Consider the following 57,671-nt stretch of genomic DNA (forward strand, 5'->3'; position numbering starts at 1 on the left):
GCGACGGCTCATCCCGCTCTGACGCCGGATAGATTTACGCAAACCCAACGCGCCAAAAAATTCAGCATTGCAAAAACGGGGGTGACCATAGATTAACCTCGGTCGTTGTGACAAGTGGATCGAGGAGCTGGGAAAACCAATCGTTGACGACGAACTGTGGGTACTGATCGAGCCACTGCGATCACCAGCGAAGCCACGCCGCTTCAAGTATCCGTGCCGCAAGCCTGTCCGGATTGCGCTGCGCTGACCGGCATCCTGTTCGTGCTGAAGACCGGTATCCGGTGGCGAGATTTGCCGGCAGAGATGGGATGCGGCTCGGGCGTCAGTTGCTGGCGAAGGCTACGCGATTGGCAACAAGCCGACGTGTGGGATCGATTGCACGCAACGCTTCTGGCGAGGTTGCGAGCGATGGGTCGAACTCAGCCAAACGCAAGCGACCATACCTCTAACAGCCCGGCCCAAGGCGGCCCCACGGTTTTCCTCAAGAATCCCAAAGCATTTGCCGATAGATGATCCTGGTTCATCCAGGAAAGGCCATCCATGTTGCAAGCATGACCATGGCCGAACACGCCCTTCGGAACACAACATGAAGAACATCGTTAGCCGGGCCGTTTTCACATTCGCTGCGTTGGGTCTGAGTGCGTGTGCGCACCCGCCCACACCGCCAGTTTCACCGCCGACCACCGGTAATGCCGCCGCAAAGGCTGCAGAGGCATGGTCCCGCTTGCCGCCCGACGTGCTGGCTGCCTGTCGTGGCGTTTTCATCTCGACGGGCGCGGGCAAATTCAACGAAGCGGTCGAACTGTCAAGACAGTGTCTTGCCTCGCAGAGCCTGACTGTCGAAATGCGGGCAACCATGCAGCAGCAACTCGCGGTGGTCGAAACGATTCTGAAGCAACCTGCCGCGGCATTGGACGCGCAAGAGGCAGGCGTCGCGTTGACGCCGGCGCCGACCGATTTGCAGCTGCTAATGCTCGCGCAACTGTATGTCGCCAATCTTCGCTACAAAGAGGCGCTCGACACGCTCGATCGTATCCAGGCGGCGCACGAGCCGAAACACAATCTGGACACGATACTCGGCACGCCGTACTACGTGGCGCTCGGTCGTGCGCTCGGGGGACTGGGGCGGCATCAGGAAGCGATCGATGCGGCCTCGAAGGGACTTGCGATCCAGTGCGCGTCCGCAGAGGCTTATCGGCTGCGCGCGGTGGAACGGGAGGCTATTGGTGATACAACGGGTGCGCGTGCAGATTACGTGGCGTTCGCGCGCTGGGCTATCGACCCGGCCATCGACGAGCCAACGCGGGCCAAACTGGCCGCGCTGAAGATCGATCCCGCGAGCGAGCGCCGGCATCCGTTTGGCACCGACAACCCGTTGCGCGAACTGTCAGCCCATGCGCTGAGCACGGCACAGCTGTCGCTGAAGACAGCGACAACGCAGCAGCAGAAGGCCACGGCCTATAGCGATATTTCAGCGTACCTCGACAATTCCAATCGGCATCAGGAGGCGCTCAAGGCTATCGACCAGGCTATCGCTCTGGCACCGGACGACATTGCGTTCCGGCAGTCGAGGATCACCACGCTTGTCGGGCTGAACCGGTTAGACGATGCTATCGATCAATCCGCTCCTCTGATCGCCAGGATGCGCGGCGAACTGGAGGGCGCGACGGATAAGAAGAGCGTCTACGGCAGGTATAGCGAGCTGACCATGTCGCTCGCCTGGGCGTACATCCTGAAGCATGACTGGGTCAACGGCATCGAGTTACTTGCGGACAACGCACAAGGTGCGGCGCCATTCGATCAGGACTATCTGGCCTCGACCTACCTGTATGTACGCGCGCGCAGCGGCGGCTCGGCGCCGGTGAATCCGTACTTCGATGAATACATCCGGCGCAATGCACAGCCAATACTGGGCAACTATCGTCGCTGGCTGCTGCTATATATGCAGGGACGCGCGACGATCGACATGGTGTATGCCCAGGCCGTCATGATTCCAGTGCCGGAGATGCTCGAAAACGCGCTCGCGGAAACATGGTTCATGGCGGCCGCCTACGAACGCTTTGTGAAGCATGACGATGCTGCCGCGCGGGCCTACGTCGGCCGCATCAACGATCTTCAGCCGTATGGGACCAACGAGTGGGGAATGGCGACAAGGGGAGCCGTGTGACAGGAGCGGCTGCTAGACGATTGTTGTCGCTCGTGCTCGTCGTTGGCGCAAGCTGCCCTGCTGTTACGCAGGCGCTGCCATCGGCGCCATTGGGTTCGGCGAATCAGGTATCCGGCACGCCGGCCGCCATGTCGTTCAACGACGCGGCGTCGCCTTGCCTCTTGCTCATGACAGCGCGCAATGCGTTTTCGCTGGCACCGCTCGGCACGCCTGCGCAGTTGCGCAAGACGTGCGCCGCCGAGTCGGCCAGGGGCAATCCTGCCGCACGCGTGATCTACGGTCAGATGGTCCTGTTCGGATATGCCGCGCCGCCCGACAAATCCGGGCTGGCGATTCTCACTCAAACGGCAGCCGAGGGCGATGCACGCGCCCAACGGCTTATCGGCTCCCTTTATCGCGAAGGCTACCGGGTGCCGAAGGATCCGCGCCTTGCGCGTCAGTGGCTTAGTCGCGCGGCGGAAGGCGGCGATGGAAGATCTGCCGAAACGCTCGGCCTGATGGACTACAACGGCGAAGGCGGCTCGGTCGACTTTCCCTCGGCGTATCGCCTGTTCGTCCGTGCCGCCGGATACGGCGAGCCGCTTGGTGCGACCAATGCGGGGCGGATGCTGTTCGTCGGCCAACCCGGTGTGCCGCGCGACGAGGCGGGCAGTGTCGCGTGGTTCATCCAGGGTGCGCTGCAGGGCGACGCCGACGCGCAATTTCAGCTCGGCATGGCGCTGCTGCGCGGCAGCGCCATCGTCGCGGATGCGCATGGCGCGGCTGGCTGGCTTGCCGCGGCGGCGGCGCGGAACCAGCGTGAGGCGAAGGCGATGCTGGCCGAACTGTATCTGTCGGGAAAGGGGGTTTCGCCGGATGCTCTGCGCGGCTTTTCGCTGATGACGGAAGCGGCACGCAGTGGTCTGGCCTACGCGCAACGCCGCACGGGCGATCTGTACGCGCAAGGCACAGGTGTCACACGCAACGATGTATTGGCACTTGAATGGCATCGCAAGGCCGCGCTCAACGGCGACACGAATGCCCAGTTCGCGCTGGCCGTGCAATACCGGCTGGGACAAGGTTGTCCTGTTGACTTCGACGCCGCGATTGGCTGGATGCGCGGTGCGGCGCAGGCGGGCCTCGCGGTTGCACAGAACGATCTCGGCACGATGCTGCAGGCCGGCGAAGGTACCCGCCGTGATATCGGAGAGGCACGGCTCTGGTACGAGCGGGCGTCGGAGCAGGGACTCGGCATTGCCTCGTATAACCTCGCGTCGCTGGCCCGCGCCGGGCTCGGCGAGCCGCGTGATCTCGCACGAGCTTACCGGCTCGCCCGACTTGGCGCACAGCGCGGCAACGCGCAGGCGCAAGTGATGCTGGGAGGGATGCTATTTGCGGGGGAGGGCGCGCCAGCGGATAAAGCGGCGGGATTCGCCTGGTATCGCAAGGCTGCCGATGGCGGTGATCGGGAAGCCGAACGCATTGTCGCCATGCTGTATATCAACGGCAATGGCGTGCCGCGCGATGAGAAGCTAGGTGAATCCTATCTGAAACGTGCGGCGATGCATGGTGACGCGCAGGCCCAAACGGCTTTGGCAATATTGTTGCTCAAACGGCCGTCACCGGACGAACAGTCCGCAGCACGGGAGTGGTTGATCAAGGCGGTCTCGCAGCGGTTCGGTCCGGCCTATGCTGCGATGGGCACCCTGTATGCGAAGGGCGAAGGCGCTGCGCCGGATCAGGCGAGCGCGCTGCAATGGTTCACACGAGGCGCAGAGTCGAACGACGAGGTCTCGCAGCGCATTCTGTGCCTCGCCTATGCGAACGGTTCAGGTGTCGCCCCCGATGTGGTGAAGGCTCAGCGCTGGTGCACGGCGGCGGCCGGGGCAGGCGATACGCTCGCCATGCGGCAACTGGCAACCGGTTTCGCGACTGACCCGCCTCTGCCCTCGGCGACGCGCGCGTACTGGCAATGGCGGCTCGCGTCCAATGGCGACGCGGCATACGAATTGATGCTCGCAGACTCCTACGATCTGGGGCGCGGTGTCGCCGTTGATTTCGGCGCGGCACTGTACTGGTTTCGACGGGCTGCCGAGCACGGCAATGTGGACGCGCAGTCCGCCCTGGCTTCGCATCTGTTCAGTGGGCTCGGCGGGGAGTCCGACGATCTCGAGGCATTAGAGTGGGCGAGCCGCGCGGCGGCGGCCAGCGCAAGTGCGATGGACCTGACGGGCGAAGCCTACCTCTATGGAAGAGGCGTCGCAAGAAATCCGCAGATCGCCCGGCGTTGGCTGGAGAAGGCTGCGACCGCGGGCTCGGCAGACGCGGCGAATGAACTCGCCAATGTCTACCAGACTGGAAATGGCGTCGCATGCGACGACACGCTCGCCGCTCAGTGGTATCGGAAGGCGGCCGCGCTCGGGTCGCGTCAGGCGGCGATTGCACTTGCACTGCATCAGCAGGATGACGACGGGGCGGTGGCGCTGACTGCGCGAGCCCGATACTGGCTCGCACTCGAAGGCGATCCATCGACGAAGGCTGGAGGACCAACTTCGACGCCACCTGCCGATGCGATGCAGGCAGGCGATCGTCTCGACTTCGACGCGTTGTCGGCATTGAACAAGGCACTCGCCGGAATGCCGTTCGCGCAGATCGAGATGGGTATTCTGTTCTGGCGAGGCGGCGGCGTGATGCGGGACAGGGCGCTCGGCGACGCGTGGCTCAGGCGTGCGCAATCCGCCTTTGGGGCGCAACCGGGCTGGCGGTGTTTCGTGCAGCCTGCCCGGATCGTCGAGGCCCGAGTTCGTGCCGGGCTCACGGAAGCGGAGCGGGAACGCGCGGATCTTTTGACGGAAAACCTGCTGATGACCGTTCCTGCAATCAATGTCGCGACGGAGATGAAGTGAGGTCCGTCGGCATCCGGCGAGATTCATTGAGGCGTCGCTAAAGTAAATTCGTGCTCTACCGATAACCAAAGGGAACGTTTTTTATCGAAGCGAAAACCGATGAACCTGCGATTGAAATCGTGGCTGCTGGCCTTCGCATTGAGCGCCGCGTGTGCCGGTATCGTGGCCGGCCTGAATCTGACGCTCGTCGATCCGGGGCATCCGCTGCCGCCCTGGTTGACCCTTCTGCACGTAGCCTGTGCGTTCGCCGGCGCACTGGCCATTACCCGCTTTGTCCAGGGTGCACCAGCAGCACTGCAAGGCCCTACCTCCCGATCCACCATCGCACAAGGCGTCGTCGCCCACAACAGAACAGGTACCGTGAACTTCGTCGTCCCCGGAAAGAGCGCGTTTTTCTCGACGGGCCGCTGCGTCATGATCCTTTGCTTCGTGCTGTGCTTCATGGTGCAGTTCGTGACGGCCGGCAAGCCGGACGACGACACCAGCGGCTCGGACGCCGGCACCGGCCAGCATATGCGCAAGCTGAGCACGTGAGGCCGATTGGTAGGCCGGGCCAGGAGTCGTCGGCGACCGCGCCGGTGGCAAAGCGAGACGTTCGTCGCCGATCCGCGCTTCAAACGCTCGCCGTCTCCTTGCTCGCGTTGGGCATCGTGGCGATCTGCGTCGGCCTCTACAGCTTGATTCAAGCGTTCGACGTCTTCGATATTCCGATCGCGTTCAAGGTGTGGTTCTCGCGCGCCCTCGTCGCGCTGGTGATCGGCGTGATTGCGCTGCGTTTCGGCGGTAGGTGTGTCGAGGCGCTTTAGGGCCGAGCTAAACGCGATTCTTTCAGCCTCGAAAACCCGCGCGAGTCCCACGAATTCCGTCCCCAGGCACAACGCGCGCAGCGCAACTCCGCCCGTCATGGAAAACTGTATAAACATACAGTATAGTATCCCCCTACAGCCAGGGTTCCGGGCGCTTGTCGCGCCGTCCCGGCTGCACCGAACTTGCGCGGTCGCGAGAGCCGGCCGTGAGAGGTGAACCACTCCTTCAGACGGTCGGAAAAATTGTCCTCCAACGACGCAACCCCTGACACCCTCGCTGACACCCCCCAAGGCGGCAACCCGAGCAGCAACAAGACCCAGGGCACGATCCGCATTCGCGGCGCCCGCCAGCACAACCTGAAAAACGTCGACCTCGACGTGCGCACCGGCGAAATGACGGTCGTCACCGGGCCGTCGGGCTCGGGCAAGTCGAGCCTCGTGTTCGACACGCTGTATGCGGAAGGCCAACGCCGCTACGTCGAAACCTTCAGTGCGTACGCACGCCAGTTTCTTGACCGGATGGATCGGCCGCAGGTCGACCGCGTCGACGGCGTACCGCCCGCCATCGCGATCGACCAGACCAACCCGGTGCGCAGCTCGCGCTCCACGGTCGGCACGATGACCGAGCTCAACGACCATCTGAAGCTCCTGTACGCGCGCGCGGCCGAGCTGTTCGACCGCCAGACCGCGCACCCGGTGCGGCACGACACGCCGGAGACGATCTACGCGGAACTGCTCGAACGCACCGAGCAGGAGGAGCCGCGGCTCGTCGTCACGTTCCCGGTCGAGCTACCGGATTCGGCGTCCGAGCAGGAGGTCGAGCAGTGGCTGTCGGCGAGCGGCTATACGCGCGTGCAGGCGCAACGGGAAGTCGATTCACCGACCGGCAAGCGCAAGCTGCTCGACGTCGTCGCCGACCGCTTCCGGCTGCGTTCGGTCGATAAAGCGCGCGCGATCGAGGCGATCGAGGCATCGCTGAAGCGCGGCGGCGGGCGCGTCAATATCTACGTGCTGCCGGCCACCTCGGACGAACCGCAAGCCGAAGCCGCCGAGCCGCGCATCTGGCGTTTCTCCACCGGCCTGCATAGCCCGGAAAGCGATCTGCGCTATGCCGATCCGCAGCCCGCGCTGTTCTCGTTCAACTCGGCCTATGGCGCTTGTGATGCCTGCCGCGGCTTCGGCCGCGTGATCGGCGTCGACCTCGGTCTGGTGATTCCAGATGCGCGCAAGACGCTGCGTGAAGGCGCGGTCAAGCCGATGCAGACGCCCGCGTGGAAGGAATGCCAGGACGATCTGATGCGCTACGCGGCGAAAGCCGACATCCGCCGCGACACGCCGTGGGGCGAGCTCAGCGAGCGCGAGCGCAACTGGGTCATCAACGGCTCGCCGGACTGGAACGGCAAGTGGCAGACGCATTGGTACGGCGTCAAACGCTTCTTCGATTATCTGGAATCGAAGGCGTACAAGATGCATATCCGCGTGCTGCTGTCGAAGTACCGCAGCTATACGCCATGCGAAACCTGCGGCGGCGCGCGCCTGAAAACCGAATCGCTGCTGTGGCGTCTCGGCAGCAAGGCGAACGCGAACGACGTGCTCGCGCCCGAGCACCGCTTCATCCCGCGCGGCGTGCAGTGGTCGCGCACCCAGCTCGAAGCGTTGCCGGGTCTCACCGTGCACGATCTGATGCTGATGCCGATCGAGCGCATCCGCCGCTTCTTCGACGACATCACGCTGCCGAGCGCGTTGCTCGACGACGCGCTGAAGCTCTTGCTCGCCGAAGTGCGCACGCGCCTCAAGTATCTCTGCGACGTCGGTCTCGGCTATCTGACGCTCGATCGGCAAAGCCGCACGCTGTCGGGCGGCGAGGTGCAGCGAATCAACCTGACCACCGCGCTCGGCACGTCGCTGACCAAGACGCTGTTCGTGCTCGACGAGCCGAGCATCGGCCTGCATCCGCGCGACCTGAACCGCATCGTCGAGGCGATGCACCGGCTGCGCGACGCGGGCAATACGCTGGTCGTGGTCGAGCATGATCCATCGGTGATGCTCGCGGCGGACCGGCTCATCGATATGGGTCCGGGGCCTGGCGAGCGCGGCGGTTCGATCATTTTCGACGGCGCGCCCGACGCGATCCGCTCGACCGGCACGCTGACCGGTGAATACCTCGGCGGCCGGCGCCATGTCGCGGATGCCGCGCACTGGTCGCGTCGCGCGGTCGACGCGAGCACGCCGCGCATCGTGCTCGAAGGCGCGAGCGAGCACAACCTGCGTGACGTCACGGTCGAAATTCCATTGCAGCGGCTCGTCTGCGTGACCGGCGTGTCCGGTTCCGGCAAATCGACGCTGCTGCAGGACGTGCTGTATCCGGCGATGGCGCGCCACTTCGGCCTCGCCACCGAAGCGCCGGGCGCGTTCAAGTCGCTTATGGGCGCGGACCAGTTCACCGACGTCGTGTTCGTCGACCAGTCACCGATCGGCAAGACCGCGCGCTCGAATCCGGCCAGCTATGTCGGCGCGTTCGACGAAATCCGCAAGCTGTTCGCGAAGGCGCCGCTCGCGCAGCAGCGCGGCTACGGCCCAGGCATGTTCAGCTTCAACTCGGGCGACGGCCGCTGCCCGACTTGCGGCGGCTCGGGCTTCGAGCACATCGAAATGCAGTTCCTCTCCGACGTGTACCTGCGCTGCCCCGATTGCGACGGGCGTCGTTATCGCGCGGAGATTCTCGAAGTGAAGATCGAGCGAGGCGAGCCCGCGCGCGCATTGAGTATTGCCGACGTGCTCGAATTGACCGTCAGCGAGGCTGCCGCGTACTTCGCCAAGGACGCCGAAGTACTGCGCGTGCTGCAGCCGATCGTCGACGTCGGGCTCGAATACGTGAAGCTCGGCCAGCCGGTGCCGACGCTGTCGGGCGGCGAGGCGCAGCGGCTCAAGCTCGCGGGCTTTCTCGCGGAATCGGCGCAGGCGCGTAGTCCGCGTGGCGCGAAGCAGGCGGTCGCGAAGCGTCTGTTCATGTTCGACGAGCCGACCACGGGCCTGCATTTCGACGACATCGCGAAGCTGATGCAGGCGTTCGGGAAGCTGCTCGCGAGCGGTCATTCGCTGATCGTGATCGAGCACAACCTCGACGTGATCCGCGCGGCCGACTGGATCATCGACCTCGGTCCCGAAGGCGGCGACGGCGGTGGCCGCGTGTTGTGCGCGGGCACGCCGGACGAAGTGAAAGCGTGTGCCGAGTCGCATACCGGCGAGGCGTTGCTGCAATACGACCGCGCGATGGGCATCGCAGCGGAAGCGGGGCCGCAAGGCATCCCGCTGCAGAAGGCACTGAGCGCGGCCCGCGCGCGGCGCGCGATCGAAGGCGAGGACGTGGTGCGCATCGTCAACGCGCGCGAGCACAACCTGAAGGCGCTCGACGTCGACATTCCGCACGGCAAGTTCAACGTGATCACCGGCGTGTCGGGCTCGGGCAAATCCACGCTCGCGTTCGACATCCTGTTCCACGAAGGTCAGCGGCGCTACCTCGAATCGTTGAATGCGTACGCGCGCTCGATCGTACAGCCGGCCGGGCGACCCGAAGTCGACGCGGTGTACGGCATTCCGCCGACGGTCGCGATCGAGCAGCGGCTGTCGCGCGGCGGCCGCAAGAGTACCGTCGCGACCACCTCTGAGGTGTGGCACTTCCTGCGTCTGCTGTACGTGAAGCTCGGCTTGCAGCACTGCGTTCACGACGGCACGCCGGTCACGTCGCAAAGCGCCGAATCGATTGCGGCGCAGTTGCTGCGCGATCACAAGGGCCAGCATGTCGGCTTCCTCGCGCCACTGGTCGTGAACCGCAAGGGCGTCTATACCGACCTCGCGAAATGGGCAAAAGCGCGCGGCAATACGCATCTGCGGGTGGACGGCGAGTTCGTGCCGGTCGATCCGTGGCCGAAGCTTGACCGCTTCCGCGAGCACACGATCGAGCTGCCGGTCGCGGACCTCGTCATCTCGGCCGATCACGAAGCCGAGTTGCGCGAAGCGCTCGATCAGACGCTCGAGATCGGCAAAGGCATCATGCATCTGCTCGCGCCGCTCGACGGCCTGCACGACGCGCTCAACGGCGGCAAGTCCACCGCGAAGCTCGGCGACGTGAAGGTGCTGTCGACGAAGCGTGCGTGTCCGGTGTGCGGCACGAGCTACCCCGAGCTCGATCCGCGCATGTTCTCGTACAACAGCAAGCATGGCTGGTGCACGAGCTGCGTCGGCACGGGGCTGTCGCTGACGCGCGAGCAGCGCGCCGCGTACGACGACACGATCGTCGTCGATGACAATCGCGGCCGTGAACAGAGCTTGCCGTCGGAGGAGCAGGAACCGGAAGGGCTCGTCGACGAGCCGTGTCCGGATTGCGCGGGCACGCGTCTGAATCCGGTCGCGCGTGCCGTGACGTTCGACTCGCAGGCGATCGTCGATGTCGCGCAATGGACCGTGTCCGACACCCGCGCATGGTTCGATACGCTGCAGATGACGGGCCGCGATGCCGAAATCGCGCGCGACGTGATCAGTGAAATCGGCAGCCGGCTGCAGTTCCTCGAAGAAGTCGGGCTCGGCTATCTGAGCCTCGATCGCGCGGCGCCGAGTTTGTCGGGCGGCGAAGCGCAGCGCATCCGGCTCGCCGCGCAGCTCGGCAGCAACCTGCAGGGCGTGTGCTACGTGCTCGACGAGCCGACCATCGGCCTGCATCCGCGCGACAACCAGATCCTGCTCAACGCGCTGCGCAAGCTCGGCGACAAGGGCAATACGCTCGTCGTCGTCGAGCACGACGAAGATACGATCCGGCGCGCCGATCACATCATCGATATCGGGCCGGGCGCGGGCAAGCGCGGCGGCACGCTCATCGCGCAGGGCAGCGTCGCGGACCTGTCCGCGCAGGCCGATTCGCTGACCGGGCGCTTCCTCGCGCAGCCGATCGTGCATCCGCTGCAGCCGCGTCGCGAGGTCGTCGCGCCGGGCAAGCGCGCAGCCGCGGTGCCGGAGAACTGGCTGACCGTGCATGGCGGCAAGTTGCACAACCTGCGTGACGTGACGGTCGGCATTCCGCTCGCGCGGCTCGTCGCGGTCACGGGCGTCAGCGGCTCGGGCAAGTCGACGCTCGCGCGCGACGTGCTGATGACCAATCTGCTCGATGCGGTCGGGCGCTCGGTGCTGTCGTCGCCGGCCACCCGCCGCGCGCGTGCGGCGGCCGAACAGAAACCTACCGCGAACCGGCGTTCGAGCGTGCTCGCGCGCTCGGCGCCGCGCGCGCCGCTGAACGTCACGCACACGTGGCAGGGCTGCGATTCGGTCACCGGCTGGGAAAGCATCGACCGCGTGCTCGAAGTCGATCAGACGCCGATCGGCAAGACACCGCGGTCGTGTCCCGCCACCTACATCGGCGTGTGGGATGCGATCCGAAAGCTGTTCGCGGGCACGCTGGAGGCGCGCGCGCGCGGCTATACCGCGTCGCGTTTCTCGTTCAATACCGGTGAGGGCCGCTGCCCCGCGTGCGAGGGCCAAGGCGTGCGCACGATCGGCATGAGCTTCCTGCCCGACGTGAAAGTGCCGTGCGATGTCTGTCACGGTCAACGCTTCAATCCGGAGACGCTCGCGGTCACGTGGCGTGGCAAGAACATCGGCGATGTGCTGACGATGGAAATCGACGAAGCGGTCGAGTTCTTCGCGTCGATTACGAACATCGGGCATCCGCTGCAACTGATGAAGGATGTCGGGCTCGGCTATCTGACGCTCGGCCAGCCGTCGCCTACGTTGTCGGGCGGCGAGGCGCAGCGCATCAAGCTCGTCACCGAGTTGAGCAAGGTGCGCGACGACCTCACCCGGCGCGGCCAGAAGCCGCCGCATACGCTATACGTGCTCGACGAGCCGACGGTCGGCCTGCATATGGCGGACGTCGCGAAGCTGATTCGCGTGCTGCATCGGCTCGTGGATGGCGGGCATAGCGTGGTCGTCATCGAGCACGATCTCGATGTGATCGCCGAGGCGGACTGGATCATCGATCTCGGTCCGGAGGGCGGCGTGGGCGGCGGCACGATCGTCGCGGCAACCGATCCGGAAAGCCTGTCGCGCGTGGCCGCGAGTCACACCGGCGCGGCTTTGCGGCCGGTGCTCGCGCGCACGGCCGCTACGGCGACGCTGGCCGGAGAGGGGACCAATGGCTGAGGCAAGCTGACGAGCGGCGGCGCGGCCGTTGAACGCCGCGCTTTGCGGTCCCCAATCGACTGTTTGCGCGCATTTCGGGCGCGCTCATCAGATGCGCCGTTGCAACTCGTCAGGTTGCAACGGCCCGCGCTTCGTCGCGTGTGCGCCACACGTGATTGCTGCACCGCATCCACTCACCAGAGGTTCGCCAAACGCGACGCATCCGCGCGATTAATTCATACGAAAGCGACCGGCGATGTTTCAAAATAGAAACGTTTTTAGAACCCCCGATAAATCAGCATTTGGATATTAATTTTGGACCCAGAACGAATGCCGCGGAAATGCCTAATGGCGCGGGGAATAACTTTACGCTTTGCGAATAAACTACCGAATTGCGCGGACATAATCGGGACCATAAGCAGTTCACGATTGAAACATTTTTGATCTGGCAAGAAACGTACTCGGTAAGGCGGGTCCACTGCGCTTCGCATTATCGGCAACTTTGCCCGAACGGGCGAGAGTGCCGTCCGCAAAGGCTTTGCGGTAAGATATCCCCACGCTGCGCGCTCAGCCTTGCATAGTTGCCGGCCCTGTCGGCCGCTCATATCAATCGCTCAATAACCGCTTTTTGTCAGACATGGCTAGTCGTGATGAAATCTCCTTTTCAAATTTACTATAGCGATCCATTCCGCTAACATCACGCTTAATCCTTTATGCGGCGTTAGTCCGTTTTCCCGCCGTAATAACGCATTCTCTCGTTCCGTCTGCTGACGGGGCAAATCGGGGTCCACAACGTATGCCCGTTTGGGGAAAGATCATGCCGCACATGCACCTTGATACAACGAGAATTACGTGGCTTCACACGCCTGCGTTGAACGTCCGTACTGCAGCGCGGCGAATCGGCATACTGCTGTTCGACGGCTTCTGGCTGCTCGGCCCCGGTACCGTCGTGGAAATGTTCCAGACCGCCAACGAGTTCGCGGGCACGCGCGCAGGCGAAGATCCGCCCTACGAAGTGCAGTTCCTGTCGATGGAAGGCGGCAATGTTGCCAGTTCGTCGTCGGCGCGCATCTGGACTGATCGCATCGACACGCGCTTTGGCGGCGGTTTCGACGTGCTGTTCATTGCGGGCGGCTACGGCGCCCACGTGGCCGCACGCGACGAACGCCTGCTGAACTGGCTGCGCGCCGTGCAATCGCGCACCCGCGCGATCGAAACGATCGGCGAGGGACGCCTCGTGCTCGAAGCGGCCGGCCCGACCGAGCATGATGGCCTGATGAGCCGCTACCCGGGCGCGAGCGCGAGCGAAGGCGCGTTCAGCGCGGCCAACGACCGTCATGACTGCGCGCGCAGCGCGCTGATGTTCATCAAGCGTGACCTGGGCGCGGAGCTCGCACGCAGCGTCGCCGATCGCGTGATGCCCGGCATGGCCTCGACGTGGGTGCCGCTGCCGGCCGAGGGCGGCACGCTGAGCGTCGCCGAAAAGATTCGCGCGGCCGCGCGCTGGATGGAGGCGAACTGCGACCGTCCGGTCTCGGTCGCCGATGCCGCGCAGGTCGCCGCAATGAGCGAGCGCAATTTCCTGCGCCGTTTCAAGCACGAGATGCAGGTGACGCCGTCGGACTACCTGCTGCAGGTGCGGCTGCGCATCGCGTGCAACTTCCTGACCGAGACCGAATTGCCGGTCGACAAGATCGCGCGTCGCAGCGGCACCGGCAACGGGGACCGTCTCGCGAAAATCTTCCGCAAGCGCATGGCTTTGTCTCCAACCGAGTATCGCGCCCGAAGCCGGGCGGCCACTGAGGCGTAGCATGTATCTATAGCGTGCGATATCGCGCCCGCGCCGCGGGCGCGCCTCGTCTGTTGGACGCGGTCGCGAAAGCGGCCGTATGTTCGCTGGCCAGCCTTTTTACGAGCACAGTGGCGATGGGCAACAGGGTCATGGCGACGGCATTGCCGGAGGTGAAACTCATCGAGCCGGAAGTGTTCATCGACGAATACGGCTTCTGCTTCGAGAGTTTCAGCGCGGACGAGTTTTCGGACGACGTCGCGCAGGGTTTCAACTTCGTGCAAGACCGCCATCTGCGCGCCGTGCATGGCGTGCTGCGCGGCTTGCACTACCAGGTGCAGCGTCCGCAGGGAAGGCTGCTGCGCGTCGTGCGCGGCGAGATCTTCGACGTCGCGGTCGACGTGCGCCTGAACTCACCGAACTTCGGCAAATGGAGCGGCGAGTATGTGAGCGAAGAGAACCACCGGCAAATGTGGGTGCCGCCCGGTTTCGCGCACGGCTTCGTCGTGCTGTCCGATGTCGCCGAGTGCGTGTGGAAGACCACCGAGTACTGGTTTCCCGAACTTGAACGCTGCCTGCTGTGGTCCGATCCCGACATCGGCATCGACTGGCCGATCGACTTTCAGCCCATTCTCGGCAGCAAGGATGCGGGGGGGCGCCGTCTGTACGAAGCCGAAAACATCTCGTGAACGACTTGTGATCGGCCTGAGTTTTTACGACATTTTTTCTTGAGAGGCTCAAGGGCCGACCCTACACTTCGGGCATCCAGTCAGTACGAGGTGCTCAACGTGAAGCGTCGCGCAAGCCGTCCGCAATCCGTTCCGGTCCGCTATGCATGTGGTGGTGCCGGCCACGTCGAACTGAGGCGCTTCGACGCATCGTGCGATTCGTTCGTTGCGTTGACGGCGCTGCTGCATCGCGCGTTCGCGCCGCTCGGCGCGCAGGGGCTCAATTGCACGTGCGTGGATCAGACCATCGAGACAACCCGCGAACGTGTGCTGCGCGGCGATTGCCATGTCGCGGTATGCGACGGCCAGATCGTCGGCACGATGACGCTTTATGCTTCGGATGGCGAAGCATCATGCGAGCTCTACCGGCACGACGATGTCGCGAGCTTGCGCCAGTTCGCGGTCGATCCCGCGTGGCAGGGGCGAGGCATCGGCACGCTGCTGATCGCGTTCGCCGAGCACTGGGCCGCGACACGCGGCTATGCGCAACTCGCACTCGATACACCGCAACCGGCCACACAGCAGATCGCGTTCTATCGCGGGCAGGGGTTTCGCATCGTCGATTTCATGCGCTTCGCGGACAAGTGCTACGACAGCGCGATTCTGAGCAAGCCGCCGGTTGCGATACGCACGCTCGCGAACTGGTCGCGGCGTTTGCATGCGACGCCGCGGATCGCGCATGCGGCCTGAAGCGTAGCCGCAGACGTCCGCGGCATACGGAGACAAGCAGTGGAAAAGCAGCGCACGAGAAGCGGAAGAAAAAGCGGACTGGAAGCGCCCGATGCTTCGGCAACTATTGCAATATGCTGCGGCAACTATTGCAACGGCGGCAACGGCGGCAGCGGCGACCGCAGCGGTGCAATCCTGAACGCGGCCCCAACGCAGCGTCGCCGGTTCGCATCGGGCGAGGGGTGAATTCACCGAACGCTGTATGCAGCCCTCAGCGTCGGATCACGCCCATCAGCAGGGTGACGAGGAAGATCACCAGGAAGATGAAGAACAACACCTTGGCGATTTCAGTTGCGCCCGCGGCAATGCCTCCAAAGCCGAACACTGCGGCGATGATGGCGATGATGAAGAAAATCACAGCGTATCGAAGCATGGTGCCTCCACCGGTGGATTGTTGAAATGACGTTTGAACGGCGCCCCGTTGCGTACGTCACGCGGCTTCACGGGTGAGATGCCGGCGAGCGGAATTCAGCAATACATGTGCCATCGTTTGATTGACGCCAACGTTTGCGTGACGAATCTTTCGCGGCGCGCGAGATTACCGTCGAGTCGGCGCTAACGTTTGCATTCCCTCCCGCCAGGCGCGCCAGGTGCCAACCATGCTGCGGACTACGTAAAGCCCGTCGCGGGTCATCCGCGCAGCCAGTGATACGCCAGCGGCCCGCACAACACGCCCCACGTCAGCACAGACATCAGCAGTGCAATGGTTACGGCCGCGCTGCCGCAGTCCTTCGCGCGTTTCGACAACTCATGCCGCTCGAACGAGATCCGGTCGATGGCAGCCTCGATCGCCGAATTCAATAGCTCCACCAACAGCACGAGCAGCACTGAGATCAGCAGCACGCGCGCGATGGCGTCGACCGGCATCAGGAACGCGGCCGGCACGAGGATCGCCGCGAGCGCGGCTTCCTGACGGAACGCGCTTTCCGCCCGCAATGTCGCGACGATGCCAGCGTACGAATGCCGCAACGCGAACAGCCCGCGCAGCGGACCGCTGCGCTTTGCGGGCGGCGCGATGGTCTGGTGAGCGAGGGAGTCGGCCGGATCAGACATGTTTCGGGATGATGGTTGATGTGCAGCAAATGACCGTCGATGTTACAAGATGTCGATCAGGTTGCAAATTGTGATATCTTTGCGCCGCCCAACAGCGGCAGGCACCTGGCACCTTCTCGCCTGACCGACCGGCTTCGGAAAAAATGAAAGGAACGCGTAATCGGTTAGGGCTGCTGCCGATCACGCTCGAATCTCAAATGTTGGTCACTCCCGTTGCTCGTTCCGCTCAAGGTTTCGCCGGATTTTCCGTATACGAGGAATGGTGCGCCGCGTGTTTCTCCTGTGCGCGCCCGGCAGTCCGATTTCCCACTTCGCGCGTTCGCGCGGCAGACCGGATTCGCACCGTGAGCGGCTCACTCGGGCGCGCACGGTCGAGGTCCAACAAGCTGAGCTGTTCATGAAACCAGTTGTGTCGTTGTGCGTTTCGCTGACCGCCGTTGTCGGCGCGTTGTATGCCGTCGCGTCGGGCGCCGCGCCATCGGTGCCTGTCGTCGCCGCCGCGGCGAATCCGCCGGCCGCGCTCACTGTCGCGAGCGCGAGTGCCGCACAGGCCAGCCCCAGCGCCAACTACCTCGACAACGTTGCCAGCGTCCCGACACCCGCATCCGGCTCCAGCACATCGCGCGTTTCATTCGCGACCCTCGGCGCGTATCAGCCGCTGACGCTGCGTGGTGTCGAAGACGCGCGCACCGTCAATCTCGGCGTGCGGCTCGATCGCGTGGTCACGGCCGCGCGACTGCGCTTGCGCTACACGTATTCGCCATCGCTGGTGTTCGCGATGTCGCATCTGAAGGTGTCGGTCAACAACGAAGTGATCGCGACCGTGCCGTTCGATCGCGAGCACGCCGGCAAGCTCGTCACCCAGGACATCCCGCTCGATCCGCGCTTCCTGACCGACTACAACCAGATCGGTCTGCGACTGATCGCGCATTACACGCTCGAGCATTGCGAAGACCCCGAAAACTCGGCGCTGTGGGCCGACGTGAGTCCGTCGAGCGAATTCATCGTCGATACCGCGCCGATCCATTTGCCTGACGATCTCGCGCTGCTGCCCGCGCCGTTCTTCGATCACCGCGACGCGAACCGGCTGCGTCTGCCGTTCGTGCTGCCGGCCGCCGCCGACAACGCGACGCTGCGCAGCGCGGGCGTACTCGCTTCGTGGTTCGGTGCGCAGGCCGATTACCGGCAGGCGCGCTTTCCGGCGCTGTCGACGTTGCCCACGGACTCGCACGCGGTCGTCGTCGCGCGCAGCGAGCAGTTGCCCGCTGGCCTCACGCTGCCGCCGATCAACGGTCCGATGCTGATCGTCGCCGACAATCCCGTCGCGCCCAACCGCAAGCTGCTGATCGTGACCGGCCGAAGCGCCGCCGAAGTCGATGAAGCGAGCACCGCGCTGGTGCTCGGCACGACCGCGCTCGCGGGTCCCGCAGTGCGCATCACGCAGCTCGCCGCTGGCGCACCGAGGAAGCCCTACGACGCGCCGCGCTGGCTGCCGGTCGACCGGCCCGTCTCGTTCAAGGAACTGATCGACGATCCGTCGCAACTGCAGGTGCGCGGCAGCACGCCTGACGCGATCCGCTTGAACCTGCGCGTGCCCGCCGATTTGTACTCGTGGAACGGCGCGGGCGTACCGCTGAATCTGAAGTACCGCTACACGGCGCCGACCGTGCAGAACAACTCGGCGCTCGCGGTGCAGATCAACGATCAGCTGGTCAAGTCGTACCGGCTCGCGCTCGCGACCGCCGACGACGCGCAAGGCCGCCTGCAATTGCCGGTGCTGTCGAACAACGCCAACCGTGCGACGAGCGCGCTCGACATTCCGGCATTCCGGGTCGGCAGCTCGAACCAGTTGCAGCTGCGCTTCAATCTCGATTCGCAGAAGACGGGGCTCTGTCAGGGCGTCGCGACGAGCCCGGTGCAGGCCGCGGTCGATCCCGACTCGACGATCGACTTCTCGGATTTCGTCCACTACGCACGGATGCCGAACCTCGCGTTCTTCGCGAACAGCGGCTTTCCGTTCACGCGCTACGCGGACCTGTCGCAAACGGCCGTCGTGATTCCCGAGCATCCCGCGCCGCAGGAACTGGAAAGCCTGCTGACGATGCTCGGCCACATGGGGCAATGGACCGGCTATCCGGCGCTGCGCGTGCAGGTCGCGCGGCCGCGCGAGCTCGCGCAGCTGAGCGGCAAGGATCTGCTCGTGATCGGCGGCAACGGTTCGGCGCCGTGGCTCGCGCGCTGGCCGAATGCGTTGCCGCTGACGATCGGCGCCCAGTCGGTCGACGCCGCCGCGTCGGGCGCCGCTGCGTCGAGCCCGCTCGCCCGCGCCTCGTTCGCGGTCGACGAGCAGTGGCACAGCACCGCCCGGCGCGACGGCGCCGCGCACAGCGACGTGCACAGCGACGTGCACAGCGACGTGCATCGGCCGGACGGTGGCGCGCGCATCGAACGCGACGGACCGCTGGCCGCGCTGATGGGCTTCGAATTGCCGGGCAGCCACGGACGCAGCGTCGTCGCACTGAGCGCCACCGATCAGCAGCAGTTGTCGCAACTGCTCGACATGCTCGAAAAGCCGGACCGCGTCGCGCAATTGCAGGGCGACGTCGCTTTGCTGCGCGATGGCAAGGTGGACAGCATGCGCGTCGGCGACACCTATCTGGTCGGCTATGTGCCCTGGTATGCGCGGCTGTGGAGCAAGGCGATCCAGCATCCGGTGCTGCTCGGCGTGCTCGGCGCGTTCGCCGGTTTGCTGCTCGCGATCGGCGCGTTCACCGCGTTGCAGGAACTGGCCGCGCGGCGCCGGGGAGTCTGATCGATGAGTCAGTCGAAGGGCGGGGCGCTGTGGCGGGCAGCGCGCGACGGGGTGGGCGTTGAAACTGGCGCGGGCCTGCCCGCGAAGTCTACGAGCAGGCCCGAGCGAACAATGGCGGCCGTTTCAGCAACGGTGCTGGCCACGATGCTGACGCTCGCGAGCAGCCCCAACGCGTTCGCCACGCAAGCGCCGCAGCCCAGCGGCACCGACATCACCGCATGCACCGCCGCGCCCTGGCCGCGCTGGCAGCAGTTCAAGCGCGATTTCCTTTCTGTCGATGGCCGCGTGATCGACGTCGGTTCGTCCGACGAGCGCACGGTGTCGGAGGGCCAATCGTATGCATTGTTTTTCGCGCTCGTCGCGAACGACCGCCCGGCCTTCGACACGATCCTGCGCTGGACCGAGCAGCATCTCGCGCAAGGCGATCTGACCGCGCGTCTGCCTGCATGGCTGTGGGGCCGCTCGTCCGACGGCAACTGGGCCGTGCTCGACGCGAATGCGTCGTCGGATGCCGACCTGTGGATCGCCTATGCGCTGCTCGAAGCGGGCGACGCGTGGCGCGAGCGCAGCTACACGGCGCGCGGCGCGGTGCTCGCCCGCCGCGTGCTCGACGAGGAAACGGCCAACGCGCCGGGGCTCGGCTTGACCTTGCTGCCGGGCCCGGTCGGCTTTCATCCGGAACCGGACGTGTGGCGCGTCAATCCGAGCTACATGCCGCCGCAGCTGCTGCGCGGCCTCGCTACGCGGCTGCCCGACGATCCGCGCTGGCCGCGTTTGCTCGCGAGCACGCGCCGCATCCTGATCGATACCGCGCCGCATGGCTTCTCGCCGGATTGGGCGTTGTACCGCGCGAACCGCGGCTTCGCACCCGACGCCGAGACCCACGCCGAGAGCGCCTATAACGCGATTCGCGTGTACCTGTGGGCCGGCATGCTCGACCGGCGCGATCCGCTCGCGCCGGCGCTGCTCGCGCGCTTCGCGCCGTTCGCGGACTTCATCGCCGCGCACGGCGCGCCGCCCGAGAAAGTCGACGCGACCAGTGGCCGTGCCGGCATCAACATGGGCAACGCCGGTTTTTCGGCGGCGGCCGTGCCGTTTCTCGATGCGCGCGGCCAGCGCGCGCTTGCCGATGCGCAGATCGCACGCGTCGCCGCGCTCGATCGCGAGTCGGCCGCCGGTTACTACACGAGCGTGCTGAGCCTGTTCGCGCTCGGCTGGCGCGAAGGCCGCTATCGCTTCGCCGCCGACGGCACTCTCGATCCGCACTGGAGCACGTCGTGCAGCGCCGCAGCGCAGTAACGCGCGTGGCGCGCTTCGGCGTGCTCGCGTGCGCATGCGCCGCGGCGATCACGGGTCACGCATACGGCGACACGGGCCAAGCCGAAGCGATGCGCACGACGGCCGCGCGCACGGCTGCCATCGGATCACTGGCGGCGCCCGTTGCTCCGCCAACCATAGCGCCGCCACAAAGCCCCGCCGCGCAACGCCTGCTCGCGACCGCGCGCATGTGGTCGACCAAACATCGCGACGACCTTGCGTTGCAGGCAATCAACAAGGCGCTGCTCGCCGCGCCCGGCGATCCATTGTTGCTCGCCGAGCAGGTGCGCATCGAATTGCGCCTCGGCAAAGCGCAAGCCGCGCAGGCGACGCTCGCACGCTTGCGCGCCGAAGCGCCAGGCAGCGCAGTGATCCAGCAGCTCGACGACGAATTCCGCGTCGCCACCAACGGCCGCGAGGAATTGGCGACCGTGCGTTTGCTCGCGCGTAGCGGCCAGTCCGCCGAAGCGGCGCGGCGTTTGCAACTGCTGTTTCCGCACGGCGCACCGTCGGGCTCGCTCGGCGCCGAGTACTACCAGATTCTCGCGGGTACGCCCGAGGGCCGCGAGCAGGCGCTGGTCGCGCTGCATCGGCGGATCGCCGCCGATCCGTCCGACGTCGGCGCCGCGCTGGTGCTCGCGAATCTGCTGAACACGCGCGGCGATACGCGCGCGGAGGCCAACCGCATCGCGTGGAATCTCGCGACGCGGCCCGACTCCGATCGCACGGCCTCGCTCGACACGTGGCGTCACGTGCTGCAATCGGCGGGTGCGGACCTCGCGTATCTGCCGGCGTTGCGCGCCTATCTGCAACTCGTGCCCGACGACACCGAATTCCGCGAGCGGGTCGCGACGCTCGAAGCGCGCCTCGACGCGCAACGGCAACTCGAACGCAACCCTGACTACATCGCCCAGCAGCGCGGTCTGCAGGCGCTCGAGCGCAACGATCTCGCAGCCGCCGAGCCGCTGCTCGCGCGCGCCGCGAGCGCGCGTCCCGACGATGCCGACGCGGTCGGCGGTCTCGGCATCGCGCGCATGCGGGCCGGGCGGCACGACGAAGCGCGCACGCTGTTTCTGCGCGCGGCCGCGCTCGCGCCCGACAATCGCGCGAAATGGCAGAGCCTCGCGCGCACCGCGCAATTCTGGGGCACGCTCGCGCAAGGCCGCGCGGCCGCCGCGGCGGGCCACGCGCAGGAGTCGGAGCGGGCGGCGCGCGCGGCGCTCGCGATGGAGCCGGACAACGCGGACGCGAAGCTGATGCTCGCCGACGCGCTGCTCGCGCAGCACGACTGGCGCGCGGCCGAGCCGCTGCTGCGCGATATGGTGAGCGGCCATGCGCCGAGCGTGGCGGCGCTGCGCAGCACGCAGACACTCTACGAAAACACCGGCCGCGCGGCGCAGGTCGAGCCGCTGATCGACGCGTTGCAAAGCCGCTTCGCCGCCGACGGTCGCCAGAGCCTCGCTCGTCTGCGCGCCGATCTGCTTGCCAAACAGGCGGACCAGTTGCTCGCCGACGGCGAGCGCGGTCCCGCCGCGCAACGCTATGAAGCCGCCTTGCGCAGCGAGCCCGACGCAGCGTGGACACGTTTCGCGCTCGCGCGTCTGTACCGCGATCTCGGCCTGCCGCAACTCGGCCGCAACGTGATGGACGAGGGTCTCGCGTTCGCGCCATCGGCCGAGATGCGCTATGCGAGCGCGCTTTACCGCAATTCGCTCGATGACCTGAGCGGCGCGCAAGCGGCGCTCGCGCTGATCCCGGAGCAGGAGCGCACCGATGGTATGCGGGCGCTCGATCGCAATCTGCAAACGCAACGAAAGCTTGCCGACGCGCGCGCCGCGTTCGCCAGCGACGATCGCGCAAGCGCGCTCCGCCTGCTCGACGACGCACGCGCTTTGGCCGGCGAAGATCCGAATCTGCTCGCGTCGGTCGGCGCGCAGTGGATCGACGCGGGCGACGCCGGACGCGGCCTCGCGTTGCTGCGCGACTGGATCGATGCGCATCCGGGCGAGGCCGATGCGGACGTGCGGCTGCGTTACGGCGATCTGCTCGGCAGCGCGCGACGCGACACAGAGGTGTCCGCATGGCTACAACAGTTGCGCGACGATCCGCGGCTGAAGCTGGATGCCGCTCAACGCGCGCGCCTCGAGGATCAGGCGCTGCGTGCGGCCTTACGGCAAACCGACGAAGCGATCGATCATGGGGATTACGAAGCGGCCGAGCAGCGACTCGCGGCGGTGAGCTCCGCCGGTCGGCGCGACAAGCGCTACACCCTCGAACTCGCCGATCTGCAGCGCGTGCAGGGCCACTACGCGGCCGCGCGGGCGACGTTGGCGCCACTGCTCGCCGCACAGCCCAACGATGCGCAAGCACAGCTCGCGCTGGCCCGCGTGCTGGAGCAAAGCGGCCAGCGCGGCGCTGCGCTGCGCGTGGTGCACGACGTGCTCGACGGCGCCGCACCCGACGACGTCGACACGCGGCTCTCGGCCGCGCGCCGCCTCGCCGCGTTGAACGAAGCGCGCGACGCGCAGCAGATCACGACGGCACTGCGCGTCGCGTATCCGACGCGGCCGGACGTGACGGTGCAAAGCGGCCGCATCGCCGAAGATCTCGGGCAGTACGAAGATGCCGCTTCGCTGTACCGTTTGTCGCTCGCGCAGGAACGCTCGGCGGGCGTGCGCGCGGGACCCGATGGCACCCCCGCGCGAGCCGCGCTCGACGATCTCGAACAGCGCCGCAATCCGTCGATCGAGACCGGCTGGCTGCCCGCCTATAAGTCCGGCGACGCGGGCATCTCGCAGCTGCGCGCGTGGCAGGTGCCGGTGTACGTGCAGATCCCGTATCGCTACGACGGCCATTTCTTCGCGCACATCGATACCGTGCATCTCGACGCGGGCACGCTGGATGTCAGCGAAGGCAACGCGTTTACGCGCGATACCTTCGGCAGCTTCGGCGCGGCCGACAAGCTCGGCACGTCGCTCGGCCTGTCGCCGCAGCAACTCGCCGCGCTGGCCGCGGGCTTGCCGTATCTGCATCAGTCGGCCACCGGCGTCGCGCTCGGCGCGGGCTACACGTCCGACGCGTGGCGCTTCGACTTCGGCACGACGCCGCTCGGTTTCCCCGTGTCTTATCTCGTCGGCGGCGTGCGCTATCGGTTCGACGCGGGACCGGCGAGCTTTTCGGTCAGCGGCTCGCGCCGTCCGGAAACCGGTAGCCAGTTGTCGTATGCCGGTATGCACGATCCGGTGACCGGCACGGTGTGGGGCGGCGTGCGCCGCGATGGCATCGATCTGCATGCATCGTTCGATCTCGGCACAGCGAACCTGTTCGCCGATCTCGGCGCGGGTGAACTGACGGGGCGCAACGTCGCGAGCAATCAGGAATTCACGCTGCGCACCGGCTTCACGATGCCGGTCTATCGGCGCGCGAATTCACTGGTGAGCACCGGCCTCGTCGGCAATGCGTGGCACTACACGAACAACCTGCGCTTCTATTCGTTCGGGCAGGGCGGCTACTACAGTCCGCAGCGCTATCTTTCGCTCGGCGTGCCGCTCGAATGGCTGGGGCGGCATGGCGCGCTGAAGTGGGATCTGAGCGCGACCGTCGGCGTGTCGAATTCGTACGAGCGGGATTCGCCGTACTACCCGAACGGTCTGCCTGCCGGTCTCGGTGCGGCGCCGGGGCTCGAGAGTCTCGTCAATACGGGCAGCTCGACACGCGGCGTCGCGTTTTCGTACGGGCTCGCGGGCGTGGTCGAGTATCGCGCCGATCCGCATCTGGTGTTGGGCGCGCAGTTGAGCATCGATCGCTCGCACGACTACGCGCCGAGCGCCGCGCTCGTCTATCTGCGCTATACGTTCGATGCGCGCAGGCAGGACAACCGTCTGTCGCCGCAGCCGGTACGACTTTATTCGAGCTATTGAACGGCGATGCAACGAGACCTGGGACAGCAGACGTGAACACCGTTTCGAATCCAATCCAAACTCCCGCGCGCGCTTTCCTGCGACGCTGGCTGCGCAGGTTCGGCGGCACCGGCGCGCAGCGTCGCGCACAGCCGGTCGGCCGTCTCGCGATCGAGGCCTTGCCGGGCGAATGGGCGGCGCTCGAAGCGGGCAAGCTGTATGCGATCTATGCAGCGCCGCGCACGCCAGGCGTCGACACGCTGATCCGGGAAAGCGCGCGTACCGCGCTCACACGCGACGTGACGGTCGTGCTCGCGCGTGAACGCGCGGCCGTTGCCGAGCGTTTGCGCGAGTTGGGCTTCAGCGCCAACGCGCCGGCCGCGGGCTGGCCGCGCAATCTGAACGTGCTCGCGATGCCTGCCGTCGAGGGTGCGCAAGAGTCGGAGCAGCCCGCCGACAGCGCTGCGACGCACGGCAAACTGTTCGGCGGGCTGCGCGCGCTGAAGCGCTTCGGTTTTCGTGCGGGCTCGCTGTATTTCATCGAAGGCGCCGAGCGCTGGTTCAACTGGCACGACGCCGCCGCGCTCGCGCGCGAAGGCCGCATGCTCGCGAACTGGTGCGCGGCACGGCGTATCACGCTGGTGCTGCTGCTCGGCGTCGATGCAAATGGCGACGACGATTCACTCGACATGCGCGGCGCGCCGGATGGCGTCGTCGATGCGTCACGCCGCAACGCGTTCCATGCGGCATGCGCGGGCGTCGCACGGATGGAGCGCACGCACGGCGAGCTGCTGTGGCATGCCGACTTCTGGCGCGCGGATCGCACGCTGGTGACGGGCGAAGTCCGCTCGCTGCGCTTTACCGGGAGTGGCCACCTCAGCGTCGCGCCCGATGCGCTGGCCAGCAGCGTCGCGCGCGGCGAACGCCTGCTCGCGCGCGACGAACAGCGTGTCGTCGTGAGCCGCGCGGTGGTGCGCGGTCACGAGGCGTGGCTGCCGCCGCATTGGGAAGTGTGCGCCGATCAGGCCGCGGTGCTGAGCGCGTGCGCCGATGCGCAGGCCGCGACCGTGGTGCTCGATTACGCGGGCGGCGCGCAGCTCGACGCGTTGTGCGCGACGGTTCATACGCTGCGCCGCGAGGCCGGGCGCGCGCTGAAGATCGTCGTCGTCGAGCGGGGCGAAGTGCTGCGCCATCAATACGAGCTGCTCGTGTTGACGCTCGGTGCGAACCTCGTGCTCGGCCGCGACCTGCCGTTCTCGCGCATGCAGTCGCTGCTGCAGTCGTTGCAGGGGCAACTCCACACGCGGCCGGTCGCCGCCGACTATCGCAGCGCATTGAGTGCCGCGTTGAGCGACGACGTGCGCGGCTATCTGCCGGCCGGAGCGTTCTGCGAGCGCGTGCGCCTCGTGCTCGCACGCAGCGCCGTGCTGCACCTGCCGCATGTGCTCGTGAAGCTGACACTGCTGCCGCAATGCGCGCACGTCGATGCGCTGAAGCACTGCGTGCCGCGCCGCGCGGGCGACGTGCTGACCGTCGACGCATCGCATCTGTACGTGTTCCTGTTCGCCTGCCGGCTTGCCGATGCGGACGCCGCGCTGGCGCGGATCATCGATGTGCCGGTCGAACAGCTCGCCGATTCGCTCGTGCATCTGGCGGAGCAGAGCATCGGCGCCGAACTCGACGCGCTGGACGCAGCCAACCGGCGCAATCGGATCGCCGATTACAGCGATATGTTCGCGGCGTCGATGCGTGATGGCGCGCCTTTGAGCTCGCCGCTCGCCGCAGCCGCAGGCGAAGCCGCACACGTGGCCGCTGTGCAACTTGCGCAGGTGGAAAAGGCGTTGGTTCATGCGCGTGCCGAGTGCGAAGCCGACGCCGCGCCAACGTCTGCGCCAACCCGGCCGAGCGAATCAGCCGAAGCGAAGCCGCTCGCTACTGAGCGCCGCCGAACCCAATCCGTGCCAGCGCGCCGTCGCGCGGAACCCAGCGTGATGCCGGTGCGCGCGAGGAGCATCGAATGATCGAACTGGTTCTGCTGTGTTTCGTGGCCGGCATGGTCGTCGCGCTGCCGGTGTGGATCGTCTGGCAGCGCGTCGGCGCACGGCGCGGTCTCGCGGCCATGCGCGACTTCGATCCGCGCGACGCGGTGCCGTGCGAGATCGAGCCGGTCGCGCTGCGCGCGCGTCTGCTGCCGGCGCTCGACACGACCCCAGACGAGGTGACGCGATGAAAACGATCGCCATCGTCTCGACCGCGGGCGGCACCGGCCGCACCACCTTGACCGCCGTGCTCGCGGTATTGCTCGCGCGCCGCGGCCGCCAGGTCGTCGCGCTCGACTTCGATCCGCAGAACATGCTCGGCGCGCAGCTCGGCATCGACGGTCTCGCGGCGACCGGTCTGTCGCAGGCGCTGCTCGATGCGGACACCGCATGGCATGCCCACACGTGGCGCAACGCGGACGGCGTGCTGTTCGTGCCGTACGGCGCGGTGTCCACCGCGCAAAGCACGCAGTGCGACGCACGCCTCGCCGCCGAGCCGCGCTGGCTCGCCCACGCGCTCGCCGAGCTCGATCTGCCGCGCGATGGTGTCGTGCTGATCGACACCGCGCGCTATCCGTCGCAGCAGGCCGAGCACGCGCTGCGTTGCGCGGACCTCGCGCTGTGCGTGACCCCGCCCGAACCGGCCGCGTGCGCGACGCTGGTCGCGCGGCTCGGAGCGCTGCGCGACGCGTGCGCGCAACTGCGCATCATCGTGAACCGGCTGAACCCCGCGCGCGACATGCAGCGCGACGTGCTGGCGATGCTCGGCGCGGCGCTCGGCGACAAGCTGCCGCTCGCGCAGCGCGTGCATCTCGATGTCGCGTTACCCGAGTCGTTCGCGCGCGGCACGTGGCTGTTCGACGACGCCCCGCATTCGCAGGCGTCGCACGATCTGCAGGGGCTCGCGAATTGGCTCGACGCGTGGCTCACCGACGCCACGGCGCCGCTCGATCGGCGGGACGGCGGGTCATGAGCGAACGGGAAACGCGTTCGTTGCGCACGCGTGCGCTCGACTGGGTCGCGCGCGGCCTTGGCGTGCCCGCCACGCGCACGCCGCTCGACTGGTTCGTGCGGCTGTTCTTCCAGCCGCCCGCGCCGGGCAAGCCCGATTACGCGCGCCGCTGGATGCGCGCGGCCGTGCTGCATGTCGCGCTGCAATGGGGCGTGCTCGAACCGCATCGACTGCGTGCGTGGCTGTGGCGCGCGTTCGTGCGTGCGCCGCGTTCGTCATCGAGAAGCGCGGCGGCGACTGTACGCGCGCTGGCCGCCTGGATCGACCGTTGGCTCGTGCCGCTCTGGCTGCTCGGGCGGCGCGGGCGCGAGCGCGTCGACGCGCTGCTGGCGAGCCTGCCGTGGCAGCGCTGGGGCACGCGGCTCGAAGACGCGACGCAGCGCGTCGGTCATATTCGCTGGCTGCTGCCGTTGATGGTTGTCGCGGGCATCGGTTTGTGGGCGGTGATCGGTACGTCGCCGCTACAGTCCGACGGTCAGTTCGAGTTCTTCGGCGTGCTCGTGATCATCGCGCTGATCGTGCGACGCTTTCCGGGCCGCATGCCGGTGCTGATCCTGACCACGCTCGCGATGCTGGCGATGGTGCGCTACGTGTGGTGGCGCGTCACCCAGACGCTGTCGTTCCAGACGCCGGGGGAGGCGATTCTCGGTTATCTGCTGTTCGGCGCGGAAGCATACACATGGGTGATTCTGCTGCTCGGTTTCGTGCAGACCGCGTGGCCGCTGAAGCGCGCGGTCGCGAAGCTGCCCGCCGACACATCGAGCTGGCCGAGCGTCGACATCTATATCCCCACCTACAACGAACCCCTGGCCGTCGTGCGGTCCACCGTGTTCGCCGCGCAAGGCATCGACTGGCCCGCCGACAAGCTGCGCGTCTATCTGCTCGACGATGGCCGCCGCGACGAATTCAGAGCCTTCGCGCAAGCCTGCGGCATCGGCTATCTGACGCGCGACGACAACCGTCACGCGAAAGCCGGCAACATCAATAGCGCGCTCGGCCGCACACAGGGCGAGTACGTCGCGATCTTCGATTGCGATCACGTGCCGACGCGCTCGTTCCTGCAAACGACGATGGGCACGTTCCTGCGCGACGCGCGCTGCGCGATGGTGCAGACGCCGCATCACTTCTTTTCGCCGGACCCGTTCGAGCGCAACCTCGGCACGTTCCGCCGCGTGCCGAACGAGGGCAATCTGTTCTACGGGCTCGTGCAGTCGGGCAACGATCTGTGGAACGCGTCGTTCTTCTGCGGCTCGTGCGCGATCCTCAAACGCGAAGCGCTCGAGGAAGTGGGCGGCATCGCGGTGGAGACCGTCACCGAAGACGCGCACACCGCGCTCAAGCTGCACCGGCGCGGCTATTCGACCGCCTATCTGCCGACCGTGCAGGCCGCCGGTCTCGCGACTGAAAGCCTCGCGGGCCACATCCAGCAGCGCACGCGCTGGGCGCGCGGCATGGCGCAGATCTTTCGCATCGACAATCCGTTCATCGGCCGCGGGCTGGGCTTTTTCCAGCGGCTCTGCTACGGCAACGCGATGCTGCATTTCTTCTACGGCGTGCCGCGGCTCGTATTCCTGACGATGCCGATGGCGTACCTGTTCTTCCAGATGTACTTCATCAACGCATCGGCGACGACGATCGCCGGATTCGTGCTGCCGTACATCGTGCTCGCGAACATCGCGAACTCGCGCATGCAAGGCAAGTACCGTCACTCGTTCTGGGCCGAGGTCTACGAGTCGGTGCTTGCGTGGTACATCGTGCTGCCGACCACGATCGCGTTCTTCAGCCCGAAGCACGGCAAGTTCAACGTGACTGACAAGGGCGGGCGCATCGGCGAGGGCTACTTCGACTGGTCGACGTCGAAGCCGTATCTGGTGCTGCTCGCACTGAACAGCGGCGCGCTCGCAGCCGGCGTGTACCGGCTGATGTTCGGGCAAAGCGGCGAAACGGCGACGATCCTGATGAACGTGTTCTGGACGCTCTACAACCTCGTGATGCTCGGCGCGGCCTCGAGCGTTGCGCGCGAGGCGAAGCAGGTGCGCGTCACACATCGCATCGCGATGCGCGCGGCGGCGACGCTGCTGCTCGCGGACGGCACGACGCTCGCCTGCACGACCAGCGACTATTCGACCGGCGGCCTCGGTCTCGATATCGAGCCGGGATTGAATCTGGCGCCGGGCGACAGTCTCGGCGTGTGCCTGAGCCGCGGCGATCGCCAGTTCCATTTTCCGGTGTACGTGAGCCGCTGCGTCGGCCGGCACCTCGGCGTGCGCTTCGACGGTCTCACGCTCGAACAGGAACGGCAACTCGTGCAATGCACGTTCGGCCGCGCCGACGCGTGGCTCGACTGGCATGAGCAAACCAGCGAGGACGCGCCGCTGCGCGGTTTGAAGGAAGTGCTCGCGATGGGCGTCGAAGGCTATTCGCGACTGTGGGGCGGGCTCGCGCGTGCCTGCGAGACGCTGCTCGCGCTCGACCGCACCCGCTATTGATACAGCCTGCGCGCATCGTGTCGTGCGCAGGCCAATGAGAGAACCTGTCGATGACTTTGTGGAACCTGTACTTCATCCTCAAGCTGTACCTGTTCGCGGGCGGCCATCTGCAGCCGCTATGGCTCGCGAATCTCGGCTTCGCGCTCGCGCTCGTCGTGACTTCGACGCTGCGCCGGCGCGCGCTGCGCATCATGCGCAACCTGGCCGGTCTCGCGCTCGGCATACCGCTGATGTACCACGAGGCGAACGTGCCGCCGTTCTCGCGTCTGACCGAGGAGTTCGGCAATCTGACCACGTTCAGCTACGGCTACTGGCTGGAACTGGCGCAGCGCTTCCTGCCACCGATGCTGCTGCTCGCCGCGCTCGGCGCGCTCGTCGGCTATCTGATCGTGAATCGCTGGGTGCGCGTCGCGACCTTCGTGCTGATCGCGCTGGTCGCGATTCCGCTGTGGCACGAGGGCGGGGTGGTGCTGGCGCAATTGCGTGGAGCGTCGGCGAGCGCAGCGGCGAATGCCGGCGCGAATGGAGCGAACAACCCGCTCGCCGCGCAGCCGCTCGACCATAATGCCGCGCTTGCCGCGTTCCGCACGCAGGAGTCGCAACGGCAGGTCAGCTTCGGCCATCTGGCCGCCGATCCGAACGCGCAGTTCGACGTGATCGTGCTGCACATCTGCTCGCTGTCGTGGGACGACCTCGATGTCGCGAAGGCGCGCAATCACCCGCTGCTGTCCCACTTCGACTATCTGTTCACGAACTTCAGCACCGCGGCGAGCTATAGCGGGCCGGCCGCGATTCGCGTGCTGCGCGCAAGCTGCGGACAGCAGGCGCACTCGGACCTGTACAAGAACGCGCCGCAGCAGTGCTATCTGCTCGCCGATCTCGCGCAGGCCGGCTACACGCCGCAGACGATGCTGAACCACGACGGTCACTTCGACAACTTCCTGGAACTGATCCACGACAACGCCGGCATGCCGAACGTACCGCTGATTCCGAACACGAGCGTGCCGGTCGCGATGCATGCGTTCGACGGCTCGCCGATTCGCGACGACTACGAGACGCTCGCCGCGTGGTACGCGCAGCGCGCGAGCATCGCGGGGCCGGTCGCGCTGTACTACAACACGATCAGCCTGCACGACGGCAACCGGCTGCCGAATAGCAGCCTGACGAGTATCGATTCGTATCCGCTGCGCGTGAACAAGCTGATGAGCGACTTCGACCGCTTCGCCGATTTGATCGCATCGTCCGGGCGGCGCGCGGTGATCGTGTTCGTGCCCGAGCACGGCGCGGCGCTGCGCGGCGACACGAACCAGGTCGCGGGCCTGCGCGAGATTCCGACGCCGCGCATCGTGCACGGGCCGGTCGGCGTGCGCGTGGTCGGCTTCCAGGGCAATCATGGGCCGACCACGGTGATCGACGATCCGTCGAGCTTCCTCGCGCTCGCGCAGCTATTGTCGAATCTCGTGTCGAACAGCCCGTTCAAGCCGGGTGTGAGCCTGTCGCAGTACGCTACGAATCTGCCGCAAACGCAGATGGTCGGCGAAAACGAGGGGACGGTGACGATGAAGACCGCGTCCGGCTATGTGGTGAAGACGCCGGACGGCGTGTGGGTGGACGGCAAATGACGAACGCGCGCAATACGTCGAAAAACACTACGCGCGGCTGGCCTTTCGACGATATCAGCGGCCTCGCGCTGCGTCTGCCGGAGCTCGAGGCGGGCCGCTATTTCGATGCCCAGGCGAAGGAAGCTTACGAGCAGTCGCTGCTGAAGTGGCCGGTGCTCGCGCGGCTGATGAATCTCGTGCCGCGCGACGAAGCCGAAGCGCAGGCCGCGCAACATGCGCGGCAAGAATCGGGCGTGGAATAAGGCCCGCGTCGAACGCTCAACGCAACTGCGTGACCGCCAGCAGCAACACCATGCTGCCGATCGCGCCATCCAGCACACGCCACGCGGTCGCGCGGCGAAACAGCGGCGCAAGCATGCGCGCGCCATAGCCGAGCGCAACGAACCACACCGCGCTGACGGTCATCGCGCCGAGCGCGAAGGCGACCCGCGCGCCTTGCGGTTCACGCGCGCCGGCCGTGCCGATCAACAGGAACGTGTCCAGATAGACGTGCGGATTGAGCCACGTGAACGCGAGCGTCATCAGGATGATCGGCAGCGCGCGTTGCGTGGCAGGGGCTTGATCGGCGGATGCGCCGCCCGAACCGTCGAGCACTGCGTGTCCCGGCCGTACCGCACGGCGCAGCGCGCTGATGCCGAACCAGGCGAGATACGCGAGCCCGACGTAGAGCATCGCGTGCACGAGGCGCGGGTAGCGCTCCATCAGCGCCGCGGCGCCGCCGACACCCGCGCCGATCAGAATGAAATCCGACAACGTGCACAACAGCACGATCTTGCCGACGTGCGAGCGCATGATGCCCTGCCGCAGCACGAACGCATTCTGCGCGCCGATCGTCACGATCAGTGATGCGCACAGCGCCGCGCCGTGGGAGAAAGACAGCCAGTTCATAAATGGTCCGAAAAATGTAAGCAATGGGGATAGACGGAATATTCCAGCCGCGCTAGTCTGCGTGATTGCGGCACATAAGAGAACCTAATTTATTTAATGCTGATTAAGGAACGCTAATGCTCGACTACGCCTTGCTCGATGCGCTGGCCGCCGTGGTCCGCCACGGCTCGTTCGACCGTGCTGCAAGCGAGCTGAATATCACTGCGTCCGCGGTGTCGCAGCGGGTCAAGCTGCTCGAGGAGCGCGTCGGCAGCGTGCTGGTGAAGCGCGGTCAGCCGTGCGTCGCGACGACCTCGGGCGCGCTGCTGTGCCGCCATACCGAGCGCGTGCAGTTGCTCGAAGCGGAGCTGAACGGCCGCCTGCCGACACTGCCCGGCGCGCTCGTCGAGCAGTGGCCGGCGCTGCGCGTCGCCGTCAACGACGACAGCGTCGGCACCTGGTTCATCGACGCGGTCGCGCCGTTCTGCGTCGAACGCGAGATGCTGCTCGACCTCGTGATCGACGACCAGGATTACACCGCGCAGCGCATCCGCGACGGCAGCGTGCAGGGCGCGATCACGACGCAGGCCGAACCGGTGCAGGGCTGCCGCTCGACGCGGCTTGGCCGCATGCGATACCTCGCGGTGTGCTCACCGGCGTTTTTCGCGCGCTATTTCGCCGACGGCGTCACGCGCGACAGCCTGCGGCGCACGCCGTGCGTCGACTTCAATCCGAAAGATCAGCTGCAAAAGCGCTTCATGCGGCGCATCACGCGCGCGGAGATCGATCCGCCGCTGCACTGGATTCCGCACGTGGCCGGCTTCATGCGCGCGTGCGTGATGGGCCTCGGCTGGGGTATGTGCCCCGAGCGGATGGTCGCCGGGCATCTGCAGCGCGGCGAACTGGTCGAAGTCGCGCCGGGCAAGCATATCGACGTCGATCTGTACTGGCAGAGCTGGCGGCTGTCGATCGGCTGGCTCGACGATTTCAGCGCGATGCTCAGGAAGCGGGCGGGCGAGTTTCTCGATTGATTACGCGGCGGTGCCGCATGCAGAAATGCGGGAGCCGCTATAGCATCAGCTCGATCGAATGAAACAGCCGGCGCTGTTCGGGGTCCGCGAGCGCGCGCTTTCGTCGATCGTCTCGCGCAGGCAGTCGAGAAAGCAGGTGGAGTTTTTCGAAGGCCTGCTCGCGGTCGTGCAGCCGCGTCTGCGCGACGGCAGCCTCGATTTTTCGATCGGTCGGCCGCCGCCCGCGTCGCCGCAGTCGGAGTTTCAGAACGCGCCGCTCTTTTCGACGCACGCGGCGGTGGTCGCGCGGCGCGACCATCCGAAGGCCGGATGCCGCACGCTGCTCGACCTGCAGAACGAGGAATGGATCCTCAACTGGGACCCGGCGAGCCGCGAGTCGATGTCGAACAATCTGTTCGTCAAGCGCGGCATGCGGGTGCCACAAACGATCGTGCTAGCGCATTCGCTCGCGATCGTGCTGGGACTGCTCGCGCACACGGACATGGTCAGCATTTTTCCGTGGCCGCTCGTCGAGGCGATACGCGCGAAGGAGAACCTGTGGGCGCTGCCGCTGCGCGAAACGCTCGACGAAACCATCATCAGCATCACGTCGCGGCGCGGGGCGCCGACGAGCCCGGCGGCCGCTGCACGTCCGGCATCCGCTCGCGAAATCGCCGCACGGCGGGCGGCAGAAATGTCAGCGCGACCCACGGCGTGACGCCGATCGACAGCTTGCCGGCCGCGGCTCCGCGCAATGCCTCGATCTCGGCTTGCGCGCGCTGCAACTGGCCGAGCACGAGCCGCGCATGCACGACGAGCGCGCGGCCGAACTCGGTGAATGCGACGCCGCTCGCGCTGCGCACGATCAGCGGCGCATGCAGATCGGCTTCGAGTTCGCGCATCGCCTTGGTCACGGCGGCCGGCGACAGCCGCAGCGAGCGGGCGGCGGCCCGGATACTTCCGGTATCCGCGATCGCGGCCAAGGTATTGAGTTGATGCAGTTTCATGCGAATCAGGAGTATGAAAGGGGGCAACCGGTGGTTGGCACCCGCAACGATTCTACGCCTGCCTCTCGAAATTCGGCGCGGCTATGCTCGGTTCACGCTGACATGGAGACAGACGGCATGAACACGATGGTCATTCCGGCGGGCATCGCCGAAATCGAAGAAGAAATGATCGCGCTGCGACACAGCATCCACGCGCACCCGGAGCTCGCCTACGAGGAGTTCGCGACCAGCGATCTGGTCGCCGAGCGTCTGCGGGAGTGGGGCTACAGCGTGCATCGCGGCATGGGGCAAACCGGCGTGGTCGGTCAACTAAAGCTCGGCCACGGCACGCGCCGGCTCGGCCTGCGCGCCGACATGGACGCGCTGCCGATTCAGGAAACCACCGGCCTGCCGTACGCGAGCAAGCTGCCCGGCAAGATGCACGCATGCGGTCACGACGGCCACACGGCGATGCTGCTCGCCGCCGCCAGGCATCTGGCGCATGAAAAGAGTTTCGACGGCACGCTGAATCTGATCTTCCAGCCGGCCGAGGAAGGGCTTGCCGGCGCGAAGAAAATGCTCGACGACGGCCTGTTCGAGCAGTTTCCCTGCGACGCCGTGTTCGCGATGCACAACATGCCGGGCTTCCCTGCGGCCAAGCTGGGCTTTATGGCGGGGTCGTTCATGGCGTCGTCGGATACGGTGATCATCAAGGTGATCGGCCGTGGCGGTCATGGCGCGGTGCCGCACAAGGCGGTCGATCCGGTCGTCGTGTGCGCGCAGATCGTGCTCGCGCTGCAGTCCATCGTGTCGCGCAATATCGCGCCGCTCGATATGTCGATCATCACGGTCGGCGCGATTCATGCCGGCGAAGCGCCGAACGTGATTCCCGAGACCGCCGAGATGCGCCTGTCGGTGCGCGCGCTGCGGACCGAGGTCCGCGACCATCTGCAGCAGCGCATCATCGAGGTCGCGACCGGCCAGGCGGCCGTGTTCGGCGCGCGCGCCGAGGTCGACTATCAGCGCCGCTACCCGGTGCTCGTCAACGATGCGGCCATGACCGCGCTCGCGCGCCAGGTTGCGCTCGATTGGCTCGGCGAAGACGGTCTGATTCGCGACATGCAGCCGCTGACCGGCAGCGAGGACTTCGCGTTCCTGCTCGAACGCTGCGCGGGCAGCTATCTGATCATCGGCAATGGTGACGGCGAGGGCGGCTGCATGGTCCATAACCCCGGCTACGACTTCAACGACGCTTGCCTCGCGACCGGCGCGGCCTACTGGGTCAAGCTCGCGCAGACGTTCCTCGTTTGACGCGGCGGCGCGCGAGCGCGTTGCCCTGGCAGCACCAGGATAATGATGGAGACACAGATGGACTATTCCGCCACACCGCGGCCCGCGAGCGCCAACGGACTCGATGCGCTCGATACGCAGCGCGTAGCCGATCAGCCTCAAAAGCGCGTCGGCCACGCAAAGGCGATCGCCGCGATCACGCTCGGCAACGGCCTCGAGTTTTTCGACTTCACGATCTACAGCTTCTTCGCGACGATCATCGGCAAGCTGTATTTCCCGGTCGAGGGTCAACTCGTGCAACTGATGCTCGCGGTCGGCACGTTCGGCGTCGGCTTCATCATGCGGCCGGTGGGCGGCATCGTGCTGGGCGGCTACGCGGACCGCGCGGGACGCAAGGCCGCGATGAGCCTGACGCTGTGGCTGATGACGCTCGGTTCCGGGATCATCGCGTTCGCGCCGACCTATGCGGCGATCGGCGTCGCGGCGCCGCTGCTCGTGATTCTCGCGCGGCTGATCCAGGGCTTTGCGCTGGGCGGCGAGGTGGGCGCATCGACGGCGCTGCTGCTCGAATACGGCAGCGATCGCACGCGTGGCTTCTACGGCAGCTGGCAGTTCGTGAGCCAGGGGATGAACACGGTGGTGGGGTCGCTGCTCGGCGTCGCGTTGGCCGCGACGCTGTCGCCGGCCGCGCTCGAAAGCTGGGGCTGGCGCGTGCCGTTCGTGATCGGCATGGCGATGGGGCCGATCGGCATCTATATCCGGCGGCATCTCGACGAGACGCTGCCGGGCGTCGAAGCTTCACAGCCCGCTTCACAGTCCGCTTCACAGCCCGCTTCACAAACTCCGTCGCTGCCGGTCCGCGACCTGTTCCGCGACCACGCACGCTCGATCACGACCGGCGTGCTGACGACGATCGGCGGCACCGCGGCGAACTACATCGTGCTGTTCTATCTGTCGACGTACGCGATCCGCATCCTGCATCTGCCGATGGCGACCGCGCTGTGGGCTGCGTGGACCGGCGCGGTCGTCACGGTGATCTGCTCGCCGTTCGCGGGCGCGCTGTCCGATCGTGTCGGCCGCAAACGCGTGCTGTGGGTATCGCGCGTGTTGCTGATTCTCGCCGTCTATCCGGCGTTCATGACGATCAATGCGTCGCCGACGGTGCCGGTGCTGCTCGCGGCGGTCGCGGGCCTCGCGCTGCTCGTCACGTTCACCGCGGTGCCGAACATCGTGATGCTGCCCGAGCTGTTTCCGCGCGCGATTCGCGCGACCGGCATGTCGATCGTGTACTGCCTCGGCGTGTCGATTTTCGGTGGCTTCGCGCAGTTCTTCGCGACCTGGCTGATCCAGGTTTCGGGCAGCAATCTCGCGCCGGCGTGGTATCTGATCGGCTGCGGCGTCGTGTCGTTGCTGCCGTTGCCGTTCATGCGCGAGACCGCGGGCAGGGCGATCGATTGACGTGACGGGGACTGCGGTCGGCTGCAAAAAGAGGCGTGATTATTTCGATCGCGCCTCTTTTGTCATTTGCACCGCGGTGTCAATACGAACGCCGCGCATCACCGGTGAATTCGTGACCTGCTCGTTTGTTTGCGACCGGACTACGACGGGCCGCCCGCGTCCGCCCTGACCCTGTTGCGCTCCAGTCTCATGTACAGGTTAGCGACGCAGATACCGAAGACGATGTGAACGAACAGGCTGGCGCCGTTGCGCGCTTCTGCAAACCACGGAAAAAACTGTGTCATGCCGTAGAAATTGATCAGGTAAACGACTACAGCGAAAGCGCCGCCCGCCAGTGAAGCCATTCCCATGCTCGAGTCAAGCTTGAATGACGTCATGATCAGACCGAGGATAAGCGCCAATACGATGGCAAGGCCAAAATGCACGACAAAGGCCGCGAGCACGATGCCAATTGAGAATGATTGCGGCGATTGCAATGCGCCTCGTCCCAGCATGATCGCGGCGACCATGCGTGGGGGCTCCAGCAGACTTCCGCCCGTCATCACTGCCATCAGGACAACTCCTAACGCCAGGAACACAGCCCCCGCGATGACGCCTGCCAGCACGGCTGCCCGCCAGTCGGGCAGGCCGTGTGTGAATTGATGGGAACCCATGTGAAGTTGCACGATTTTTCTCCCGATTGATTCGGATAATTCATTCTAGTTCTCCGTGTCACGAGATTGATAGCGCCGCGTGACTATCGTCGGCCCGAGGAATGATCTTCGTGCTGGCGACCACGTGGCGTGCAGTCGTGTCAGCGGATCGATAATTAATCTTTTAACCCGCAGTGGAGGATCAAATGGCTGTGAAATCGAAAGCACAACAGCTGGCTGCCGGGATCGCGCTATGGCGCTGGAATTCGCCTCGATGTCTGCTTTCGGCAACGGCCGCAAGCGTATCCGTTAGGTGTGCGCGAAAGTGATCAACCAGAACGGCGGCAAAGGCGTAGTGTTACATAGCGGACTGCTCAGAGTGGACGGAATGGAACCCGATCGCGGCACCATGGCTAGTCCCAGTGCGTGCCACCGCGTGCACCTTTGCCTCGGCACGGGTGAGGTGGGGCGGCATAGTCTGCTACCGCTAGTCAATGATGGAAGGAGGCCAAATGTCACTCATCGTCGCAGCACGCTTTACGACATTCCCCGCCGCTGAAGACGCGGTGCAACGGCTCTTCAATGCCGGTTTCGTCGAGGAGGACGTCACCCTGTTTTTCGTCAATCCGCCCGGCCAGCACGCACGTTTTCAGCCCGGCGGTGGTACCAGCACCGACGCAAACGCGAGAGAGGCGCCGAAGGGTGCCGAGATAGGCGTCACGATTGGCGCAGCGGTTGGCGCCGTGCTCGGCGTCGGGATCTTCGCGGTGTTTTCGGCGCCGCTCATCGTGTCGCTGATCGCAGCCGGGGTGAGTGCGTATGTCGGTGCATTGGTCGGCGCGATGATGCGCACGCAGGAAGCCAGCGACGAAGAAATCCGTGGTTCCGGTGTGCTGGTGGCCGTACACGTGTCGCCGGACAACCAGTTGGACGCCGCACGGGTGCTGCGCGATGCGGGAGGCGCGGCGATCGAACGCGCGACCGGCAACTGGCAACAAGGGCGGTGGGCCGACTTCGATCCGCTCAAGCAGCCTGTGCCGCTCAGCGAATTCAGTGAGAAGCACGCCTGATTCGAAGGTGTTTTTTCGCCGAAATTTTCAGCGAGCCAGGAAACATGAACGGCCCGGCAATTTGTCGGGCCGTTTTGTATTTGGAGCGGTGCGTTCCAGGCACGCCCCCGTGCTGAATGAACCCCGCTGATGCGTGCAAGTATCCGGCGGCGGATTCCCTGCTTGACGAAACCGATGGAAGTATTGAATGGTTTCGGACATTGTTTCCGTGCTGAACGACTTGATCGAAACATCTCATGTCGGACTGACTCAGCAGTCGACAAAGCATCGCCGTCGGCGCCGAGACCGTGGCGCTGCGCGCGGAACGCATCGGCAGCAATGCGCTCGCGCTGGCGGCGCACCCCACGCTGGCGCGCGTCTGCTACCTGGGCGCTGGACGCAACGGCTGCCACCTGAGGAACGGTCGGCGAAGAGATCAATGGAAGAAGAGTTCGCGCATGCCGAAGGTGTGATGCGCTTCGGCAGCCATCAGCACCAGCAGCACCAGCAGGCACAGGGGCGGTATCAGGATCGCGTACACCAGCGCCAGCCGCTCCCACATCATGTGCATGAAAATCGACACGATCAGCCCAGCCTTGGCGATCATCAGCACAATGATCAGCGTCCAGCGCAGCAGGCCCTGCACGTGGAAGTAATCCACCATGTACGACAACGTGCTCAGTACGAACAGCAGGCCCCAGATCTTCAGGTAAATGCCGATCGGATGCTGCTGGCCGTGCGCGGCGTCGGGTCGATGGGCGAGATCGGTATGGTCCATGGCCTGCCTCACCACAAATAGAACAGCGCAAAGATGAACACCCACACCAGGTCGACGAAGTGCCAGTACAAGCCGGCAATCTCCACGATCTGGAAGTTGCCGTGCTCGGTGAACCCCGGCTGCAGGATCTTGCGTCTTATCAGCAGCAGGTAGATCACGCCGCAACTCACGTGAAAGCCGTGGAAGCCGGTGATCATGAAAAAGCACGCGCCAAACTGCGCCGCGCCCAGCGGGTTACCCCAGGGGCGGATACCTTCATGGACGATCAGCTTGGTCCATTCGAAGGCCTGCATCGACACGAAGGTCGCGCCCAGCAGCGCGGTCGCCAGCAACAGTTGGGCGGCGCGCCTGGCGTTGCGCCGGTAGCCAAAGTTGACAGCCATCGCCATGGTGCCGCTGCTGCTGATCAGGACGAACGTCATGATGGCGATCAGCAGCAAGGGCACATCCACGCCGAAGACAGTGAGCCCGAACACCTTGGAAGGGTCGGGCCACGGCACGGTGGTCGACATGCGCACCGTCATGTAGCCGATCAGGAAACTGCTGAAGATGAAGGTGTCCGACAGCAGGAAGATCCACATCATCGCCTTGCCCCACGGCACCTTGAAGGCCTGGCGGTCGGCCGACCAGTCGGTGACGATGCCGCGCCAGCCGTCAGGCCCGGCGTCGGTGGGCGGGGTGACAGCGGATTCGGTCGGGAGCGTGGGCGTGGTCATGGCGCAGCTCCATACAGCGGCCCGCAGATGGCGGCGACGAACCCAGGGGTGATCCACCACATCGCCGCCAGCAGCACGAGCCAGACAGCCAGCAGGAAATGCCAGTAGACGGCGCACAGCGCGATGGCACGCTGGGTCCGGAACGGGTTCCCACGCTGCAGACGCGCGATCGTCACGGCCCAGGCCACCAGCCCGCCCAGCACATGCAACCCGTGCAGGCCGGTGAGCAGGTAGAGGAAGCTATTGGAAGGATTGACGGTGACAGTCTGCCCCGCCGCCGACAGCATGCGCCACGCGGTCAGTTGTCCGATCACGAACACGGCCGCGAGCACACCGCCGAACAGCAGCCATGCCGCGCGGTGCATGGTAATCCGCCGGGCGCGCTGCATGGCGATGCTTGCCAGCACCAGCGCGCCGGTGTTCCACCACAGCAGAGCCGGATGCGGGATCGGCTGCCAGTCGGGCTCGCGCATGCGCATCGCATAGGCGAGCAGCAGCAGTGAAAACAATGTCGTTGCCACCGCCATGAAGATGATCAAGCCGATGCGGCTCGCATTCGGCAACACAGGTGGCGCGTCAGGAACGAAGGAGCGGCGCAGTGTAGTCATTCGCTTGCCTCGCCGGGTTGCAGCGTCGGGTGGGCCGGTGCCGGTTCTGGCGCCGTCTCAGGCGGCTGGTTTTGCGGGACGAAGTCTTCCTCGTGCCCCGGCGGGCTGTATTCGTACGCCCAGCGGTAGACGACGGGCAGCGCGGTGCCCCAGTTGCCGTGCACGGGCGGCGTTTGCGGCGTCTGCCATTCCAGCGTGGTGGCCCGCCACGGGTTGCCGTCGGCACGCTTGCCGCGCGCGAGACTCCACGCCAGGTTGTACAGGAACAGCAACTGCGCCGCCGCAACGATCAGCGCAACGACGGTGATGAACGTGTTGAGCGTCTGCGCCGAATGTGGAATGAAGCTGTAGCCCTCATACTGGTAATACCGCCGCGGCATGCCGAGGATGCCGAGATAGTGCATTGGGAAGTAGATCGCATAGGTGCCGACGAAGGTAACCCAGAAGTGCACGCGCCCGATCGTGTCGTTGAGCATGCGGCCCGTCACCTTCGGATACCAATGGTAGATGCCGCCAAACACCACCAGGATCGGCGACACGGCCATCACCATATGGAAGTGCGCCACCACGAAGTACGTGTTCGACAGCGGAATGTCCACGCTCACGTTGCCGAGATAGAGCCCGGTCAGCCCACCGAGGACGAAGGTGCTGATGAAGCCGATGGCAAACAGCATCGGCACAGTCAGGTGGATATCGCCGCGCCACAGCGTCAGCACCCAGTTATAGACTTTGAGAGCAGTCGGAACGGCGATGATGAGCGTGGTCGTGGCAAAGAAGAAGCCGAAGTACGGATTCATGCCGGCGATGAACATGTGGTGCGCCCAGACCACGAAGCTCAGCGCACCGATGGCGACGATCGCCCACACCATCATCTTGTAGCCGAAGATGCTCTTGCGCGCGTGCGTGCTGATCAGGTCCGATGCGATGCCAAAGGCTGGCAGCGCGACGATGTAGACCTCCGGATGCCCGAAGAACCAGAACAGGTGCTGGAACAGCAGCGGGCTGCCGCCGGCATGCTTGAGCGTCTGCCCCATCGACACCACGGCCGGCACAAAGAAGCTGGTGCCGAGTGTCCTGTCGAGCAGCATCATCACGGCCGACACGAACAGCGCCGGAAACGCCAGCAGCGCCAGAATGGTCGCCGTGAAGATGCCCCACACCGTGAGCGGCATGCGCATGAGCGTCATGCCGCGCGTGCGCGCCTGCAGCGTGGTGGTGACGTAATTCAAGCCGCCCATCGTTGCCGCGACGATGAAGATCGCCAGCGACACCAGCATCAACACGATGCCCCATTCCACGCCCGGCGTGCCCGGCAGGATCGCCTGGGGTGGATACAGCGTCCAGCCCGCGCCGGTCGGCCCGCCTGGCACGAAGAAGCTCGACACCAGCACCAGCACGGCCAGCAGGTAGACCCAGTAGCTCAGCATGTTGAGAAACGGGAACACCATGTCGCGCGCGCCCAGCATCAGCGGAATCAGGTAGTTGCCGAAGCCGCCCAGAAACAGCGCCGTCAGCAGGTAGATCACCATGATCATCCCGTGCATGGTGACGAACTGGTAGTAGTGGTTGGCGTCGATGAAGCTGAACTTGCCCGGAAAGCCGAGCTGCAAGCGCATCAGGTTCGACAGGACAAGGCCGACCAGGCCGATGGCGATGGCCGTCAGCGAGTACTGCACGGCGATGACCTTGTGGTCCTGGCTCCAGACATACCGGGTCCAGAAGCTTTGCGGGCCGTGTTCGGGGTGCGCGTAGGTCATTGCGTCTGCTCCGCTAGGGTTGGGCTGCGCTGGTGGCGGCCGAGCCGCCTAGCGATTGGATGTAGGTCACCAGCGTGGTCAGCTCCTGCTCGCTCAGGTCGAACTTCGGCATGATGGGTGCGAAGCCCTTCACGACGCGGGCCGTCGGGTTGCGGATGAAGGCGCGCAGATACGCTTCGTCCACCTTCGCGGTGCTGCCGTCGGCCATCGTTTCGGTCTTGCCGTACAGGCCCTTCCAGGTGGGGCCCACGCGCGGACTGCCGTCCACGGTATGGCAGGCGAAGCAGCCCTTGGCCTCTGCGAGCGTCGTGCCCTGGTTAGCGAGCGCCTGGGCGCCGCCGCCTGCAGCGGCGGTTGCGGCCTGCACCCTGGCCTGCTGCTGCGCGAACGTGCCCTGCTGCGCCAGCCAGCGCGAAAACGATGCTTCGTCTTCTACCACCACCACGCCGCGCATGTTGGCGTGCCCGAGACCGCAAAGCTGCGCGCACAGAATGTCGTAACGCCCGGCCCTGGTCGGCGTGAACCAGAAGGTGGTCACCATGCCGGGCACTATGTTCATGCGCGCGCGGAACGGCGGTACGTAGAAGTCATGCAGCACGTCGCGCGACCGTGTCAGGACCTGGATCGGCCGGTTCAACGGCAGGTGCACCTCGGGTGTCTCGATCAGGTAGTTGTCACGGCCGTTGGGGTCGCCGGGGTTCATGCCGAAGGGGTTGTCGTTGCTGATGTAGCGCACGTCCGTCGTGCCCAGCTTGCCACCGGGGCCGGCAAAGCGGAAGCGCCATTGCCATTGCTGGGCGAACACTTCCATCTGCAGCACGTTGGGCGGCGGCCGTACGTAGTCCGCGTAGACGAAGAGTCCCGGTGCCAGCAACGCTGCCACGCCTACCGAGGTCAGGCCGATCAGCCACCATTCCAGGCGCCTGTTGTGCGGCTCGTAAACAGCGCGATGACCCCTGCGGTGGCGGTAGCGCAGCAATGCGATCACGATGAACAGGTTGATCGCGATGAAGAACACGCCGGTAATGACGAGCGTGATCGTCAGCATGTCGTCCATGCGCACCCAGTTCGAAGCGATCGGCGTGGTCCACCACGGGCTGGCAAAGTGAAACCCCACCGCCAATACGATGATCAGGAACAGGGCAATCGCAAGCGACATAGGTCACCTCGCTGCGCGTCACTCGCTGGGAGCCGCTAACAAAAGGCTCCAGGCGTCGGCGCCGCCTTGCCGTACTTCGGTACTGTCCGCGCCGGCACGTCTTTAGACCAAAGGTAGTCCTCTCCTTTGCATCGTGCAAGGCTGCGCAAGGGGGAAGCGCGCCCCATGTATAGGGCGGATGAATGGAGGAGTCGCTTGCTGCGATGCAATGCAAAACGGCCGCCTCCTGCATCGATTTCCCAGGCCACCTACGCCTCCTGATGGCACGCGGCAGGGGTACGATAAACAGCATGACCCGTTGAGGGACTCCTTGATCGATGGAGAGCCGACATGAGACGTCTTTATTTCCTCGTACCTGACACGACGACGGCGAAGGCGATCGTAGACGACTTGCTGCGGGCGCGGATCACATGGCGACATATCCATGTCCTCGCGAATCACAGTGTCGCACTCGAACAGTTACCCGAGGCATCCTTACTGCAAAGCAGCGACGTCGTGCACTCGCTCGAACGCGGCGTGGCGCTCGGCGGTGCGACCGGCGCGCTTCTCGGCCTCGTGGCACTGGTGTTTCCTCCCGCGGGGCTCACCATTGCGGGCGGAGCCGTCGTCGCATTGACGTTGACAGGTGCCGGCTTCGGGGCCTGGACGGCCACGATGATCGGCGTCGACGAACCGAACGCACGACTCGAGCGCTTTCGCGGCGCCATACGTGACGGCCAGATCCTGATCATGGCCGACGTGCCTGGATCGCGCGAACAGGAGATCGAGCAGATGGTCGCGCATCATTTTCCGAAGGCCGATCTCGAAGGTGCGGAGCCGACGACCCCGATCTTCCCCTGAGAAGCAGTCGAGACGAGGCCATCGGTGCCCCTTGCAGTGAAGCCTTCAGAGGGGAACCGTGAGGTTTGCAAGAAGGGGAGCCGCAGCCTTGTTTCGTCACGTTCCGGACAGCCATGAACCTTGCCGCCCAGGTTGGGTTCAATCACGATTGCCTGCTTGCGGCGTGAACTGACTGTGACCGTCAGTTCACGCCCCGACTGATACACCTGACGCGACTCACCGCGCCGCCGACTTCCCCCGCCCAGGCACCGCCGCGCCATTGCCATCGCCGTTGCTGGTTGCCGCCACACGCGTCTCGGGCATCGCCGCCCACACCAGCAGCACCGCGAGCGCACCGGCCGCCGCGAGGCAGAAGAAGCTCACCATGTTGCCGAAACGATCGGCGACGAAGCCCGCCGCGGTCGTGCTCAGCGTCGCGCCGATGCCGGCCGCGAGTCCGAACAGGCCGATACACAGGTTGTAGCGGCCCTTGTCGCCGGCGACGTCGGCGGCGATCAGCGGCAGCATCACGCCAAACACCGCGGCGCTCAAGCCGTCGAGCATCTGCACCGGCACGAGCAGATAAGGGCTGCTGATGCCCGCGAACAGCAGCGCGCGCAGCGGCAGTGCGGAGAAGCCGAGCAGCAGGATCGGCCGGCGCCCCCAGCGTTCGGCCGAGCGTCCGACCCACGGCGACATCATCGCGACGATCGCCTGCGGCACGATGATGCACGCCGCGATCACGAGCTGCACGTTGTCGCCCATGCCGGCCGTCACTTCGCCGGCCGCGAGGTTCAGCATCGCCGCGTTCGACAGATGGAACAGCACGATGCACGCGGCGAACAGCAGCATGCGCCGGTCGCGCAGCAGCTCGCGCAGGCTTTCGCGCCGCTCGAGCTGCTCGGGGGTGGGCAGCGCTTGCGGCAGCTCGATCGTGTCGGTGCGCTGGATCATCGATAGCGCGATCAGCGCGGGAACCGCGAGACCGGCGGTCAGGAAGAACACCGCGCGCGGCGAGTAGTACTCGCCGAACAGACCCATCAGACCGGCGGCGACCGCACTGCCGATCGACGCCCAGCGCGCATTGCGGCCGAGCCGGTCGCCGAGATTCGCGCGACCCACCAGCGCGAACGAGATCGCCGCGAGCGCCGGCGTCAGCATGCAGCTCGCGAAGCCGTGGAACACCTCGGCGGCGATTACCGGCAGCACGGTCGGGCTCATCGCGAGCAGCATCGCGCTCAGGATGATCGCAGTGATCGCCCACGCGGCCGCCGCTTTCTTGTTGCGCAGTGCGTCGACCGCGGCGCCGCCGGGCACCTGGCTGACCATCGCGCTGATCGTGCCGACCGAGAGCACCATGCCGATCTCGCCCTGGGTCCACTTGTGCGACGCGAGATACGACGCGATGAACGGCCCGAAGCCCGTCTGCACATTGGCGACGAAGAAGTTGAGCCAATCGAGCGCGCGCAGACTTCGCGCCGTGACCTGAGTGCGGACCGTCATCGCACCGCCCGTGCGTTGGAAACCGCGACGGCCGACGCCGCCGGCGGCGCCGAGCTCGCCGGCGCGGCGCTCGCGGCAGGCTGCGCCGGCGGACCGGGGGGCGGCGCGGGCGACACCGCGCGGATCGGCTTGTCGGCCACATAGGGCGGCGTCGCGTTGATCTGCGCGTCGCTCAGATCGAGCTGCGGATGCAGCTCCTTGTCGCGCGTGACGAAGCGCAGCGCCGACCAGTTCGCGGCGATCGTGCGCCGGTCGGTGCTGACGATGCCGCTCACGTCGAGCACGACCGCCTGCGGCTGCGCGTTGCCGTCGATCAGCACGTCGACCACGCGGCCCACCTTGGCGCCGTTCGCGCGCTCGACGGTCGCATCGAGCAGCGCCAGCTCCAGCGCGTTCGTCTTGTTCGCGGCGGCCGGCACCGCCGTCGCCGTCAGCGTGATCGGCGCGCCCTTCGCGGTCGGCGTGAAGTGGAACGTGCCCCACGGGAAGTTCACCTTGCGATCGCCGACGCCGAGAAAGCCCTGCAGATTGACGACCATCTCGCGCGGCTTGCCGGCCGCGTCGGTGGTCATGTCGACCGCGCGGCCGACCACCTTGCCGTCGGGCTTCTGCACCTGGCTGTCGAGCAGCGTGCGCGCGTCGCTGCGCTCGATCGTGCGCAGCACGATCAGCGGCGGCGGTGGCGGGGGCGGCGGCGGCGGGGCCGGCGCGACGACGGGCGGCGGCGGTTCGACCTTGTGCGGCTTGACGACCGGCTTCTTCGGCTTCTTCGGCTCCTCGGGCCCTTCGTTCGCCTCGGTCTCCACCGGCTCGGGCGCGGACGCGGCGACCGGCGCGCTGGCCGGCTCGACCGGCATCACCCGCGCGTCGACGATCGGCGCCTGCTGCGTACCCCACAGCAGGCTGCTGCAACCGGACAGCGCGGCGAGCGCGAACAGCGCGGCCACGGTGCATAGCCAGCGGAAAAGTCGAAGCATCTCTAGCGAATCAGGCGAATCGAGCGGGCGAAGCGATCCAAACGGTCCAATCGGGACAATCGGCAGGCGCCCGGCGGGGCGCGGAAAACCGCCAGTCATCAGGAAAAACTCCACGGGCAGGTGCGGACGGGCGCGATGAGCCGCCGCGGTTGGAATGGGGTACGGCCCAGAGTTTAACCTGCGCTGCCGCGCGGGCAGGCTTTCGCGGACTGGCTTGCAGGCGTTTCGCCGATGCTCTGCCGATATTGCGCTGCACGGCGCGTGCCTGCAACGCGATCACCGAAGCGGGTGCGGCGCGTTTCGCGGCCGCTCGAATGCCGTAGGTGTAAACGCGCGCAGCGCTAGCGCGAGCGACCGTCACGCAAAAGTTATAAGTCGCGCGACATGCCCGGCATGCCATACATGCGATTGGACGCATAGTTCTCTTCACCTACATTTCGACTCAGAAAAGCGTTACCCACACCAACAAATCCACGAGACGAACCTGATGACGGCCGCGCTGGCGGCCGTTTCAGCGCGCTGATAAAGGAGGCACTCATCATGATGGAACCCCAGGCCCTCGCGAATTCCGACGTCGCGAGCGAATCCTTCGACACCGGATCATTGCGCGGTAAGGGCTTTCTCGACCGCTACTTCGACATTTCCGCGCGCGGCAGCACGCAGCGCCAGGAGATCGTCGCGGGCATCACGACCTTCCTCGCGATGGTTTATTCGGTATTCGTCGTGCCGGGCATGTTCGGCAAGGCGGGCTTCGACACCAGCGCGGTGTTCGTCGCCGTGTGTCTGACCACGGCGTTCGGCTCGCTGCTGATGGGCATGTGGGCGCGTCTGCCGATCGCGATCGGCTGCGCGATCTCGCTGACCGCATTCACCGCGTTCGGCCTCGTGCTCGGCAAGGGCCTGCATCCGAACGTCGCGCTCGGCGCGGTGTTCCTGATGGGCGTCGTGTTCACGACGATTTCGGTGACCGGCGTGCGCTCGTGGATTCTGCGCAATCTGCCGACCGGCATCGCGCACGGCACCGGCATCGGCATCGGCCTGTTCCTGCTGCTGATCGCCGCGAACGATGTCGGTCTCGTCGTCAAGAATCCGGGCGCGGGGCTGCCGGTGTCGCTCGGCAATATCACGGCGTTGCCGGCGCTGATGTCGGTCGCCGGACTCGCCGCGATCTTCGGGCTGGTGCGGCGGCGCGTGCCGGGCTCGATCCTGATCGTGATCGTCGCGATCTCGGCGATCGGGCTCGCGATCGATCCGGCCGTCGCGTTCCACGGCGTCTTCGCGGTGCCGTCGTTGAGCGCGCCGGGTCATGCGTCGCTGATCGGCGCGATGGACGTGAAAGGCGCGCTGTCGATGGCGGTGCTGCCGAGCGTGCTCGCACTCGTGATGACCGCCGTGTTCGACGCGACCGGCACGATCCGCGCGGTCGCCGGTCAGGCGGGACAACTCGACGAGAACGGCCGCATCATCAACGGCGGCCGCGCGCTGACCGCCGATTCGCTGAGCTCGATCTTCTCGGGCCTGCTCGGCGGCGCGCCGGCGGCCGCGTATATCGAATCGACGGTCGGGGTCGCGGCGGGCGCGAAGACCGGGATGGCGGCGGCGGTCGTCGGTCTGCTGTTCCTGGTCGTGATGTTCTTCTCGCCGCTCGCCGCGCTGGTGCCTTCGTACGCGACCGCGCCCGCGCTGATGTACGTCGGGCTGCTGATGCTGTCGAACGTCAGCAAGCTGCATATGGACGACATGGTCGACGCGATGGCGGGACTCGTGTGCGCGGTGTTCATCGTGCTGACCGCGAACATCGTGACCGGCATCATGCTCGGCTTCGCGACGCTCGTGATCGGACGCGTCGTCAGCGGCGAGTATCGCAAGCTCAATGTCGGCACCGTAGCGATCGCGGTGGTGCTGGTCGGGTTCTATCTCGGCGGCTGGGCGATCTGAGTTTCGTTGCAGGTAGTCGTGGTTCTCCACCTTGACGCGGTGCGTCGCGGTTCGGTCCGCGGCGTGCCGCGTATCTTTTTGTCCGGTCCTGGGTGCCCACCTGTCCTTGACTTCCGCGCCGGCGCTTCTAAACCATAACCTTATGGTCAAGTCCTGCATGCGCAGGAAAGGAGACGCAGATGGAACCGCAACATCGCATCGGCAGCCGGGAAGAGTGGCTGGCCGCGAGCCGCGCGCTTCTCGCCGACGAAAAAGCGCATATGCGCGCCGGCGACGAACTCGCGCGCAAGCGCCGCGAATTGCCCTGGGTCAAGGTCGACAAGCTTTATACGTTCGATACGCCTGACGGCCGCAAGACGCTCGCCGAACTGTTCGACGGCCGCAGCCAGCTGATCGTTTATCACTTCATGCTGGGCCCGGACTGGGAGGAGGGCTGCGTCGGCTGCTCGTTCCTCTCGGACCATATGACCGGCATTCTCACGCATCTGGTCCATCACGACGTCAGCTATGTGACGGTATCGCACGCGCCGCTCGAGAAGATCGACGCGTTCAAGCGGCGCATGGGATGGTCGTTTCCGTGGGTTTCGTCGAGCGGCAGCGATTTCAATTTCGACTACCACGTGTCGTTCACGCCCGAGCAGCTGGCGAGCAAAAAGGCGTTCTACAACTTCACCGAGCAGGACGTCGGCATCGACGAACAGCATGGCCACAGCGTGTTCTACAAGGACGAAAACGGTGACGTGTACCACACGTACTCGTGCTACGCGCGCGGCGACGAGCGCTTCGTGAACACCTACGCGCTGCTGGACATCGCGCCGAAAGGCCGCAACGAGCAGAGCAATCTGACCGACTGGGTCAGGCATCACGACCGCTACGACGATCACGCGCGCGCCGCATGCCCGGCCTGCGGATCGTACACGGTGTGAAGCGGTGAAGCGGGTCGACGCGGAGGGTGGGGGGCGCGCGCCGCGCTAAGCAGGCGCGCTGCCTCGCGCTGCATCAGCGTTGCAAAGCTCGTTACAGCGCCATGTCGAAGGCGGGTTTGAGGAATATTTCCATCGCCATCACGATGAGGCTCATCGCCGCGGCGGCCAGCGTCAGAACGCCGTATTCGTCGTAGCGCGTGTCGTACAGACACGCGACGACGAACAGAATCGCCATCAGGTTGGTCAGCCAGTCGAAGTTCAGCGCGAAGCTCATCGGTCGAATCGGAGCGGGGATGCGACGGTGCAATCGCACCGTCAGGTGCCCGCGATTCTAGCGAAATGAGCTTACGGATTCGCAACGGCCGCGCTTACACAGTTTACGGTGCGTGAAGCGCGCAAAGCCCCGTCAGACGGCGCTTTGCGGCACCATCATGTCGCGTTCGATCCATTCGATCACCGACGTGCGCCGCGGCTGCCAGCCAAGCAGCTTGCGCGCGCGTTCGCCGCGCACGCGGCTATTCGAGCCGAGACCGTACGAGGCCATTTCGTAGCCCCATTCCTGTTTCGCGTCTTCGAGCGGCCAGTTTTGCGGCGCGCCGAGCTTCATCGCGCGCGCGATCGCGGCGCTCATGTCGCTGAACGACGCTTCGCCGCTTTCGACGAAATAGAACGTACCGGCAGGGGTTTTATCGAGCGCGAGACGATACAGCTCGGCGACGTCGTCGATATGCACGTTCGACCAGATGTTGCCGCCGCTGCCCACATGACGCACGACGCCGCTCTTTTGCGCCTGGCGCACGAGCCGCGGCAACTGCACGCTCGCGCTGCCGGCCACCGCGCCGTGACCGTAGATCAGCGTATTGCACAGCACGGCCGAGCGCACGTTGCGTTGCGCGGCGTCGAGCACCAGCTGATCGATCGCGACGCGCGCGGCTTTGTCGGCGGTCGGGGTGGGCAGCGCGTCCTCGTGATAGATGCGCGCTTCACCGGCTTCGCCGCCCGACGCATCGCCGACGATGCTCGAACCGCTCGTGTGCAGGAACACCTTGCCCGAACCCGCGAGTCCGTCGATCAGCGCGCGCACCGCGCCTTCGTGATCGCTGCTCGCGGCGTTGATCACCGCGTCGGCCGCTTGCGCTTCGGCGATCAGCAACGCGCGGTCGTCGAGCGTGCCGATGACCGGCTCGATGCCGAGCCGTTGCAACTCGGCGCTGTGTTCGGGCTTGCGGATCAGACCGCGCACCTGATGGCCGGCGCGCGCCAGATGCGCCGCGATCGAGCCGCCGATAAAACCGCTTGCGCCAGTAACGAAAATCTTCAAGACGTTCTCCTGAGGGAAATGCTGGGACAGGTGCGCAGTATCGCTCGCGCGGATTCTCGCAAAAAGCGTGTTAGTCTCAAATCAATCTTGATTCGAAATCAATAATGAAAACCTCCACGGACGAATTGCTCGTATTCGTCACCGTGATCGACAGCGGTTCGATCACGGCGGCGGCCGAGAAGCTGGGTCAGACCGTCTCAGGCGTGAGCCGCGCGCTAACGCGCCTCGAACAGAAGCTCGACACCGCGCTGGTGCGGCGTACGACGCGGCGTCTGCATCTGACCGAGGAAGGCGACGCGTTCCTGCGCCGCGCCCGCGCGATTCTCGACGCGCTCGAAGAGGCCGAGGAGTCGGTCGCGCGCGGTCGCGAACGGCCGTCGGGGCGCTTGCGCGTCGATGCGGCGTCGCCGTTCATGCTGCATTGCGTGGCGCCGCATATGACCGCGTTTTCGGCGCTGTATCCGGAGATCCGGCTCGAACTGACCAGCAACGAGCGGATCGTCGATCTGCTCGAACAGAAGGTCGACATCGCGATTCGGATCGGCGCGCTGCAGGATTCGACGCTGCATGCGCGCGCGCTCGGCGAGAGCAGGCTGCGCGTGCTCGCGAGCCCGGCGTATCTGGCCGAGCATGGCGAGCCGACCACGCTCGATGCATTGCGCGCGCATCGGCTGATCGGCTTTACGGCGCCGGAGCATCTGAATCGCTGGCCGTTGAGGGAAGGGGGCCGCGGAACGAAGCGCGTCAAGGGACCGCGGGACGAAGCCGCGCTGCTGAAGATCGAACCGTCGATCACCGCATCGAGCGGCGAAACCTTGCGGCAACTGGCGCTGAGCGGCTGGGGCATCGCCTGTCTGGCCGACTTCATGACTGCCGCCGACGTGCGCGACAACCGCCTCGTACCGATTCTCGGTAACCTGCTCGTCGACGAACGGCAGCCGGTGCATGCGGTGTACTACCAGAGCGCATCGCTCGCGGGGCGTGTGCAGTGCTTCCTCGATTTCATCGCGGCGCGGGTCAAGCTCTGATCCGCGTCGCGGCGCCTTCTCTCCTATAACTCAGATATCGGCCGACCCGTACCGCGAAGGTGTATATACAACTGTGGGTCGGCCGCAGAGCCCACGCCGATCCATGCGTCTCGCATCGCCGCTTGCGACCCACGGCCAAACTTGCCGATTCCGCGCCGAACCACGCCGCAAATAATGGAAATCCCCAGGCAGGAAATCTCGAAAAAGAAGTTGTATATACAAGACTCGCCGGCTAGACTTATTTGAACTTGTATAGACAGGACGACAACCATGATTCTGAAGCCCGGCTACCTGACCCTCCCGCAACTGCGCCAGATCGCACGCGAGCAGGTCACCCTGCAACTCGATCCCGCGAGCCACGCGGCCATCGACGCGTGCGCGCAGGCAGTCGCCGACATCACCGCCAAGGGCGAGCCGGCTTATGGCATCAACACCGGCTTTGGCCGCCTTGCCAGCACGCACATCCCGCGCGATCAGCTCGAACTGCTGCAGCGCAATCTGGTGCTGTCGCACGCGGTCGGCGTCGGCGAGCCGATGTCGCGCCCGGTCGTGCGTTTGCTGATCGCGCTTAAGCTGTCGAGCCTCGGCCGCGGCCACTCGGGCATCCGCCGCGAAGTGATGGAAGCGCTGATCGCGCTGTTCAACGCCGACGTGCTGCCGGTGATCCCGGTCAAGGGTTCGGTCGGCGCTTCGGGCGACCTCGCGCCGCTCGCGCATATGTCGGCGATCCTGCTCGGCGTCGGCGAAGTGTTCGCGAAGGGCGAGCGCATGCCGGCCACCGAAGGTCTCGCGCTCGTCGGCCTGAAGCCGATGACGCTGCAGGCGAAGGAAGGTCTCGCGCTGCTGAACGGCACGCAGGCGTCGACCGCGCTCGCGCTGTACAACATGTTCGCGATCGAAGACCTGTTCCGCACGGCGCTCGTCGCCGGCGCGCTGTCGGTCGATGCGGCGATGGGCTCGGTCAAGCCGTTCGATGCGCGCATTCACGAACTGCGCGGCCATCAAGGCCAGATCGACGCGGCCGCGGCTTATCGCTCGCTGCTGCAAGGCTCGGCGATCAACGTGTCGCACGCCGATTGCGACAAGGTGCAGGACCCGTACAGCCTGCGCTGCCAGCCGCAGGTGATGGGCGCGTGTCTCGACCAGATGCGTCAGGCCGCCGAAACGCTGCTGACAGAAGCGAACGCGGTTTCCGACAATCCGCTGATTTTCCCGGACACCGGCGAGGTGCTGTCGGGCGGCAACTTCCACGCCGAGCCGGTCGCGTTCGCGGCGGACAACCTTGCGCTCGCCGCGTCGGAAATCGGCGCGCTCGCCGAGCGCCGCATCGCGCTCCTGATCGACGCGACGCTGTCGGGCCTGCCGCCGTTCCTCGTCAAGGATGGCGGCGTGAACTCGGGCTTCATGATCGCGCACGTGACGGCTGCCGCGCTCGCGTCGGAGAACAAGACGCTCGCGCATCCGGCCTCGGTGGATTCGCTGCCCACTTCGGCGAACCAGGAAGACCACGTGTCGATGGCGACGTTCGCCGCGCGCAAGCTCGGCGATATCGCCGACAACACCGCGAACATCCTGTCGATCGAACTGCTCGCCGCCGCTCAGGGCGTCGATCTGCGCGCGCCGCACAAGACCAGCCCGAGCTTGCAGAAGGTGATGGACCTCGTGCGCAAGGATGTCGCGCACTACGAGCTCGACCACTACTTCGCACCGGATATTGCGGCGGTCACGAAGCTCGTGCAGGCCGGCGCGGTCGCGAAGCTGAGCCCGTTCTCGTTCGTGTCGGAACAATGAGTCGACGAGAGCGCGGATCGAAACAATGAACGCACCCGCTTATCAGGGCATCAAGGACTTCATCCTCGCGCGCATCCATGCGGGCGAATGGGCCGAAGGCGATCAGGTGCCCTCCGAAAACGAGCTTGCGCGCGAGTTCAGCGTTGCGCGCATGACGGTCAACCGCGCGTTGCGCGAGCTGACCTCGGAGCAGGTGCTGACACGCGTACAAGGCTCGGGCACGTTCGTCGCCCGGCCCAAGTACGAGTCGACCCTGGTGGCGATCCGCAGCATCTCCGATGAAATCGTCGCGCGCGGTCACCGCTATCAGGCGAAGGTGCTGAACATCGGCGCCAGCATCGCCGACGCGGCGCTCGCCGAAGAGATCCAGGTGAGCGCGGGCAGCCCCGTGTTTCATTCGCGTCTGCTGCATTTCGAAAACGACGAGCCGGTGCAGCTCGAAGAACGCTGGGTCAATCCGGCCGTCGCGCCCGAATACGGGCTGCAGGACTTCACGAACACCACGCCGAACCAGTACCTCATGCGCGTCGCGCCGCTGCAGCGCGTCGAGTACCGCATCGAGGCGCTCGCCGCCGACGACATCACGCGCGAGCTGTTGAACATGAGCGAACGCGAGCCGTGTCTGGTGCTGCACCGGCGCACGTGGTCGCAAGGCGCGGTCGCTTCGATCGCGAACCTGTGGCACCCGGGCACCCGTTACCGCTTCACTGGGCATTTCTGAATTCGCTTTTTCGCGCTTTTTCGCGCTTTTTCGTCTTCGCCGAATCTTTATCGAACATCGTCACGCATTCCGAGGGACACCATGAACAATCCGAAACACATCGATCCGCGTCTTGATCCGACTCGCACGATCCGCGCACCGCGCGGCGCGGAAAAGACCTGCAAGACCTGGATCGCGGAAGCCGCGTACCGGATGATCCAGAACAATCTGGACCCCGAAGTCGCCGAGCATCCGCACGCGCTCGTCGTGTACGGCGGCATCGGCCGTGCCGCGCGCAACTGGGATTGCTTCGACCAGATCCTCGCGTCGCTGAAGGATTTGAACGAAGACGAAACGCTGCTGATTCAATCGGGCAAGCCGGTCGGCGTGTTTCGCACGCATGCGGACGCGCCGCGCGTGCTGCTCGCGAATTCGAACCTCGTGCCGCATTGGGCGACCTGGGAACACTTCCATGAACTCGATCGCAAGGGCCTGATGATGTACGGCCAGATGACCGCGGGCAGCTGGATCTACATCGGCAGCCAGGGCATCGTGCAGGGCACCTACGAGACCTTCTTCGCGGTCGCGAACGAGCACTTCAACGGGGAGCCTGCGGGCCGCTGGATTCTGACCGGCGGCCTCGGCGGCATGGGCGGCGCGCAGCCGCTCGCGGCGACGATGGCGGGCTTCTCGATGATCGCGGTCGAATGCGACGAGACGCGCATCGACTTCCGTCTGAAGACGCGCTACGTCGACAGGAAAGCGAAGACGCTCGATGAAGCGCTCGCGATGATCGACGAAGCGAAGAAGGCCGGCAGGCCGATCTCGGTCGGGCTGCTCGGCAACGCCGCGGATGTGTTCGCCGAGTGCGTCGCGCGCGGCATCACGCCGGACTGCGTGACCGACCAGACCAGCGCGCACGATCCGATCCATGGCTACCTGCCGCAGGGCTGGACGGTGGAAGACTGGCGCGAGCGTCAGAAGACCGCGCCGGACAGCATCGTCACGCCGGCCAAGCAGTCGATGGCGAGGCAGGTGCAGGCAATGCTGACGCTGCAGGAACGCGGCGCGGCCACGCTCGACTACGGCAACAACATCCGTCAGATGGCGCTCGAAATGGGCGTCGAAGACGCGTTCGATTTCCCCGGCTTCGTGCCGGCGTACATCCGCCCGCTGTTCTGCGAAGGCAAGGGCCCGTTCCGCTGGGTCGCGCTGTCGGGAGACCCCGAGGACATCTACAAGACCGATGCGAAGGTCAAGGAACTGATCCCCGACGATCCGCATCTGCACAACTGGCTCGACATGGCGCGCGAACGCATCGCGTTCCAGGGCTTGCCGGCGCGGATTTGCTGGGTCGGCGTGAAGGATCGTTATCGTCTCGGCCAGGCGTTCAACGAAATGGTCAAGAACGGCGAGCTGAAGGCGCCGATCGTGATCGGCCGCGATCATCTCGACACCGGTTCGGTCGCGAGCCCGAACCGCGAAACGGAATCGATGAAGGACGGCTCGGACGCGGTCAGCGACTGGCCGCTGCTGAACGCGCTGCTCAATACTGCGGGCGGTGCATCGTGGGTGTCGCTGCATCACGGTGGCGGCGTCGGCATGGGCTTCTCGCAGCACTCGGGCGTCGTGATCGTCGCGGACGGCACCGAAGCCGCGCACCAGCGCCTCGGTCGTGTGCTGCTGAACGATCCGGCCACCGGCGTGATGCGTCACGCGGATGCGGGCTATGAACTCGCGCAGCAAACGGCGCGCGAGGCTGGCCTCAATCTGCCGATGCTGGGCCGCTGATCGTGACCCAGGCCCACCACGCGGGCGACATGGAAAACGTCACGCTGATTCGCGGCGCCGAGCTCGTGGCGGCGCCGTGGAAAAACGGCGGCGGCGTCACGCGCGAGGTCGCGGCGTTTCCGTCGCCAGGCGGCGGGCAGGGCGCGGCGAGCGCCGACTTCGTGTGGCGCGTGAGCGTCGCCGATGTCGCGCAGGCTGGGCCGTTCTCGCGCTTCGACGGCGTCGACCGGACGCTCGTGTTGCTATCGGGCGCAGGCATGCTGCTCGATGAGCTGGGCGATGCGGGCGTCGTCAACACGCACGTGTTGCGACAGCCGCTCGATCTCGCGCGCTTTAGCGGCGAGACGCGCATCGACGCACGGCTCGTCGATGGCGCGACGCGCGACTTCAACCTGATGGTGCGCCGTGACGTGGCGCAGGGCGAGTTGGACGTGTGGCGTGTCGGCGCAAAGCAGAATGAGCGGCGCGTGCTCGATGGCGACGTGGCGCTGCTGTTTTGCGCGGGCGGCGCGGTCACGGTCGCGTTGACGGCGGACCACGCGCAAGCGGTCCGGCTCGACACCGGTGACGCGCTGCGCGTCGACGGGCCGAGCGCGCTCGCTTGCACGCTAACGGGCGACGGCGCGTTGCTCGCCATCACGATCCGCTACACGCGATGACGATTCATACGTGATGAGGCATTGCATGCGCTCCATCACGGCCAACCAATCCACAGACACGCAACGAGCGGCAAAGAGCACGCGATGAAGCAAACCGTCTGGCATCACCTGAATTTGTGCCCGCAGGGCGATCCTCGCCACACGCTCGCCGATGCCGCGATCGCCGTCGAAGACGGCCGCATCGCGTGGCTCGGCGCTCTCGCCGAGTTACCCGCGCAATACGCCGGATGGCCGCGCGAAGATCTGCGCGGCGCGTGGGTGACGCCGGGCCTGATCGATTGTCATACGCACCTCGTGTATGGCGGCCAGCGCGCCGACGAATTCGCGCAGCGGCTCGCGGGCGTCAGCTACGAAGAAATCGCGCGACAGGGCGGCGGGATCGTGTCGACG

45 protein-coding genes and 2 pseudogenes (1 of these 47 running past the window's edge) are annotated in these 57,671 nt (G+C 65.8%); 33 read left to right on the forward strand and 14 right to left on the reverse strand.

Going from position 1 to position 57,671, the window contains the following annotated elements; translation table 11 throughout:
- Positions 1-127: 127 nt before the first annotated feature.
- From ACLFKU_RS32695 to ACLFKU_RS32740, 10 genes and pseudogenes are all read left to right on the forward strand, one after another.
- Positions 128-414 (forward strand): annotated as a pseudogene (locus ACLFKU_RS32695) (transposase); the annotation flags it as partial.
- Positions 415-586: 172 nt separating this feature from the next.
- A complete protein-coding gene (locus ACLFKU_RS32700; protein WP_410851873.1) occupies positions 587-2,167 on the forward strand; it encodes a hypothetical protein in 1,581 nt (526 codons plus the stop codon).
- Positions 2,168-2,187: 20 nt separating this feature from the next.
- Positions 2,188-5,052: a tetratricopeptide repeat protein gene (locus ACLFKU_RS32705; RefSeq protein WP_410851874.1), complete on the forward strand. Its 2,865-nt coding sequence runs from the start codon at positions 2,188-2,190 to the stop codon at positions 5,050-5,052.
- Positions 5,053-5,151: 99 nt separating this feature from the next.
- Positions 5,152-5,586: a hypothetical protein gene (locus tag ACLFKU_RS32710; protein WP_410851875.1), complete on the forward strand. Its 435-nt coding sequence runs from the start codon at positions 5,152-5,154 to the stop codon at positions 5,584-5,586.
- A gap of 44 nt (positions 5,587-5,630) precedes the next feature.
- Positions 5,631-5,858, forward strand: a complete 228-nt coding sequence (locus ACLFKU_RS32715; protein ID WP_410851876.1) for a hypothetical protein — start codon at positions 5,631-5,633, stop codon at positions 5,856-5,858.
- A gap of 243 nt (positions 5,859-6,101) precedes the next feature.
- Positions 6,102-12,050 carry an excinuclease ABC subunit UvrA gene (gene uvrA / locus ACLFKU_RS32720; protein WP_410851877.1) on the forward strand — a complete coding sequence of 1,983 codons (5,949 nt, stop codon included), beginning with the start codon at positions 6,102-6,104 and terminating at the stop codon, positions 12,048-12,050.
- A gap of 796 nt (positions 12,051-12,846) precedes the next feature.
- Positions 12,847-13,839: a GlxA family transcriptional regulator gene (locus ACLFKU_RS32725; protein WP_176123405.1), complete on the forward strand. Its 993-nt coding sequence runs from the start codon at positions 12,847-12,849 to the stop codon at positions 13,837-13,839.
- 116 nt (positions 13,840-13,955) lie between these two features.
- Positions 13,956-14,507, forward strand: coding sequence for a dTDP-4-dehydrorhamnose 3,5-epimerase (rfbC, locus tag ACLFKU_RS32730; RefSeq protein WP_368587577.1), 552 nt, complete (start codon positions 13,956-13,958; stop codon positions 14,505-14,507).
- 99 nt (positions 14,508-14,606) lie between these two features.
- Positions 14,607-15,236: a GNAT family N-acetyltransferase gene (locus tag ACLFKU_RS32735; RefSeq protein WP_410851878.1), complete on the forward strand. Its 630-nt coding sequence runs from the start codon at positions 14,607-14,609 to the stop codon at positions 15,234-15,236.
- A 39-nt stretch (positions 15,237-15,275) separates the two neighbouring features.
- Positions 15,276-15,461 (forward strand): hypothetical protein, encoded by a 186-nt coding sequence (locus tag ACLFKU_RS32740; protein WP_410851879.1) that lies wholly within the window; start codon positions 15,276-15,278, stop codon positions 15,459-15,461.
- Positions 15,462-15,486: 25 nt separating this feature from the next.
- Here ACLFKU_RS32740 and ACLFKU_RS32745 read toward each other — a convergent pair whose 3' ends face one another.
- Together ACLFKU_RS32745 and ACLFKU_RS32750 are read right to left on the reverse strand one after the other, a co-directional pair.
- A complete protein-coding gene (locus ACLFKU_RS32745; RefSeq protein WP_013089029.1) occupies positions 15,487-15,648 on the reverse strand; it encodes a DUF1328 domain-containing protein in 162 nt (53 codons plus the stop codon).
- 257 nt (positions 15,649-15,905) lie between these two features.
- Positions 15,906-16,328 (reverse strand): diacylglycerol kinase, encoded by a 423-nt coding sequence (locus ACLFKU_RS32750; RefSeq protein WP_410851880.1) that lies wholly within the window; start codon positions 16,326-16,328, stop codon positions 15,906-15,908.
- 397 nt (positions 16,329-16,725) lie between these two features.
- On the opposite strand from ACLFKU_RS32750, the gene bcsB reads away from it, so the two are divergent.
- From bcsB to ACLFKU_RS32795, 9 genes are read left to right on the forward strand one after another with little or no spacing between them, the layout of a single operon-like run.
- The gene (bcsB, locus tag ACLFKU_RS32755; protein WP_410851881.1) at positions 16,726-19,140 is read left to right on the forward strand and encodes a cellulose biosynthesis cyclic di-GMP-binding regulatory protein BcsB; all 2,415 of its coding nucleotides are present in this window, start codon (positions 16,726-16,728) and stop codon (positions 19,138-19,140) included.
- A 3-nt stretch (positions 19,141-19,143) separates the two neighbouring features.
- Entirely contained in the window at positions 19,144-20,439 is a 1,296-nt protein-coding gene (bcsZ, locus tag ACLFKU_RS32760) for a cellulose synthase complex periplasmic endoglucanase BcsZ (protein WP_410851882.1), read from the forward strand.
- Positions 20,418-24,377, forward strand: coding sequence for a cellulose synthase subunit BcsC-related outer membrane protein (locus ACLFKU_RS32765; RefSeq protein ID WP_410851883.1), 3,960 nt, complete (start codon positions 20,418-20,420; stop codon positions 24,375-24,377). The genes bcsZ and ACLFKU_RS32765 overlap by 22 nt, the downstream gene beginning before the upstream one ends.
- 32 nt (positions 24,378-24,409) lie before the next feature.
- Complete coding sequence (bcsE, locus tag ACLFKU_RS32770; RefSeq protein WP_410851884.1) at positions 24,410-26,377, forward strand: cellulose biosynthesis protein BcsE; 1,968 nt, start codon at positions 24,410-24,412, stop codon at positions 26,375-26,377.
- Positions 26,374-26,586, forward strand: coding sequence for a hypothetical protein (locus tag ACLFKU_RS32775; protein ID WP_410851885.1), 213 nt, complete (start codon positions 26,374-26,376; stop codon positions 26,584-26,586). The genes bcsE and ACLFKU_RS32775 overlap by 4 nt, the downstream gene beginning before the upstream one ends.
- Entirely contained in the window at positions 26,583-27,368 is a 786-nt protein-coding gene (gene bcsQ / locus ACLFKU_RS32780; RefSeq protein ID WP_368587500.1) for a cellulose biosynthesis protein BcsQ, read from the forward strand. Before ACLFKU_RS32775 ends, bcsQ begins: the two co-directional genes overlap by 4 nt.
- Positions 27,365-29,896 carry a UDP-forming cellulose synthase catalytic subunit gene (bcsA, locus tag ACLFKU_RS32785; protein ID WP_410851886.1) on the forward strand — a complete coding sequence of 844 codons (2,532 nt, stop codon included), beginning with the start codon at positions 27,365-27,367 and terminating at the stop codon, positions 29,894-29,896. The genes bcsQ and bcsA overlap by 4 nt, the downstream gene beginning before the upstream one ends.
- 50 nt (positions 29,897-29,946) lie before the next feature.
- Entirely contained in the window at positions 29,947-31,518 is a 1,572-nt protein-coding gene (gene bcsG / locus ACLFKU_RS32790; protein WP_410851887.1) for a cellulose biosynthesis protein BcsG, read from the forward strand.
- Positions 31,515-31,760: a hypothetical protein gene (locus tag ACLFKU_RS32795; RefSeq protein ID WP_368587497.1), complete on the forward strand. Its 246-nt coding sequence runs from the start codon at positions 31,515-31,517 to the stop codon at positions 31,758-31,760. Before bcsG ends, ACLFKU_RS32795 begins: the two co-directional genes overlap by 4 nt.
- A 16-nt stretch (positions 31,761-31,776) precedes the next feature.
- Here the strand turns inward: ACLFKU_RS32795 and ACLFKU_RS32800 are convergent, their stop codons facing one another.
- Positions 31,777-32,406, reverse strand: a complete 630-nt coding sequence (locus tag ACLFKU_RS32800) for a LysE/ArgO family amino acid transporter (protein ID WP_410851888.1) — start codon at positions 32,404-32,406, stop codon at positions 31,777-31,779.
- A gap of 116 nt (positions 32,407-32,522) precedes the next feature.
- Here ACLFKU_RS32800 and ACLFKU_RS32805 point away from each other — a divergent pair, with 116 nt between their 5' ends.
- Together ACLFKU_RS32805 and ACLFKU_RS32810 are read left to right on the forward strand one after the other, a co-directional pair.
- Positions 32,523-33,416: a LysR family transcriptional regulator ArgP gene (locus tag ACLFKU_RS32805; protein ID WP_410851889.1), complete on the forward strand. Its 894-nt coding sequence runs from the start codon at positions 32,523-32,525 to the stop codon at positions 33,414-33,416.
- 58 nt (positions 33,417-33,474) lie between these two features.
- Positions 33,475-34,113, forward strand: a complete 639-nt coding sequence (locus ACLFKU_RS32810; protein ID WP_410851890.1) for a LysR substrate-binding domain-containing protein — start codon at positions 33,475-33,477, stop codon at positions 34,111-34,113.
- Here the strand turns inward: ACLFKU_RS32810 and ACLFKU_RS32815 are convergent.
- Positions 34,040-34,402 (reverse strand): annotated as a pseudogene (locus ACLFKU_RS32815) (LysR family transcriptional regulator); the annotation flags it as partial. The gene ACLFKU_RS32810 and the pseudogene ACLFKU_RS32815 sit on opposite strands and share 74 nt — an antisense overlap.
- 117 nt (positions 34,403-34,519) lie before the next feature.
- Here ACLFKU_RS32815 and ACLFKU_RS32820 point away from each other — a divergent pair.
- Together ACLFKU_RS32820 and ACLFKU_RS32825 are read left to right on the forward strand one after the other, a co-directional pair.
- On the forward strand, positions 34,520-35,692 hold the full coding sequence (locus ACLFKU_RS32820) for a M20 aminoacylase family protein (RefSeq protein ID WP_410851891.1): 1,173 nt from the start codon (positions 34,520-34,522) through the stop codon (positions 35,690-35,692).
- Positions 35,693-35,749: 57 nt separating this feature from the next.
- A complete protein-coding gene (locus tag ACLFKU_RS32825) occupies positions 35,750-37,129 on the forward strand; it encodes an MFS transporter (RefSeq protein ID WP_410851892.1) in 1,380 nt (459 codons plus the stop codon).
- A gap of 140 nt (positions 37,130-37,269) precedes the next feature.
- Here ACLFKU_RS32825 and ACLFKU_RS32830 read toward each other — a convergent pair whose 3' ends face one another.
- On the reverse strand, positions 37,270-37,782 hold the full coding sequence (locus tag ACLFKU_RS32830) for a hypothetical protein (protein ID WP_152852245.1): 513 nt from the start codon (positions 37,780-37,782) through the stop codon (positions 37,270-37,272).
- Positions 37,783-38,273: 491 nt separating this feature from the next.
- On the opposite strand from ACLFKU_RS32830, the gene ACLFKU_RS32835 reads away from it, so the two are divergent.
- The gene (locus tag ACLFKU_RS32835; RefSeq protein WP_176378067.1) at positions 38,274-38,831 is read left to right on the forward strand and encodes a glycine zipper domain-containing protein; all 558 of its coding nucleotides are present in this window, start codon (positions 38,274-38,276) and stop codon (positions 38,829-38,831) included.
- Between the two features lie 415 nt (positions 38,832-39,246).
- Here ACLFKU_RS32835 and ACLFKU_RS32840 read toward each other — a convergent pair whose 3' ends face one another.
- The 5 genes from ACLFKU_RS32840 to ACLFKU_RS32860 are packed head-to-tail and all read right to left on the reverse strand — an operon-like array spanning position 39,247 to position 43,828.
- Complete coding sequence (locus ACLFKU_RS32840; RefSeq protein WP_013089047.1) at positions 39,247-39,588, reverse strand: cytochrome C oxidase subunit IV family protein; 342 nt, start codon at positions 39,586-39,588, stop codon at positions 39,247-39,249.
- An 8-nt stretch (positions 39,589-39,596) separates the two neighbouring features.
- On the reverse strand, positions 39,597-40,304 hold the full coding sequence (locus tag ACLFKU_RS32845) for a heme-copper oxidase subunit III family protein (RefSeq protein WP_176378066.1): 708 nt from the start codon (positions 40,302-40,304) through the stop codon (positions 39,597-39,599).
- Positions 40,301-40,912: a cytochrome c oxidase subunit 3 gene (locus tag ACLFKU_RS32850; RefSeq protein ID WP_410851893.1), complete on the reverse strand. Its 612-nt coding sequence runs from the start codon at positions 40,910-40,912 to the stop codon at positions 40,301-40,303. Before ACLFKU_RS32850 ends, ACLFKU_RS32845 begins: the two co-directional genes overlap by 4 nt.
- Positions 40,909-42,669 (reverse strand): cytochrome c oxidase subunit I, encoded by a 1,761-nt coding sequence (gene ctaD, locus ACLFKU_RS32855; RefSeq protein ID WP_368587489.1) that lies wholly within the window; start codon positions 42,667-42,669, stop codon positions 40,909-40,911. Before ctaD ends, ACLFKU_RS32850 begins: the two co-directional genes overlap by 4 nt.
- A gap of 13 nt (positions 42,670-42,682) precedes the next feature.
- Positions 42,683-43,828 carry a c-type cytochrome gene (locus ACLFKU_RS32860; protein ID WP_410851894.1) on the reverse strand — a complete coding sequence of 382 codons (1,146 nt, stop codon included), beginning with the start codon at positions 43,826-43,828 and terminating at the stop codon, positions 42,683-42,685.
- Between the two features lie 330 nt (positions 43,829-44,158).
- Between ACLFKU_RS32860 and ACLFKU_RS32865 the strand changes: the two genes are divergently transcribed.
- Positions 44,159-44,668 carry a hypothetical protein gene (locus tag ACLFKU_RS32865; RefSeq protein ID WP_013089052.1) on the forward strand — a complete coding sequence of 170 codons (510 nt, stop codon included), beginning with the start codon at positions 44,159-44,161 and terminating at the stop codon, positions 44,666-44,668.
- Positions 44,669-44,884: 216 nt separating this feature from the next.
- On the opposite strand, the gene ACLFKU_RS32870 is transcribed toward ACLFKU_RS32865, so the two are convergent.
- Together ACLFKU_RS32870 and ACLFKU_RS32875 are read right to left on the reverse strand one after the other, a co-directional pair.
- Positions 44,885-46,150, reverse strand: a complete 1,266-nt coding sequence (locus tag ACLFKU_RS32870; RefSeq protein ID WP_368624167.1) for an MFS transporter — start codon at positions 46,148-46,150, stop codon at positions 44,885-44,887.
- On the reverse strand, positions 46,147-47,127 hold the full coding sequence (locus ACLFKU_RS32875) for a PRC-barrel domain containing protein (protein ID WP_410851895.1): 981 nt from the start codon (positions 47,125-47,127) through the stop codon (positions 46,147-46,149). Before ACLFKU_RS32875 ends, ACLFKU_RS32870 begins: the two co-directional genes overlap by 4 nt.
- A gap of 540 nt (positions 47,128-47,667) precedes the next feature.
- Here ACLFKU_RS32875 and ACLFKU_RS32880 point away from each other — a divergent pair.
- Together ACLFKU_RS32880 and ACLFKU_RS32885 are read left to right on the forward strand one after the other, a co-directional pair.
- Positions 47,668-49,065, forward strand: a complete 1,398-nt coding sequence (locus ACLFKU_RS32880) for an NCS2 family permease (protein WP_410851896.1) — start codon at positions 47,668-47,670, stop codon at positions 49,063-49,065.
- Between the two features lie 179 nt (positions 49,066-49,244).
- Complete coding sequence (locus ACLFKU_RS32885) at positions 49,245-49,991, forward strand: DUF899 domain-containing protein (protein WP_410851897.1); 747 nt, start codon at positions 49,245-49,247, stop codon at positions 49,989-49,991.
- A gap of 91 nt (positions 49,992-50,082) precedes the next feature.
- Here ACLFKU_RS32885 and ACLFKU_RS32890 read toward each other — a convergent pair whose 3' ends face one another.
- Positions 50,083-50,265: a hypothetical protein gene (locus ACLFKU_RS32890; protein WP_368585542.1), complete on the reverse strand. Its 183-nt coding sequence runs from the start codon at positions 50,263-50,265 to the stop codon at positions 50,083-50,085.
- 132 nt (positions 50,266-50,397) lie between these two features.
- Positions 50,398-51,312 (reverse strand): NAD-dependent epimerase/dehydratase family protein, encoded by a 915-nt coding sequence (locus ACLFKU_RS32895; protein ID WP_410851898.1) that lies wholly within the window; start codon positions 51,310-51,312, stop codon positions 50,398-50,400.
- A gap of 104 nt (positions 51,313-51,416) precedes the next feature.
- On the opposite strand from ACLFKU_RS32895, the gene ACLFKU_RS32900 reads away from it, so the two are divergent.
- The 6 genes from ACLFKU_RS32900 to hutI all read left to right on the forward strand — a co-directional run.
- Positions 51,417-52,340, forward strand: a complete 924-nt coding sequence (locus ACLFKU_RS32900; RefSeq protein WP_368585544.1) for a LysR substrate-binding domain-containing protein — start codon at positions 51,417-51,419, stop codon at positions 52,338-52,340.
- A gap of 270 nt (positions 52,341-52,610) precedes the next feature.
- Positions 52,611-54,131 carry a histidine ammonia-lyase gene (gene hutH, locus ACLFKU_RS32905; protein ID WP_368585545.1) on the forward strand — a complete coding sequence of 507 codons (1,521 nt, stop codon included), beginning with the start codon at positions 52,611-52,613 and terminating at the stop codon, positions 54,129-54,131.
- A 25-nt stretch (positions 54,132-54,156) separates the two neighbouring features.
- The gene (gene hutC, locus ACLFKU_RS32910) at positions 54,157-54,852 is read left to right on the forward strand and encodes a histidine utilization repressor (RefSeq protein WP_368585546.1); all 696 of its coding nucleotides are present in this window, start codon (positions 54,157-54,159) and stop codon (positions 54,850-54,852) included.
- A gap of 81 nt (positions 54,853-54,933) precedes the next feature.
- Complete coding sequence (gene hutU / locus ACLFKU_RS32915; RefSeq protein ID WP_410851899.1) at positions 54,934-56,622, forward strand: urocanate hydratase; 1,689 nt, start codon at positions 54,934-54,936, stop codon at positions 56,620-56,622.
- Positions 56,623-56,651: 29 nt separating this feature from the next.
- Complete coding sequence (locus ACLFKU_RS32920) at positions 56,652-57,281, forward strand: HutD family protein (RefSeq protein WP_410851903.1); 630 nt, start codon at positions 56,652-56,654, stop codon at positions 57,279-57,281.
- Between the two features lie 84 nt (positions 57,282-57,365).
- Positions 57,366-57,671: the 5' portion of an imidazolonepropionase gene (gene hutI, locus ACLFKU_RS32925; protein WP_410851900.1), read on the forward strand. The gene runs 924 nt beyond the window's last position; 306 of the gene's 1,230 nt are visible here — the first part of the coding sequence; its start codon is at positions 57,366-57,368; its stop codon lies beyond the right edge, outside the window.

Source organism: Paraburkholderia sp. EG304 (genome assembly GCF_046543485.1).
Lineage (GTDB): Bacteria > Pseudomonadota > Gammaproteobacteria > Burkholderiales > Burkholderiaceae > Paraburkholderia > Paraburkholderia youngii.

What these genes read in the sequence shown, in the direction of transcription:
- ACLFKU_RS32800 (WP_410851888.1), bottom strand. Translation starts at nt 32,406, where the DNA reads ATGAACTGGCTGTCTTTCTCCCACGGCGCGGCGCTGTGCGCATCACTG.
- bcsG (WP_410851887.1), top strand. Translation starts at nt 29,947, where the DNA reads ATGACTTTGTGGAACCTGTACTTCATCCTCAAGCTGTACCTGTTCGCG.
- ACLFKU_RS32845 (WP_176378066.1), bottom strand. Translation starts at nt 40,304, where the DNA reads ATGACCACGCCCACGCTCCCGACCGAATCCGCTGTCACCCCGCCCACC.
- ACLFKU_RS32775 (WP_410851885.1), top strand. Translation starts at nt 26,374, where the DNA reads ATGATCGAACTGGTTCTGCTGTGTTTCGTGGCCGGCATGGTCGTCGCG.
- ACLFKU_RS32750 (WP_410851880.1), bottom strand. Translation starts at nt 16,328, where the DNA reads ATGTCTGATCCGGCCGACTCCCTCGCTCACCAGACCATCGCGCCGCCC.
- ACLFKU_RS32810 (WP_410851890.1), top strand. Translation starts at nt 33,475, where the DNA reads ATGAAACAGCCGGCGCTGTTCGGGGTCCGCGAGCGCGCGCTTTCGTCG.
- ACLFKU_RS32885 (WP_410851897.1), top strand. Translation starts at nt 49,245, where the DNA reads ATGGAACCGCAACATCGCATCGGCAGCCGGGAAGAGTGGCTGGCCGCG.
- hutC (WP_368585546.1), top strand. Translation starts at nt 54,157, where the DNA reads ATGAACGCACCCGCTTATCAGGGCATCAAGGACTTCATCCTCGCGCGC.
- ACLFKU_RS32875 (WP_410851895.1), bottom strand. Translation starts at nt 47,127, where the DNA reads ATGCTTCGACTTTTCCGCTGGCTATGCACCGTGGCCGCGCTGTTCGCG.
- ctaD (WP_368587489.1), bottom strand. Translation starts at nt 42,669, where the DNA reads ATGACCTACGCGCACCCCGAACACGGCCCGCAAAGCTTCTGGACCCGG.
- ACLFKU_RS32830 (WP_152852245.1), bottom strand. Translation starts at nt 37,782, where the DNA reads ATGGGTTCCCATCAATTCACACACGGCCTGCCCGACTGGCGGGCAGCC.
- bcsA (WP_410851886.1), top strand. Translation starts at nt 27,365, where the DNA reads ATGAGCGAACGGGAAACGCGTTCGTTGCGCACGCGTGCGCTCGACTGG.
- ACLFKU_RS32825 (WP_410851892.1), top strand. Translation starts at nt 35,750, where the DNA reads ATGGACTATTCCGCCACACCGCGGCCCGCGAGCGCCAACGGACTCGAT.
- rfbC (WP_368587577.1), top strand. Translation starts at nt 13,956, where the DNA reads ATGGGCAACAGGGTCATGGCGACGGCATTGCCGGAGGTGAAACTCATC.
- hutU (WP_410851899.1), top strand. Translation starts at nt 54,934, where the DNA reads ATGAACAATCCGAAACACATCGATCCGCGTCTTGATCCGACTCGCACG.
- ACLFKU_RS32745 (WP_013089029.1), bottom strand. Translation starts at nt 15,648, where the DNA reads ATGCTTCGATACGCTGTGATTTTCTTCATCATCGCCATCATCGCCGCA.
- hutH (WP_368585545.1), top strand. Translation starts at nt 52,611, where the DNA reads ATGATTCTGAAGCCCGGCTACCTGACCCTCCCGCAACTGCGCCAGATC.
- ACLFKU_RS32835 (WP_176378067.1), top strand. Translation starts at nt 38,274, where the DNA reads ATGTCACTCATCGTCGCAGCACGCTTTACGACATTCCCCGCCGCTGAA.
- ACLFKU_RS32900 (WP_368585544.1), top strand. Translation starts at nt 51,417, where the DNA reads ATGAAAACCTCCACGGACGAATTGCTCGTATTCGTCACCGTGATCGAC.
- ACLFKU_RS32820 (WP_410851891.1), top strand. Translation starts at nt 34,520, where the DNA reads ATGAACACGATGGTCATTCCGGCGGGCATCGCCGAAATCGAAGAAGAA.
- ACLFKU_RS32880 (WP_410851896.1), top strand. Translation starts at nt 47,668, where the DNA reads ATGATGGAACCCCAGGCCCTCGCGAATTCCGACGTCGCGAGCGAATCC.
- ACLFKU_RS32805 (WP_410851889.1), top strand. Translation starts at nt 32,523, where the DNA reads ATGCTCGACTACGCCTTGCTCGATGCGCTGGCCGCCGTGGTCCGCCAC.
- ACLFKU_RS32840 (WP_013089047.1), bottom strand. Translation starts at nt 39,588, where the DNA reads ATGGACCATACCGATCTCGCCCATCGACCCGACGCCGCGCACGGCCAG.
- ACLFKU_RS32860 (WP_410851894.1), bottom strand. Translation starts at nt 43,828, where the DNA reads ATGTCGCTTGCGATTGCCCTGTTCCTGATCATCGTATTGGCGGTGGGG.
- ACLFKU_RS32865 (WP_013089052.1), top strand. Translation starts at nt 44,159, where the DNA reads ATGAGACGTCTTTATTTCCTCGTACCTGACACGACGACGGCGAAGGCG.
- bcsZ (WP_410851882.1), top strand. Translation starts at nt 19,144, where the DNA reads ATGAGTCAGTCGAAGGGCGGGGCGCTGTGGCGGGCAGCGCGCGACGGG.
- ACLFKU_RS32795 (WP_368587497.1), top strand. Translation starts at nt 31,515, where the DNA reads ATGACGAACGCGCGCAATACGTCGAAAAACACTACGCGCGGCTGGCCT.
- ACLFKU_RS32890 (WP_368585542.1), bottom strand. Translation starts at nt 50,265, where the DNA reads ATGAGCTTCGCGCTGAACTTCGACTGGCTGACCAACCTGATGGCGATT.
- ACLFKU_RS32920 (WP_410851903.1), top strand. Translation starts at nt 56,652, where the DNA reads ATGGAAAACGTCACGCTGATTCGCGGCGCCGAGCTCGTGGCGGCGCCG.
- ACLFKU_RS32700 (WP_410851873.1), top strand. Translation starts at nt 587, where the DNA reads ATGAAGAACATCGTTAGCCGGGCCGTTTTCACATTCGCTGCGTTGGGT.
- bcsB (WP_410851881.1), top strand. Translation starts at nt 16,726, where the DNA reads ATGAAACCAGTTGTGTCGTTGTGCGTTTCGCTGACCGCCGTTGTCGGC.
- bcsQ (WP_368587500.1), top strand. Translation starts at nt 26,583, where the DNA reads ATGAAAACGATCGCCATCGTCTCGACCGCGGGCGGCACCGGCCGCACC.
- ACLFKU_RS32725 (WP_176123405.1), top strand. Translation starts at nt 12,847, where the DNA reads ATGCCGCACATGCACCTTGATACAACGAGAATTACGTGGCTTCACACG.
- ACLFKU_RS32870 (WP_368624167.1), bottom strand. Translation starts at nt 46,150, where the DNA reads ATGACGGTCCGCACTCAGGTCACGGCGCGAAGTCTGCGCGCGCTCGAT.
- ACLFKU_RS32710 (WP_410851875.1), top strand. Translation starts at nt 5,152, where the DNA reads ATGAACCTGCGATTGAAATCGTGGCTGCTGGCCTTCGCATTGAGCGCC.
- ACLFKU_RS32850 (WP_410851893.1), bottom strand. Translation starts at nt 40,912, where the DNA reads ATGACTACACTGCGCCGCTCCTTCGTTCCTGACGCGCCACCTGTGTTG.